The organism is Paraburkholderia humisilvae (assembly GCF_902859855.1).
GTDB classification, from domain to species: Bacteria; Pseudomonadota; Gammaproteobacteria; order Burkholderiales; family Burkholderiaceae; genus Paraburkholderia; species Paraburkholderia humisilvae.
In genome coordinates, this window is sequence record NZ_CADIKH010000011.1 from 57,532 (window position 1) to 114,134 (window position 56,603).

Here is a 56,603-nt window from a genome sequence, read left to right on the forward strand (position 1 = left end):
CCTGCTCCCACGCGGCGTCCGCACGCGCTTCGCTACGCGCGATGGCCTGCTCCGCGGCCTCGTGGCGAATTTTGCCGTCGTGCGTTTCCTGCTGCGCGGCCGCGACGGACGCCTGCATTTCCCTGCGCTCCTCGTCGAGCGCCGCGCGTGCCTCAATGAGTGCTTCCTGGTACAGCGTGCCGAGCAGTTCTCCGGCACGTTCTTCCAGCAACTTCGGAATGGCGCCGGCACCGACACGGACTCGCGACGCGTGGCGGATGCGTTCCCAAAAACCATCGATGTCTTTCGGGATGTCGCTTGCGCTGCCGGTCTGGGTCAAGTCCCGGACGGCAGCCATCGAAGGTCGAACGCCGAGATCGAAGAACAGCCTTTTGCAGGCGTGCAGCGAAAGCTCCTGGCGTCGAGCACCGTTCTGCCGCATTGCATCGAGTTCGCGCCGAATTGCCTCGCGTTCGTCATCGAGGTTCATGATTGCCTCATCGCAAGTATGATTTCGTGAATCATAACAAAATACGTAACGTTTGCTACGTTTTTGCTACTACGGCCTCATTATTCCTTCCAGCTGGCTTTGAACTGCCTGTCGGGTGCTCTTACCGACGACGTTGGAGGGGCATCCGTGAAACAAAGCGAAGAATAGACGATAACGCATTGTAATTAAAAGATTTTCCCGATTCGAACCATTTCGACCCTATGTTTCACGAGACGAAACGAGCTGAATCGGGGTGCCTTGCCGTTTTTCTTCTTCGCAGCTCACGCGAATTCCGTTGAGAGAGATAAAAGTAAACACCCTTGAACCTTGGTTAAAAACGTTAACGCCATCGCAAAGCCTTACCAGGCAAGGATTTCCCGCCGGTCAGGTGAAGTTTTACAGGAGCCTGGGTGAGCCGGCACGGGATTGTGCAGTGAAGGGATTCAGGGAGCTGGGTGAGCGGCTGCGGGAAAGTTCGTGAGCGGGTTCAGGAGCACCCTGCGAAAACACGTTGCGTCAAAGGTGAGTATTTTCGGGGGCCTGGCTCGATTACGCCCATATTCTGCATGAAACGCGGCTTTTCCATCAGTGGAGGCCAGGGTGAGAGGCTTCGGGACGATCTCCGGCCTCGGTTTTCGGCGCTATTTTGCCGCCGACAATGCGATCGGTGAGCGCGAGCAGGAGCGCAGCGTCTCCTCAGGTGAGGCTTTTCGGGAGTCGACGCGTCTGGCGCGCCGTTTTCGATCCCTGCTTGGCCCAAAGGTGAAGGTTTTCGGGAGTCTCAGGCAGGTTCTCGCGCCGAATTGTCGGTTCAGGACGGCCGAATCGCAAAAGGTGAGGGAATGCGGGAGCCGAAATTGCCGTCGCGGCACGGTCCGAATGAAGATCGGGTTGACTAAAGGTGAGCGTTTTCAGGACATGTTGCGACTGCGAAAAGCCGTTGAGGTGAGGAAATACGGGACCAGGTTTGCGATCACTTACGGCAAAAGCCCGGCAGATGGTGGTGAATCCGATCGGGCACTGACGGTGTGGCTATCGAACGGTGAGCGTTTTCGGGAGGTTTATCGAGACGACGTCAAACGCATCGCTCATCGACCGCGTGGACTTTAGGTGAGAAGTTTCAGGATCGTTTCGACGATCACGGTCTGCTTTATATGTACATCATAAGTACCAGAATCGATTGGGGATTTTCCGTAGAACCGCGACAGGTGAGGGTTTTCGGGAGGTCTCGCTGCGCCCCGTAATGCTTCACGGTAGCCATCCGAAGCCACCGTTGAGGTGAGCATTTTCGGGAGTCTTTGACGCAGGTTGGCCCGGACGCCATTCGCAAAGTCCCGTTTTCCGCGGTTTCCGGAGCGGCTAAGGTGAGCGTTTTCGGGAATATGGGTTGGCAGGCGCGCGACGCTTGATGCTGCGGTCCCGGATGATCAGGGTTGTTCAGGCGAGCGGGGAGACGGGGCTAGGAAAACGCGGACGGGTGTTGGCGCCTGGTTCGAATGCTCCGCGTGACGGTTTTTCGCGGTTCCTGCACGCATCAGGCTTCGCCCGTGGCGGTGTGTCGCGCGTCTCTCTGCAGCCGCTGACGACGGGGCTTGGGGCCCGCACCCGTTGGATGGCGCTGCGAGGCGCGTCCGCGCCGCTTGCGCGCGGCGCTCGACGCGCGCGTCTGGTTGTCGCTTCATTCAGCCGCCCACCCTCTGCGGTGGCGATAGCGCTGCCGAATGTGCGCGCCCGAGCGTGTTTATTGAGCCCACCCAGCAAAATTCGTCCGCGGTTACCCGACGTTCGCTTGTCGTCCGCTGGCCGTCAGTTTTGGCGTCGCAAAATTACGACGTTTATCAAGGTGAGCCAATACAGGAGCCGCCAATCGTCGCAATTGACGGGCGCGTTGCTGGCGATTTTTCCGGACGCCGCGACAAGCAACGAACGCGGGAATCGACCGGAATTTTGACAGGTGAGTCTTTCCGGGAATGTTCGAGGTGAGTCGCGACCCGTAAACCCACATCACCAGGAAATGGTGAGGGCCGCCCTATAGACGCACATCACCCCAGTCGGTATCCTTGCGCAAAACCCTCCTCGACCCGACGCATGGCCACGAAGCGCGCGAAGAAAACCGATGTGGTGAGCCCGAGTTCGGCAGAGTTGCGCAAGGCCGTCGAAGCCATCGCGATTCAGCCGAAGAGCGGCAAGATCACGCTGCTCACCCGCAAGCTGTTCAACGTGCTGCTGGCGGTCGCGCAGCAGGCGGACGAGTCCGGCGACACGTACCGGGCGCTTCTGTCCGACATCGTAGCCAATTCGGCGTTCGATTCGAACGACACGGCGCTCGTCAAGGAACACTTGCGGCGGATGGTGTCGGTGCAGGTCGAATGGAGCACCGGTACGTCGAGCCAGAAGCCCGGCCGCAAATGGGGTATTTCGACGCTGATTGCCGATGCGGAAATTCTTGAAGATCCGGCCACCCGGCGCGTGTGGGTCGAGTTCTCGTTCGCGCCGAAAATCAAAAAGAAGCTGCTCGACCCGGTCCAGTATGCGCGACTGAGCCTGCAGTTCCAGAGCCAGCTGCGCAGCAGCGCAGGCTTGGCGCTGTACGAGATTTGCGTGCGCTATCTGACCAATCCCAGCCATCTGACGATGCGCGAATCGTGGGAATGGTGGCGGCCGATCCTGTCCGGTACACCCGATACAGAAGCTGGTGACGAAGCGAAGCGCGAATACAAGTACTTCAAGCGCGACTACCTGCGGCCCGCCATTGCCGAGGTCAACGCGGTCACCAACATCTTTGTCGAGCTGATCGAGCATCGCGAAGGTCGTCGTGTCGCCGAGATCCAGTTCCGCGTGACGGAGCGCAAGCAACCGATGCTGGCCCTCGACGAGCATCCGAACGTGTTCGACAGTACGCTGGTCGACCGGATGGTGAAGATCGGCATTCCGCTCAAGGAAGCGCAAACCCTTTACGCCGATAGCGAGGAAAACCGGATACGCGCCGCGCTGCAGATGACCGAGCAGCGGATGCGCAGCACGACGCTTCCGCCGGTGCGCAGCGCGCCGGCGCTCTTCAAGGATGCGTTGAAGAAGGGCTATGCGCCTCCGGTGGAAGCGCTGCCGTCGGCCAATGGCGGCAAGGTATCCGGCGCGGTGCCGGCGGACGACCTGAAGGCGCGTCTGTTGAGCGAATATGCGGTGTACCGGCGCAAGGAAGCGCAGGCGCTCTACGAGGAACAGGGTGAGTCCGAGCAGGAGCTCGCGCGACAGTCATTCGAAGAAGACGAACTTCCCGATCTGGGCGCGCACATGCGCGACGACTGGCGCCGCCGCGGTCTCGATTCCAAACTCGCCGAGACGGCATTCTTCGATTGGCTCGCCCGCAAAACATGGGGCGAGCCGACTGACGGCGACCTGCTCTCGTTTACGTTGAATCAATCCCGCGCGGCTTGATGCCGTTTTTCCGGCAGCATCCGTTGTCACGGAGTGTGCGTGCGGAACGCGGCCGGTGCTGTCCACCGTTGCGTTACTTTTTCAGCAACATCTTCTCGATCTGGTGAAGGATATCGTCGCGCCTTTCGCGCGACAGGCCTCGCAAACGGAGTTCGATGCGATCGTCGCCATACGACTTCAGATCGCCGACTGACACCCCGTCGAATTTGATCTCGAGCCGCTGCGCGTAACGTTGGCGCCCGGCGGGTTTCGCGCTTTCCTGCGCGCTCGCCCTGCCCTTCACGATATCGGCGACCTGCCGGGTGCTGAGGTCATCGGACAGAATCTTGTTGATGAGACGCAGCGTTGCGTCCGTGCCGCGCGCCGAATGATAGCGGCCTACCTGGTATCCCATGTTCGAACCGAATCGATCGGGCCTCGCGACCATTTCCTGCATGACGACTTCAGGAAGCTTGGCGATCGATAGCGCGACCGCAACCGTTGACTCATCCAGTCCCAAATGCTCGGCCAGTTCCTTTTGACTCTGGAAGTGCCTGTCATCGAGAAATCGCTTCCAGACGACAGCATTGTCGAAGACCGTTTGGGAGTCGCGTTGAACGTTGAGGTCGTAACCAAGCTTGTAGCTCTGAATACCGATTGGCAGATCGATCACGATTGCCTTCACGGATTCCTTGTTGGCTTCCTTCAACGCGCGTACGCGCCGTCCGCCGTCACTGACGAAGTAGGTACCAGGATTGTCGTAGTCGGGAATGACGTGGATTGCCTGCTGCTGACCTTGCTTGGCAAGATTGACTGCGAGCTCTGCAATCGAAGACTTCAGATAAAAATGACGCGGATTGAACGGGCTTGCCTTGATCGCCTTGAGCGCCAGTTCAATCACCTGTCCGGGGCGATATCCGTGCTCGGCGCGCCACGCCCGGTATTGCGGTGATTCGCTAACGGCTTCCGCCGACTCACCCTCGTTCGACGCCTGCTGAGCAATCGACTGATTCTGGCGGTTGGCAACCTCGTCCATTCTGCGCGTGTTGTTCTGCACGAGGCCGTCGATTGCATTGAGCCGATCGAGTGCCGTGCGCTTCTCGCTGCTGGTCGTGTCCGGGCGCGCTTGAAAGCCTTTGGCGAATTGGGAGGGTTTCATTCAGGGACCTTTATGCGCATAAATTCAGGGAAGCAGGGCGGCAATCTCGTCAGCACAGGCGCGGATTTCGACGCTGGCGAGTTTGGCTCCACGATCGTTCATTTGCAGCACCGTTTGCCCGAGGGCCATGGCCTGCTTGTACGCCTCACGGGTGGGGATTTGTGTCTTGAGTAGCGGAAAACCGAGCTCCTCCAACGCGCGCTTGAGTTCGCGGGTGAGCATGCGTTTCTCTTCGGTCTTGTTCAGCAGGAATACCGCGCGCAGATCTTCGTTCATCACCTGCGCTTGCTGGATCAGCTTGACGAGTCCAACGCTCGACCAGTAGTCGGCGGGCGAAGACGACGTGGGAATGACCGCAACCGTCGCAGCCAACAACACGACGCCCGACACTTTCTCGGTAATCGAGGGCGGGCAGTCGACCACGATCACGTCATAGTCACCGATGAACTTCTTGATCTCACGGTGAATCTGTCCGCCGGCTTCTGACAGGTTGACCACGGGAAACGGAATGCCGGTTTCTCCATCAGAAGAAGCGCTGGCCCAGTGAATCAGTGTGTTCTGTCCGTCAGCATCGACGACGAGAACACGCTTCCCCTTTTCATGAAACGCGGCGCCGAGATGCATCGCAATCGTGCTCTTTCCGACACCGCCCTTTTGTTGTGTGACTGCGATGATTTCAGCTGCCAAGCTTCACCTCCCCGTTTTGGACGCTGCTGAATTCTACCTTGATGTATTTTTGTTTCAATGCATTTTGTCGTGACACTGCGACAAATTAGCCATTTGGCCGAGGTTTATGCGCATAAAGGAGCGGTGTGTGCGCTTGGCCCGTTGAGGGTGGCAATGCGCGATCGGGAATTCAGTCAGAGGCGAGGTACTGATACAGGGTGGCGCTAAGGCATGAGTACGTGTCGCATCAGCGAATACGTCACCGCTCCGCTAGAGACATAAACTCTGGTTTCTCAGGCATAGCGCTCAAGCAAGGAATCGGAAGATGGGCCGCTCAGCCTTAACGCTAATCCGCAACCGGACTATACGTCCTGTGCTGCTGCTGTTAGGTTCAGGTCTCTTTATGCGCATAAAGTCGCGCGCCGAATCGTGGCGACCAACGCCGCTAGAATCGCAATATCGGCCCTTGTGCTATCCGCACAGGCCATCGAAAACCGGAGTCCACCGATGATCACGATCTACCATAATTCTCGTTGCTCGAAATCGAGAGGCGCATGCGAACTGATCGACACCCGCTTCAACGTCGCGAACGAGCCGGTCAAGATCGTAGAGTATCTGCGCGAGCCGTTGACGGTCGCACAGTTGAAAGAACTGAACCGTATGTTGGGCTGCTCGGTGCGGGACATGATGCGCGACACCGAACCTGAGTACAAAGAACTCGACCTTGGCGCCGAGGACGTCGATGACAATCAGCTATACGAGGCGATCGTCAAACATCCGATCCTGCTACAACGACCGATTGTCGTGCGCAATGGCAAAGCCGTGATCGGACGCCCACCCGAAAACATCAAAGCGCTATTCGACAGATAAATCAAATAGCGCTTCCTGCGACAAAAAAGAAATCAACGTTAGCCTTTCGCCACCTGCAGGACCGCATCCTTGGTAACGATCTGGCCAGGAATGATGCGAAGCTGCGCGAACGCGTCCGCGATGCGTTGCTGCTCGGCCAGTACTTGCGCGTCGACTGGCCGATACACGTGTGCATAGTGTCGAAGACCGGCCTCGATCACGCTTGCGTCGAGGCCCTGAATCGGCGCAAGTTGGCGAGCCGCCTCCGGATAGTGATCGCGCAGCCATTCGCCTTCTTTTCCGACTTCGTCGATCACCGCTGCAATGACATCGGCGTTGTCCTGCGCGAACGGCCGCGCGCTCAGAAAGAACTGGTGATGACTGACAATGCCTTCACCGTCAATAAGCAGCCGCGCGTTGGTCTGCCGCTTTGCCGCTTCGAGAAATGGATCCCAGATCGCCCATGCATCGACGGCGCTGCGCTCAAACGCCGCGCGCGCGTCGGCAGGAGGCAAGAACACCGGTTGAATGTCCGTGTATCGCACGCCAAACTTCTGCAGCGCGGCGACCACGAACCAATGCACGTCCGAACCTTTGTTGAACGCGATCTTTTTCCCCTTCAGGTCGGCCACCGACCTGATCGGCGCGTCACGATGCACGAGGATGCCTTCCGCGTGCGGTGTCGGCACCTCATAGGCGGTATAGACGAAGTTTGCGCCGGCGGCCTGCGCGATCACCGGTGGTGCTTCGCCGACGTAACCGAAGTCGATCGACCCGACATTGAGGCCCTCGAGCAATTGCGGTCCGGCTGGGAATTCAGTCCATTTGACGGCGACGCCAAGCGGCGCGAAGCGTTTCTCGAGGGTGCCATGCGCTTTGAGCAATACGAGCGTGCTCGCCGCCTTCTGATAGCCGATGCGAATCGTGTTCGCGCGCGCTGCGGCGAGCGAAGGCAGTGCCGCAGCGGCCAATAGAGCGCCGGTCCCGGCGAGAAACGCACGGCGCGTCAGGGAGGAATGACGAATCATGACTGGAAGTGGAAGTCGACTGGGCGAAGTACGGACGCAACGTGGACCGGTTGCGCTTAACGATAAGTCGCCTGTGAGCGATCGCGAACCGATAAATTCGCATAAGCAAATCACGCCGGAACGGCGCGGACCGCAGACCGCGATAGTTGTGCACTTATTCGCGCGTGACGCGATCGCCCGTATCGTCGATGCCGCTTACCGCACGCGACGCCGCGCGCAGCAGTCCGATGTGCTTGCGAAAGTTGCGACACCCGCCGCACGTCGGCAGATGCGCGCCGACGGCCAGCCATTCGAGCGCGCTGAGCCGACGTTCGAGCGCGTCGGAGAGCAGCCGCGTGATGTCTTTACATTTCCCCATGAACGTCCCCGCTGGAAAGCCCTTTTTCGGTCAGGCAGGCGCGCAGCCGCAAGCGGGCGCGATAGATCAGCACGCTGCAGTGGTTCGCGGTCATCTGAAGTTCGCTGCAAATTTCCGCGGTTTCCAGATCGAGAAACTCGCGCATCATGAATACACGTCCGATCTGCTCGGGCAGAAGCTCGAGGCACATCTCGAACAGTGTCCAGAACTGCTGCTGACGCAACGCGATCTCGGGCGTCGGCCATGAACGCGGTTGTGCTTCGCGCGACCAATGTCCGTTCTCCTTGAACAGTTCGCGATCGAGCAATGCCTCGCCATCGAGTTCGTCGTCGAGCGCGGACAGATTGATCGTGCGCTGCCGCGCCCGCAGCGTATCGACCAGCTTGTGCCGCAGAATGCCGAAGACCCATGTCTTATGCTCCGATTGGCCGGCGAAGCGGTCGGCCTGCGTCCATGCCGCGGCTAGCGCTTCCTGCACCGCATCTTCCGCGGCGGCGGCATCGCGCAGTTGAAGCCGCGCAAAACGCAGCAGATCGCGACGCAGCTGTGCAAGGTAAGCGGGATCGTCGAACGCTTGCTCATCGATCGCGCCTTTCATGCGCGTCTCCGCTGAGCGGTGCGACACGGCGGGCGCAAACGCAAGACTGCAACAAGAATGCTGTGCCGATACCGGCGGCTGTCGAGCTCGATCGTGTTCATTCGCAGGATGAAATAGGCGCCCAGGCGGGCTTGGCGCCTATTCTCCCGCACGTCATTGCCGAAGCGAATGAAATTCGCTGACCGATGCGCGAATCAGACAATCGACGCAGACTGAGTCGTGCGGCGACCACCGTTATGACGAAGTGGGCGCCGATATTCTGTTTTTCGTTGCGTGATCCGCGCCGGGCGTTGACGCGTGCAGCGCGCGTTCAGGCGTTCAGGAACACTTGCCGCCGCCGTCGAGTCCACTACCGGTACGCCACACCTTCTTGCCCTGTTCCGACAATTCGCCGCAGCTGTGTTGCGCATCAGACTGGGTGTCCTCGACGGCCATTTCGCCGCCCGCTTGTTCCTGTGCCTTCTGCCGCTGCCCTTTGCGAGCCGCCACGGCTTCGTCGTGGGATTTACCTGATGAAATACGTGTCATCTGTTAGTCCTCCGTAAAAAATAGTGCGTTGCCGCGCGGGTCGCGAAGCTTGCGCTGCGCGATATGCGCGAGCCCCTGGCAGATTCGAAGAAGCGTCGCGCACCATGTTCACGACAGGTTGTAACGAGAACGCACGGTTTCCGGTAGATATTGCCTCTCATCTGCTAGCCGATCGCAAGCTTGACTCACAAGGACAAGAGTCAATTTATCCACAAGGTTCTCCACGAAAACTGTGGATAACGTGTGCAGCTGTGGACTTATCCACCGATCAATAACAAAAAACCGAATACCGCTATGATTATTGGGGCGTGTCTTTTTGCGCCGCACCAAACCGAAACACGTCAAAGGAATGACATATGGCTTACCAGATTGCAGTCCTCGTCGGCAGCTTGCGCCGGGAGTCTTATAACCGCCAGCTTGCGCACGCACTGATCTCGCTGGCTCCTGCGGATTTCAAGTTCGAGTTCATCGATATTGGCAGCCTCCCGCTTTACAGCCAGGAGTACGACGCGGATTTTCCCGAACCCGCGCGCCATTTCAAGCGGCAGATCGAGTCCGCCGACGCATTGTTGTTCGTCACTGCGGAGTACAACCGGTCGATTCCGGGCGTGCTGAAAAACGCAATCGACTGGGGGTCGCGGCCGATGGGCCACAGCTCGTGGCGCGACAAACCGGCCGCTGTCGCTGGAACGTCGCCGGGTGCGATGGGTACCGCGATGTCGCAACAGCACTTGCGCAACGTACTCGCTTACCTTGACGTGCATGTGATGGGCCAGCCTGAGATGTTCATCAAGCACGACGCCTCGCGCATCGACACGACCGGCAAGATCGTCAGCGACGACACACGCAAATTCCTGCAGAACTTCGTCGATACCTACGTCGCATGGGTGAAGAGGCACAAGGGCCACAAGGCTTGACCGCAGCCACGCGACGCGCGTGTCCGATCGCGCGTTGATGGGCTGGCCCAACCGGTTTCGATGCAGACGGCGCCATACCGACAATGGCGCCTTGTCCGCCCGTTCACCGAAGTGCCTGCCGTGCGCGCGGCCCGCGATCGTCAATGAGGGTGGTGGTGGTGTCCCGTCACGCGCTCCCAGCCATGTCGTACCGCGGCCTTGAAACGGTCCCAGCTGCCTTCGGGCGCGGTGCGTTCCCAGTCTTGCCGTGCGTCGAGTTCGACATCTTCGTCCCACGGGCGATCCTGATAACGCGCGTCGCCGCCCATCTTTGCGCCGTAGCGATAAGCCGGCACGTACTCGTCGTATCGCGCACCTTCACGCGCACCGTACTGTTCGTCGTAGTGCGTGCGGAAGTCCTCCTCGTATTCAAGGAATTCGTCGGGAATCGGTGCACCGAGTCCACCGCCGTCGCGCGGACTTTGCCGCGCCTCATATTCGTTCGTCATGCCGGGAGCACCCGCCGCAGCCGGGCGAAGCGTACCGGCGTCGCCTCCGACACCTTCGACGCGCGTGCCGGTGCTTCTCACGGCGTTTGGGCTTATGCGTTGGCCGGTCGCCTGGGCCGTGTCTGGCGGGACGTCCGCGTCGGACGTCATTTGCGGTGGCTGGTGCTCATCGCGCACACCGATGTTCGTTGTACTGCGCGATTCCTGCGTCGGATACTCGCCGGCTCCCTGCGGTCCGCCGCGCTGTATCGCTTCGCGCTGCCACAGACCTTGGCCGGGCAGACTTGTCGCGCGGCTGATGTCCGACGGATCGGACTGGTAGTGCGCGGTGCCGTAAGCCGTTTTCGCCGGGTATCCGGAATCTTCGGCGCGCGCTGACAACATGCTTTGCGTTTGTTGACTGCCGCCTGCGGATGGTGGCATGGTGCCGGCGATGCCGCCCGAGCCCTTACCGAACCCACCGCCGGACGCCTTTGAGAATTCGTCCCGTGGCGGCGCAGGCTGCGCATCCGGCGACTGCGCCGCTTCACGCATCGCCGCGTCGTCCAGTTCGCGCCGGCCCGTCTTCGCCAGGTCCGGCCGCAGTACCGCCCCGGACCCGGGCGCACCGCCTGCGGCGATCGCAGTCCGCGCGGCCACATCGTCAGTCGGCGTATCGTGCGGAGGGGCATCGACGCGTTCGAAGCGGCGTTCCGTGTCGATCGCGCTCAGTGGCTCGCGAGGTGGCGGCGCGGCGGTCGGCCGCGCCGCCGGGCCGCCGATGCCCAGTTCATCGAGCATCGAATGTTCGCGCCGCGCCTGCTCGACCTGCCGCGTGTCATCGCGCTGCGGCGGCGACAGATAGGGCTGCTCGCTAACGTCGCGTGCGCCGAGCCGCATCAACGTATTGCGCGCGAGTTCCGTGTGCACGTCGGTCGCCGCGTCGACTGACACGAGCACCGCGCCGCGCCGCACGGCGTCCGTGTAGTGTTCGACGATCGACTCATTGGCGGCAGGGCCGGACGTCGAGAACAGACTCGCAAAAAAGCGCTCGATGTTCGCGAGGACGCCAGGTGACTCGTCGGCAATCGCATCCGACGCCGTTTCCGGGTTCGCGCGCAGTTCGACTTCATGAAAAGCGAAGCCGGACTCCACGAGCGCATTGCGCGCACCATCCGCTTCCGCGTAGGTATTGAACAGGCCAAAGACCGTTTGTCGCATCGCTGCCTCCCGACGGTTGGCTCGAGCCGGCGGCGCAAAAGCACCGCCTTCGCTCGGTCACGCTAACCGGAGTCGCCGCAACGATCGTGCCGGAAGTGCGCGATACGACACGGCTGCGCATTGCAGCACGCGCGCCCACCCAACGCGGTCGCAGAGCGGGCGTCAGTGGGCCGCGACGTCCGCGCAAGCGGCATCCATCGACCCGTCGCCGCCTTTTTTACAAAGGCCGGTAATGTGCGCAGCCCTACTCACTGGGTCGGTTGCGCAGGCGAATGCGCGAGATCCTGCTGCAGTGTCTGCAGGAATGTATCGAGCAGCGCGATATCGAATGGTTTCGGCAGAACGTGCGCATCGACGTGCCGCGCCCGGTCGAGTTCTTCGGCGTAGCCGGTCACGAGCACAACCGGCAGCTTGGTTTCGAAGTGCTGGATGGCTTCCGCGAGATCGATGCCGTTCAGTTTGCCCGGCATGTGAATGTCGGAGATCACGAGGTCAAACGGCAACGGCTCACCGCTGCGCGCCTGCTTGCCGCGCGCGTCGTCGAGCAGGCGCAGTGCAGTGTCCGCGTTGAATACACAGGTTACCTCATGACCCATCATCTGCAGCAGCGCTTCGGTGCCGGCGGCCACTTCGTCGTTGTCCTCGACGAGCAGAATGCGCAGCCCGTGCCGCACGTCGTTCCCGGCGACGACCGGCTCCGCGGGCGCTTCGGCCTGCGTCGGCTCGCCGGTCGCGCGCGGCAGGTAAAGCCGCACGGACGTACCGGCGCCGGTCGCGCTGTCGATGGCCGCGAGCCCGCCTGAGCGCTCGCAGAATGCGAACACCTGCGGCAAGCCGAGGCCGGTGCCCATCCCCTTCGGCTTGGTCGTGAAGAGCGGTTCGAACGCGCGGGACAGCACATCAGGCGGCATGCCGACACCGGTGTCTTCAAGCGATAGCTGCACGAAGTCGCCCGTCAGTGGGAAGCCGTCCTCGTGGCGAAACGTGATGTTGCGGGCGCGCACCGTGAAGCGTCCGCCGCTTGGCATCGCATCGCGCGCATTGACCGCGACGTTGATCAGCGCGAGCTCGAGCTCCGCGACATCGACGCGAATTGGCCACACTTCGACGCCCATGTCCATCACGAGCGACACCTTCGCGCCGAGCGACGCGCGCAGCAATTCGCGGCAGCCAGGCAGCCAGCGCTCGATCGCGAGCGTCTCGTTGCGCAGTGGCTGCTTGCGCGCGACACCGAGCAACTGGCGCGTGAGCGACTGGCCGCTTTTTAGCGCACGCTCGATTGCCGATAGCTCGCGATCGAATGCGGCTGCCTTGCGTCGCCGCAAAATCTGGATGTTCGCCGAGACAATCATCAGCAGATTGTTGAAGTCGTGCGCGACGCTGCCGACCAGATTGCCGAGCGCTTCCATCTTGCGCGACTGCCGGTACGCGGACTCGATCGAACGGCGCATCGATGCTTCGGCCTGCCATCGTTCCCACGCTTCCTCTTCAGCGGCAAGGCGTTTCAGCGACACCCAGATCACGCACCACAGCACGACCGACGGCACGAACATCGCGAGGATCAGTACGCTCAGATGCCGATACCACGCGGCCCAGATCGCCGAGGTGCGATAGCCGCAGGCGACGTACACCGGATACGAACCGACCCGCCGGAACGCGACGATTTGGGTGTCGCCGTAAATCGTTGAATGCACCCTGACGACGCCCGCGCGACGGCCTTCGGCAAGCGCCTCGGTAAATCGCGAGCGCTGCGGTTCGGCGGCGGCCCTGCCGCTTGGCGGATAGTGCGCGAGCACGGCGCCGTCGGTTCGGGTCAGGCCCATCGTCATCGGCGCGCCGCTGCCGCCCAGCAGATCGCGATAGAAATCGCTGAAATAGGCCGAGCGCAGCGCGACCGAGACGATACCGGCGAACGCGTTCGTGTCGTCACGGCGCGCGACACCGGTGTTGAACACGATTTCACCGTCGGCCGCGCCGCCCGACATCACCTTCGATACGTGTTCGATCACGCTGCCATTGCGAATGCCGATGAAATCGTCGCGCGCGGCAATCGACATTGGCGGCGCCGGATAGGACCGGCTGCTGGCAAGCAGCGTACCGTCGCTGCTGAAGATCGACATCGACGCGACTTGCGGGTAGCCGCCGCCGATCGATTCCAGCTTGTCGTGAATCTGCGCTTCGCGCGCGCGAATGCCCGCATCGTCGAGGCCTTGCACCAGATCGACGACGCGCGCGTCGAGCGCTTCGTTCATATCGAACACTTTGAGCGCGTGCTCTTCGGCGACACGCACGGTGCGCAGCGTCACATCGGTCGCTTCCGCTTCGCGCGTGCGGAAGTCGTTGAACGCCATCACGGCAACGAAGATGCACGGCAGAATGATTGCCGCGACGAGCAGCGCGATCAGCGTGATGCGCCGCACCGCGAAGTGGTGCTCGGGCACGGCGGGGAATACAGTCTCTTCCGGCCGGCTGCCGGTGCCACGGGATTCTTGAGCCGGTTCGCGCCGATCAGAAGTCATGAGGGACACCGCGGCAAGAGTCGGGAAGGGTGTACACGACGTTTACCATCATACGGCGGCCGGCGTCTGTTACCGCGGACCGCATAGCGTTCGGCAACGGCGAACGCTCGTGAATCAGTGACAAATCCGGAAGCGCAAACGTACACAAAAGGATAATCGGCGACATTTCGTCCATTAATAGTTAAAACGCCCCGAGAAAGCGAGTCATCTGAGTGACTTTTGTTCGTGGAACCCCAATTTGGCGAGTTGCCTTTTCGCCAGTTTGATTCGAAAATTGCGCCCCAGATAATCAATGCGCTCGCCATGTCCGGGCGCGGTTGCGCGAGGGCGCCCCGACATCCCAACCAAACGAGACGAAAGGGTCGTTCGCAATTGCCAGCGTGGCGGCACGGCGTGCATCACGCCCGTTTTGCCGCGCAGATTCTGCTACGGGGTGGGTTCGAAAAATGCCGGCCATTATCGTCTTTCGACGCGCACTCGGGTTTTCTCGCGTGCGCCGATCCTGTACCGTGCAGCGCCGCACTCATTTGCCCCTTTTTTGCACCGCGCGCCGCGCTCAGTTTGGCGCGCGGCAACATTTCCAAAGCACGACGTTAGCCGGCGGGGCCGGTTACTAAAGAAGCGCTAAGCGCCGCCGATAATACGTACGAGACAATTCCGTTTACCGATTGATTTGCCGCCATGCCTTTGCCCATTGTGATCGCCGACGATTCGCTGCTCGCCCGGAAGGTGCTCACGAAAGCACTGCCGGCGGATTGGGACGTCGAGATCACCTACGCGTCGAACGGCCGTGAAGCACTCGCACTGTACCGCGCCGGCAAGGCATCGGTGATGTTTCTCGACCTGACGATGCCGGACATGACGGGCTATCAGGTGCTGGAAGCGCTGCAGCACGAAGATCTGAATACCTTCGTGATCGTCGTGTCCGCGGACATCCAGCCGATGGCGCAGGAACGCGTGCGCACGCTGGGCGCGGTCGCGTTCATTCCGAAGCCCGTGACCCCCGAGGCGGTCCTTCCCATCCTCAAGGAGTACGGGTTGTATGCCTGAGCCAGTTCTCACCGAAGACCAGCGCGACGCGCTGCAGGAGGTCGCGAATCTCGCCATGGGGCAGGCCGCGCAGCGTCTCGCGCTGTTGCTCGACGCGTTTATCGAACTGTCGGTGCCACGCGTGCGGGTGGTCGCGGTGCGCGAAGCCGCGGAGGCGCTGCGTGAGATGACCGGCATCAGCGAGACGGTGGCGGCGGTGCGCCAGGGATTCCGCTCGGACATCAAGGGCGAGGCGCTTGTGATCTGCAAGAGCGGCAACGTCCAGCAGCTGTGCGCGCTGGTGAGCGACCCGTATGCAAAGTCCGCGTACGAGGCGACCACCGAGGAAGAGCTGATTTTCGATATCGCGAACCTGCTGACGGGTGCCTGCGTATCGTCCATTTTCGAGCAGCTCGGCCGCGCGCCGGTGTTCACGGCGCCCGGCATGCTCGGCCTCACGATGTCCCTTGATGACGTGTTTCAGCCGAAAGTGCTCGCATGGAGCGTCGCGCTGCTTGTCGAAGTGAACTTCTCGCTGGAAGACCAGAGTTTTCGCGCGCATCTCGTGATGCTGATGGCCGAAGATTCGATCCGGCATATCCATCACGCACTTGATGCGTTGTTGTCCAGCCTATGAATGTCTTGACTGCCTCTCTGAGCGACCTTGTGGTGGAACGCGTCGGTTTCGGCATTTTCGTGCTCGACCGGCAAATGAACGTGCTGATGTGGAACCGCTTTATGCAGGATCACAGCGGCCTGGCAGCGGACCAGGTGGTCGGCAAGTCGATCTTCGCGAGCTTCCCGGAATTGCCGCGCGTCTGGCTCACGCGCAAGCTCGAAAGCGTGTTCCAGCTCGGCAGTTTCGCATTCAGCTCGTGGGAACAGCGGCCGTACCTGTTCAAGTTCGACCACGATCGGCCGATTACCGGCGGTGTCGACTTCATGCAGCAGGACTGCACGTTCATGCCGTTGATGCGCGATCGCGAAGTGGAAGCCGTCTGCGTGACCGTATCGGACGTGACGCACGTAAGCATCGTGCAGCGGGAACGGGAAGAAGCGGTGGCGAAGCTGCAGGAGTATGCGGACCGCGACGGCCTGACGGGCATCGCGAACCGCCGCTATTTCGAGGCGCGACTGCGCGACGAGTACACGCGCTGGCAGCGCTACGGCGGCGACCTGTCGATCCTGTTATTCGATCTCGATCATTTCAAGAAAATCAACGACCAGTTCGGACATGTCGCCGGCGATTTCGTGCTTCGCGAAATGGCGCAGCGCGTGGCCGGCGTGGTGCGCGCGCAGGACACCTTCGGGCGCTTTGGCGGCGAGGAATTCGCGCTGTTGCTGCCGTGCACGCCGCTCGAAGACGCGATGCTCGTGGCTGAAAAGATCCGCAATACGATCGGCGACACGCCGGTCGACGTGCAGGGCGTCAGCGTGCCGGTTACCGCAAGCGTCGGGGGCGCGTCGGCGCGTACTGGCGTGCCGGCTTACGAAGCGCTGATCAACGAGGCCGATGCGGCCCTCTATACTGCGAAACGGCAAGGACGCAACCGCTCGATCGCATTCATCTGATGCTTCAGGCAAGGCCCTTCGCCGTGCCCGGCAACGCTCAACGCGCCGGGCCGTCCGTCCGGCTGCCCGTGGTTTAGCGGCAGCTTACGAGGGCTGGTATACTTTGGCCCGTTCCCGGCTTCCCAGCCGGCATATTCATATTCGCGCGTGTCCGCGCGCGCGGGCGGCTTGCCCTGCGGGTAGGCATGACTTCTTGATCGCCTCGTGTTGGGCGCCTCAGCGGAGATTGTCTTGGCCGTTTCCAATCCAGTTGTGGACGATACACAAACCGACGCTGCTGCCGTTACCTCGGGCAGTTCGTTCTACCTCGCCATGCGCATTCTGCCGGCCGCGCAGCGTGACGCGATGTACCAGATTTACGCGTTCTGCCGCGCCGTCGACGATATCGCCGACGGCGGGCAGCCGCCCGCCGAACGGAAAGCCGCGCTCGAGCGTTGGCGCACCGACATCGACGCTTGCTATGCGGGTTCGCCGCGCGAATCGCTGCGCGATTTGACGCGGCACATCCATACGTACCATCTGCAGCGCGAAGACTTTCACGCGATGATCGACGGCATGGCGATGGATGCGGAAGCCGACATCTGCGCGCCGGACGAAGCGACGCTCGATCTTTACTGCGATCGCGTCGCGAGCGCGGCGGGCCGCCTGTCGGTGAGAATATTCGGGATGCAGGAGCAACCGGGCCGCGATCTGGCCCACCATCTCGGGCGGGCGCTGCAGCTGACGAACATCCTGCGCGACATCGACGAAGATGCGGAACTCAACCGCTGCTATCTACCGCGCGAACTGCTGGCGCGCGAGGGCATCGCGGTGACCAGCCCGGCGACGATCGCCGATGATCCCTCCCTGCCGCGCGTGTGCGCGACGATCGCGGAACGCGCGAAGAAGCACTTCAGCGCTTCGGACGCAATCATGAATCAATGCCCGCGCGCGCACGTGCGCGCACCGCGCATCATGTCGGCGGTTTATCACTGCCTGCTCGATCGCACCATCGAGCGCGGTTTCGACATCCCGCGTACCAAAGTCCGCAAGCCGCGCGCGCGGCTGCTGTGGATCCTCGCGCGGTACGCATTCTTCTGATGCGCAAGCTGGTCCACGTGATCGGCGCGGGCCTCGCGGGCCTCGCCGCTGCGGTTCAATTGCAGCGGCGAGGCGCGCAAGTGGTGCTGTACGAAGCGGCGAAGCAGGCGGGCGGCCGTTGCCGTTCGTACTATGACCGCACGCTCGGTGCGACCGTCGACAGTGGCAATCACGTGGTGGTGTCGGGCAACCATGCCACCTTGAACTATCTGCGCGCGATCGGCGCGGGCGATGAGCTGGTTGGGCCGACCCAGCCGGAACTGAATTTCATCGACGTCGCGACGCGCTCGCGCTGGACGGTGCGGCCGTCGCCGGGGCGCGTGCCGTTCTGGATGCTCGACCCGGGCGCGCGCGCGCCGCACACGCATACGGCGGACTATCTGTCGCTTGTGCCGCTGCTGTTCGCGAAGCCGGGGCGCACGCTCGCGCAGACGATGCGCTGCAATGGCGTGCTGTGGGATCGGATGCTCCGGCCGCTGTTCATGGTGATGATGAACGTCGAGCCGCGCGACGGCACCGCCGGGCTGGCCGCCGCGGCGTTGCGCGAGATGCTCGTGACCGGCGGTGACGCTTGCCGGCCGCTCGTCGCGCGCAACGGCCTGAGCAGCGCGTTTGTCGACCCGGCGTTGCGTCTCTTGCAGCATGGCGGCGCGACGATCCGGCTCGATGCGCGGCTCGACGGGATCGACTTCGTCGACGGCCGGGCGACCATGTTACATATCGGCGGCGAGCGAGTCGCGCTGGAAGCGGGCGAAGCGGCGGTGCTTGCGGTACCGCCGCATGTCGCGCAGGCGCTGGTGCCGGGCCTGCAGGCGCCGCAGCGCTTCTCGCCGATGGTGACCGCGCACTTCGCCGTGGAGCCGCCCGCCGGCCATCCGCCGACCGCGGCGCTCATCAATGGCAACGCGCACTGGCTGGTCGCTGCCGATGGGCGTCTTTCGGCCACGGCTCATGGCGCCGATCGCCTCGCGGGCATGCCGCGCGACGCGCTTGCACAAACGTTATGGACCGACGTCGCGCAGGCTGCCGGCTTGCCGGCGCAACCGCTGCCGGTGTGGCAAATTGGAGTCGACCCACTGGCGACATTCGCTGCGGTGCCCGACGAGGAGATGCGCCGCCCGGCGGCGCGCACCCGCTGGAATAACCTGATGCTTGCGGGCGACTGGACGGCTACCGGTCTGCCCGCGACGATAGAAGGAGCGATCCGCTCGGGCCAGAAGGCCGCGGACCTGCTTCTGAACGAACCGATGGAACGCCGATGAACGATTTATCCGTGACCCAGCAGTTGGGCGAAGCAAACCCCGCGGCCGGCGGCGAGCAAGCCGCGCAGGCGGCGGCGCCCAGTGCTGCGCTGGACGCGGCCGTTGCGCGTGCAACCGACGCGATTCTCGCCGTGCAGCATGACGATGGCCACTGGGTCTACGAGCTGGAAGCCGACGCGACGATACCGGCTGAATACGTGCTGCTCGTTCACTACCTCGGCGAAACCGCGGATCTCGAACTTGAACAGAAGATTGGCCGCTATCTGCGCCGTATCCAGTTGCCGGACGGCGGCTGGCCGCTGTTTACCGACGGCGCGCTCGACGTCAGCGCGACGGTGAAGGCCTACTTCGCATTGAAGATGATCGGCGACCCGGAAGATGCCGACCATATGCGCCGCGCGCGCGAAGCCGTGCTGAAGCACGGCGGCGCGGAGGCGGCGAACGTGTTTACGCGCGTGCTGCTCGCGCTGTTCGGCGTGATCTCGTGGCGCGCGGTGCCGGTGATGCCGGTCGAGATGATGCTGCTGCCGCAGGGGTTTCCGTTCCATCTGTCGAAGGTATCGTACTGGGCGCGCACGGTGATTGTGCCGCTGCTGGTGCTCGCGGCGAAGCGTCCGGTTGCGCGCAACCCGCGCGGCGTGCGGATCGACGAGCTGTTCGTGGGTGCGCCGGTCAACACCGGCATGCTGCCGCGTGCGCCGCATCAGAGCAAAGGATGGTTCCGCTTCTTCCGATCAATCGACGCCGTGCTGCGCGCGACCGATGGTCTCTTTCCGAAGGCGACGCGCGAACGCGCGATTCAGGCGGCGGTTGCGTTCGTCGACGAACGCCTGAATGGCGAAGACGGCCTTGGCGCGATTTTCCCGGCGATGGCGAATTCGGTGATGATGTACGACGTGCTCGGCTATCCCGCCGATCACCCGAATCGCGCGATCGCGCGCCGCTCGATCGACAAGCTGCTCGCGATCCACGAAGACGAAGCGTATTGCCAGCCTTGTCTGTCGCCGGTGTGGGACACATCGCTCGTGGCACACGCGCTGCTCGAAACCGGCGACGCGCGGGCGACGGCGGCGGCCGCGCGCGGGCTCGACTGGCTGGTGCCGCTGCAGGTGCTCGACGTGCGCGGCGACTGGATTTCGCGCCGGCCGGACGTGCGCCCCGGCGGCTGGGCGTTCCAGTACGCGAATGCGCATTATCCGGATGTCGACGATACCGCCGTGGTGGTGATGGCGATGCACCGCGTCGCGGTGGACGCGCAAACGCAAGCCTATGAGATCGCGATTGCGCGGGCGCGCGAGTGGGTCGTTGGGATGCAGAGCAGCGACGGCGGCTGGGGCGCATTCGAGCCGGAAAACACCCACTATCACCTGAACAGCATCCCGTTTTCCGATCACGGCGCGCTGCTCGATCCGCCTACCGCGGACGTGTCGGGCCGCTGCCTGTCGATGCTCGCGCAAATGGGCGAACTGCCGGCGACGAGCGACGCGGCGCGCCGCGCATACGACTATCTGCTGAACGAACAGGAAGCCGACGGCAGCTGGTATGGCCGCTGGGGCATGAATTACATCTACGGCACGTGGAGCTCGCTGTGCGCGCTGAACGCGGTTGGCATGCCGTTCGACCATCCGGCGATGAAGCGCGCGGCGCAATGGCTTCTATCGATCCAGAATGCGGACGGCGGTTGGGGCGAGGACGGCACCAGCTACAAGCTCGAATACCGCGGCTACGAGCGGGCGACGAGCACGGCGTCGCAGACCGCGTGGGCGGTGCTCGGCCTGATCGCGGCCGGTGAAGTCGATCATCCCGCGGTTGCGCACGGCGTCGAGTACCTGGTGCGGGAGCAGCGTGAGCACGGGCTGTGGGATGAAACGCGCTTTACGGCCACTGGGTTCCCGCGCGTTTTCTATCTGCGATACCACGGTTATCGCAAGTTCTTCCCGCTGTGGGCGCTCGCGCGCTACCGGCAGATGAAGCGGGCCGGCGAAACGCGCGTCAAGGTCGGGGTGTGAGCGCGAATTCGCCGTCGGCGACGGGCGTTGTCGCCGCGCTGCCCGTTATTGCCGTCACCGGAATGGCATTTGAAGCGCGCATTGCGCGGGGCGATGGCGTCGACACGGTTTTCGCGGCGCGCGCCGACCTGCTCGAGCGTGCGCTGATCGCCGCGGTTGCGCGCGGCTGCGCGGGCATCATCAGCTTTGGCACCGCCGGCGGACTGGCGCCCGATCTCGAGCCCGGTGCGCTGATTGTTGCGGATGCGGTCGATGGTCCGCTCGGGCATATATCCACGGATAGCCGCTGGTCCGAGCGGATTGTCGCCGCGCTCGCGTCGACGCCGCTCGCGGCAAGGCTGCGCCGTGGCCGGCTGGTGGGCGTCGCGGCGCCGCTGACGGGCGCTGCCGACAAGGCGGAGTGCCATCGGTTAACCGGCGCGCTCGCGGTCGATATGGAGTCGCATCTGGCTGGCGCGATTGCGAATGCGCATGGCCTGCCGTTTGCGGTATGTCGCGCGGTGGTCGACCCGGCGTGGCGCACGCTGCCGCCTGCCGCGACCGCTGGCTTGCGGGACGACGGCAGCACCGCAATCGTGCCGATCCTGCGTGAACTGATCAGGCAGCCGTCGCAAATTCGTCCTCTGATCCAGCTTGCCGCAGACGCGCGGGTGGCTCGTGCCGCGTTGGTCGATGCGCGCCGCGCGTTGGAGCAGGCTGGCGCGCTCCGGTTTCAGTCTCGATAAGCCGCGCTGGCGACTTCTTTCTGATTGCACCCTTGTTTATAAAAGAGAAAGCCGGCCGGCCCGCGGCGCATGGACCTGCGGGCATGCCACGCTTGCTGCGCTACTTCGGCGCCGCGGTTGCCGGCGCTGCCTCGCCCGGATCGCTGTAATTCGGCAACGCCGAACCGGCGTCGTTGCCGCCGCCCGCCGGCGCGCCGCCGGCACCCGGCTGCGTGTAGAGCGGCACGCCTGCCGGCGCGGCGGCCGAAGCGGGCGTGGCTGGCGCGGCGCTGGACTCGTCGGAATCGCCGTAGTCAGGCAGCGCCTGCGCCGGCGCACCCGCGCCGCGCAGCAGCGCGCGCCGCTGCTGCGTGTACGCGTCGCGCACGAACGAGTACTTGTCGAGTGCCGCCTGTTCCAGCAGGTTCGTCGCGCCCAGCAGATCGGAACGCACGCTGACAAATTGCACGCCATATAGGGCCGTGCGCGGCTCCCAATCCAGGTAGTGGATCGGATTGAAACGGAAATCGACCGCGAAGCCGATACTGTCGCGGAACGAACTCGGCCCGAACAGGGGTAGTACCAGATACGGGCCCGACGGCACACCCCAGCGTCCGAGCGTCAGGCCGAAATCCTGCCGGTGCTTCGGCAGGCCGGCGGGTGTCGCAAAGTCAAGCAGGCCGCCGATGCCGAACACCGTATTCATCGTGAAGCGCATCAGCGTCTCGGTTGCCTCGGTGATATGCAACTGCAAAAGACTATTAGCCAGATTGCCCAGATCGCCGATATTCGAAAAGAAATTGCTGATCGCCTGACGAATCGGCTGTGGTGTGACCTTCTGGTAGCCCTTCGCAATCGGCACGGCCACGGCCTGGTCGACCTTGTCGTTGACGTTGAAGATCACACGATTCATCGGCTCAAGCGGGTCCCCGGGCTTGCGGTCTGGGCCCGTTGCACATCCGCTCATGAGACCGGTGGCAAGCATCGCCAATGCGGCGGTTCGCATTTTCATGCATCAATCCTTTGTTTTTTCTTCGTCGTTACGCGGCGCACCCGCGGTTTGCCCATCAGTACCGGTTGAAATACCACAGCGCCGATCAACGTGCAGAAGAGCGACAGCGCGAGCAGCTTGCCCATGCTCGACGTGCCGGGGTGGTGCGACAGCCACAGGCTGCCGAACGCGGTCGCGGTGGTCGCCGCACTGAAGATTACCGCGTGGGTGAGGCTTGATTGCAGCAAGCCGGTCTCGCCCCGGCGCCATGCCATCACGAAGTAGATCTTGAATGCGACGCCGACGCCGAGCATCAGCGGTAGCGCGATGATATTCGCAAAATTAAGAGGCATGCGGAACACCACGCAAAGCTCAAGCGTGACAACGGCCGAGACCAGCAGCGGAATCAGCGTGCGCAGCACATCGCTGAACCGCCGCAACGCGATCCATAGCAGCGTGGTGATCGCGACGAGCGCCCAGCAAGCCGCCTGCACGAACGACAGAATGATGACGTTCGCCGAATGCAGGATCGAAATCGGGCCACCGATCGTCGCCGGTTCGGCGTTTTTCACCGCCTGCGCGAAGCGACGCAGCATCACGTCGTCGCCGGGATCGGTGCCGGGCGGTACCTTCGGCGAAATCTCGACGAGTGCCTGGCCGTTCGGCGCGATCCAATCGCGCACGATGTCATGGGGCAGCGTCGCTTCGGTGATCAGTGACGGTTGCAGCAAGTTCGTGAGCTGCCTGAGCGCAATCCGCAATGGCTCGGAGATCGCTGTTTCCGCACGATCGCGGGTGGCGGCGTCGGCGGCGGCCAGTTTGGTCAGCGTGGCCGATAGATGCTGTGCCTCTGCCGCGCCGGGACCCGGATGATCGCCCGCGGCGAGCGCAAGCTGGTTCGCGGTGCGCTTTAACGCGTCGACGCGCACGGCGTCGGTTGCCGGCGGCGCGGGTGTCTGCGTGAGCGCCGGCAGCAGTTGCTGGGCGGCGGCCGAGATCAGCGTGAGTTTTTGCGGTTGATCGGGCGGAATAAAGGTGGAAAGCGTAGTCGTGCGGCCCACTTCCGGCAGCTTCGACAGGCGCGCGGCAATCGCGTCCGCCGCGGCGAGGTTCGGTGCGAGTGCGCGGACGTCGTTCACGCCGGCTTCGGGCGAGTCGTTTAGCGACAGTAGCGTCGCCATCGATTCAGTATGGGGATCCTTCAGATGCAGCGGGTTGAAGTCGAAACGCAGATGCGTCAGCAGCGGCAATGCGCCGATGATCACGGCCAGCGTGATGATCAGCACGGGCTTGCGGTTGCGGTCGAGAAAGTCGTCGACGGGCGCGAGGAAGCGAAAGCCGGGAGACCCCGCTTCACCGGGCGGGTTGAACACTTTCAGCAGTGCCGGTAGCAAGGTCATGTTCGTGAAATACGCGACGAACATACCGACGCCTGCAATTTTTCCCAGTTCCGATACGCCGCGATACGCAGTCGGCAAAAACGAAAAGAAGCTCTCCGCGACGGCCACGGCCGCGAGCGTCAGCGGCACGCCGATGCTGTATGCGGTATTCACGAGCGCAGCCGAGAGCCGGTTGTCGCGATAGCGTTCTTCGCGATACTTCACGCCGTACTGAACGCCGAAGTCGACGCCCAGCCCCACAAACAGCACCATGAACGCGACCGAAATCATGTTCAGCGCGCCGACCATCATCAGGCCGAGCGCGGCCGTAATGGCAAGACCGACAAATAGCGTGATCAGGACCGCCGCGATCATGCGGCCCGAGCGCAACGCGAGCCACAAAATGAACAGGACGACCGCCAGCGTCAGAATGCCGTTGACGGCCGCACCGTCTCTCACCGATGCGAACTCCTCGTCGGCGAGCGGCTGCTGGCCGGTCAGGCGCACGCGCGCGCCGTATTTACCCTCGAGGTTCAGCGAGGCGGCGGTCTTGCGGATCTGGTTCGATGCGTGCGCGCCGGCCTGCAACGCGCCGTAGTTGACCACCGGCACGACCGTGACGAAGGCGCGCGCCGGCTGTTTCGCTTCGCTCCTGTCGACCAGTGCGCGCCATGACATGACGGCTGGCTGGTGCGCCAGTACGCGGTCGAGTGTGCTGGCGCTTTCCGACAGCAGATGGCTCATGTCGCCCAACTTCACCTGGCCGATCTGCAGCGGCAGCAGAAGGCTGGTATTGAGCGTGCCGGCAAGTCCGGTGAGGCTCGGATCGTGCGCAAGCGAATTGATTAGCGGCCGTGCCTTCACAAGCTGCGACGTGGTCGATTCGACGTCGCTCAACGAAGGAAACAGCAAGCCGTTGCGTTCAAAGAACGGCCCACCGGCCGGCTCGGTGACCCGGACGAACTCATTCTTTTCTTTTTGCAGTGCGGCACTGAGCTCGTCCGCGGCGGCGCCGGCAAATTCCGGCGCACCGGCCTCGACGACGACGAGAATCGTGCCGCCGCGATCAGGAAACGCCTGATCGATCGCGTTGTCGAGCGCCGCCCACTTCTCGTCGTTCTCGACGAGCTTGCTCACATCCGTGTTGATCTTGAAGTGATGGGCGACGTAAAAGCCGCTCGCGACGGCAAGCGCAAGCGATACGCCGATCACCTGCAACGGACGGCGCACGGAGAAGATAGCTAGGCGAACGATGGATGACTTCAGCATGTAGGCGCAGAGCCCCTGTCATTGAATGGCGTTTTCTGCAAGAGCGCACAAGTATACCGACGCAACCCGGCTGTAGGCGGATCGAAGGACGGGCGTCCGTGTCAAAGCCATTTGACAAAGCCGTTATACTGGCCCTTCGCCCGCCGCCTTCATCGCAGGCGTTTATTGTCCAACGTACCGATCCGCATATGAAACGTTACCTGACTGTTTTTATCGCAGCTGCCTTCGTGTCCACCGCGGCTATTGCACAAACCGCGCCTGAGGCCGTCGTCAAGAGTGCGGTGCAGGGCACGGTCGAGGCGATGAAGGCCGACCCTCAGGCACGCGGCGGTGACATGAACAGGATCACCGAAGTGGTCCAGTCGCACTTCGTGCCCGCCACGAACTTCCAGCGTACGACGCGCATCGCGGTGGGCAAGGCATGGGGCACGGCCACGCCGGACCAGCAGAAACAGTTATATGAGCAGTTCCAGTTGCTACTGGTGCGCACGTATGCATCATCTTTGTCGCAATTGCGCGGCCAGGACGTGAAGTTCCAGTTTCTGCCTGCGACCGTCGGATCCGGCGGCAACGATGCAGTCGTGAGTTCCCATGTGCTGAGCAACGGCGGCGACGATCAGATCGACTACCGGCTGGAAAAGACCCCCAACGGCTGGAAGATCTACGACATCAACATGCTGGGTGCGTGGCTGATCCAGGTCTACCAGACGCAGTTTCAGGAGCAACTGTCGAAGGGCGGCATCGACGGTCTGATCAAGTTCCTGACCGAGCACAACGCACGTAACGCGGCGTGACGCGCTTCGCTTCACTGCCACGCTACTTCTTCTTTCTTCCAGGCCGGGCCGGGCGCTGCATCACGTGAAACCGCGTGGTCCGCGCCCGGCGCGCTTTGCGACACAGCGCGCCGCTATTTTTTGCTGCGGTGCTCGACGGCGAACTTGATCAGCTCCGCCTGACCGTCGATATCCAGCTTGCGCTTCAGGTTGAGCCGGTGCGTTTCGACCGTCCGCACGGAAAGTCCATTGCGCTGCGCAATCTGCTTGCTCGACAGACCTTCGGCCAACGCATCCAGAATGTTCCGCTCGCGCGGCGTAAGACGGGCAAGCGGCGATGGCGCGGCCGATGCGTGGATCATCCGCACGCCAAGCGCTGCGCTAAAAAATGTCTGCCCGCCTAGCACAGCGCTGATCGCGCGGATGATCTCGGTAGCGGGCGAGTCTTTCAACACATAGCCGCTCGCGCCCGCCTGAATAGCTTGCGTGACGTACTCGATGTTGTCGTGCATCGACAGCATTAATACCCGGATGTCCGGAAAACGCTCGTGGAATACACCCGCGAGCGTGATGCCGTTCATGCCATTCATACCGACATCCATCAGCACTAGATCGGGCCGATGTCCGCACGCCAGCGCGATGGCCTCGTCGGCGTTGCCCGCTTCGCCGACCACCGTGAAGCCCGGCACGGCTTCGAGCCGGGCGCGCAGGCCGTCGCGCACGAGGGGATGGTCGTCGACAAGGATCAGCCGGGCCGGATTCGGCGATATGTCGGTCATGATCGGTCCTCCTGCGCGATCCGTGCGGCTGATATGGGTGCGCGGTTGGCCGCGGAGACCGGCACAGTCGCTTTCATCACCGTGCGGCCCGGCTGAGAGACGCATGACAGCATGCCGTCCAGCGCTTCCAGGCGTTCGCGCATATTGCGCAAACCGACGCCAGCATACGGGTCGGCCTGGACGCGTTCGACATCGAAGCCGCAGCCGTCGTCCTCGACCGTCAGCGTGACCGTTTGCGTCGACATGGCGAGCGCGAGCACGGCCTTCGATGCGTGCGCGTGCCGCACGATATTCGTCAACGCCTCCTGCGCGATGCGGAAGAGGACCGTATTGACCGCGTCGGGCAGCGGCATGCAATGCGCTTCCCCGCGTTGCGCGAATTCGATCGTCACCCCGGACTCGGCGCCCAGTTCGCGGGTGAGTTGTTCGAGTGCGGCAGCGAGGCCAAGGTCGTCCAGCATGGACGGCCGCAGCGCGTGTGAGATGCGCCGCACTTCGCGCAGCGTGTCCGCGAGCCGGGCAAGGCTCGTAGACAACGCGGCCTCCGCCGCGGGCACCCGCACGTCGCTGCGTTCGAAGCGCGTGAGCGCCGATTCGAGCAGCAGCTTGATCGACACCATCATCTGACTGATGCCGTCGTGCAATTCGCGTGACAACCGGGCGCGTTCGCTTTCCTGCGAGGCGACGACCTGTTGTGCGAGGCGCCTGAGCTTTGCGTCGGCACTACGATACTCGCTGACGTTCAGAACCAGCGCGCATAGCGTAATCACGCAGAGGCCCGCGAGCGCGATGCCGCCGATCCACATCATCGTGTGCTCGATGTTCGACGACGCGCGCTGGTCGATGCGTGCGAGTGTGGTGTCGACGTCGTCCAGATAGATGCCCGTGCCGAGCATCCAGCCCCAGCGTTCCAACGGCACGACGTAGCCGAGCTTGGGCGCGAGCTTGCCCGTCGACGGACGATGCCAGACGTATCGCACATAGCCGCCGCCGTGAGCCGCGGCGGCGATCAGTTGCTGGATGGTGAGCGACCCGGCGGGATCGCGCAGCGTCCACAGATCGCGCCCGACCAGTTCGGGCTCACGCGGATGCATCAGCGAGCGGCCGTGCATGTCGTAGACAAAAAAGTAGCCATCCTGACCAAAATCCAGCTTCTCCAATGTGGCGAGCGCGCGGCGGCGCAATGTCGCATCGTCGCTTGCGTTCGCACCGGTTGCTTCGTAGAACGGCGCGATCGCGCTCATCGCGAGATCGACATAGTGACGCAATTCGATTTCCTTACTCGCGAGATACGCGGCCTGCATCGTTGCGTGCTCGGTTTGTGCGAGCGCCGTGGCCTGGTGGCGCACGCCGATGCCAATGCCACCGATCGCCAGCACGAACGGCACGATCGCGAGCAGGAATATCTTCGCTTTGAGATTCATCGCTGAAAAGTCTGCCAGATGGCATACGTAGTAATACGTAGCGCGCATACGTAGTTGTGCGCTTGTGACGCTGAAGACGAAAGCGAATACTACACGCCCAGAGGATGGCGGACATACGATGGTCCGTCGGCTCTTCGCCTTCGCTAATTGAATTCGTATAACTAAATAGGAGACTCCATGAATCGGGCTTCCGGGTTCCTGGTGTGGACCGCGGTCGCGCTACTCGGCGCGTTCGCGTTCGGCACCATTGCACTGGCGCACGGCGAGCGCGTCAGCGCCCTGTGGGTCGTGATCGCCGCAGTCTGCGTGTATCTGATCGCCTATCGCTTCTACAGCCGCTTCATTGCAAACCGGGTGTTGCAGCTCGACGTCAATCGCGTCACGCCCGCCGTCCGGCACAACGACGGCCTCGACTACGTGCCCACCAACAGGTACGTGCTGTTCGGCCATCATTTCGCCGCGATCGCGGGCGCCGGGCCGCTCGTCGGTCCCGTGCTCGCCGCGCAGATGGGTTATGCACCCGGTATGCTGTGGATTCTCGCCGGCGTCGTGTTCGCGGGTGCGGTGCAGGATTTCATCGTGCTGTTTATCTCCGCGCGCCGCGACGGCCGCTCGCTCGGCGATCTGGTGCGGATGGAACTGGGCGCCGTGCCGGGTGTGATCGCGCTGTTCGGTGCATTCCTGATCATGGTGATCATCCTCGCCGTGCTCGCGCTGATCGTCGTGAAGGCGTTGACGAATTCCCCGTGGGGCACGTTCACGGTTGCGGCAACCATTCCAATCGCGCTGTTCATGGGCGTTTATACGCGCTTCATCCGGCCCGGCCGGATTGGCGAGGTATCGATCATCGGTTTTGTGCTGCTGATGGCCTCCATCGTGTGCGGCCAGCAGGTTCACGACTCACCGGCGCTTGCCGCGTGGTTCACGTTCAGCGGCACACAGCTGACATGGATTCTGATCGGCTACGGCTTCATCGCATCGGTTTTGCCGGTCTGGCTGCTGCTTGCCCCGCGCGATTATCTGTCAACGTTTCTGAAGATCGGCACGATCGTCGGGCTGGCCATCGGCATCCTGATTGTCGCGCCCGAACTGAAGATGCCCGCGCTGACGAAGTTCGTCGATGGCACGGGACCGGTCTGGTCGGGCGGTCTGTTCCCGTTCCTGTTCATTACGATCGCGTGCGGCGCGGTATCGGGTTTCCATTCGCTGATTGCATCGGGGACGACGCCGAAGCTGCTCGACAACGAGCGCAACGCGCGCTTCATCGGCTACGGCGCGATGCTGATGGAATCGTTCGTCGCGATCATGGCGCTGGTGGCCGCGTCGGTCATCGAGCCGGGCATCTACTTCGCGATGAACGCGCCGGCTGCGGTGCTGGGCACGACGCCCGAGGCGGTCGCGCAGACGGTGTCGCAATGGGGCTTCATGCTCACGCCCGACATGCTGGGCGCAACCGCGAAGGCGGTCGGCGAAACGACCATCGTCGCGCGCGCTGGCGGCGCGCCGACGCTCGCGGTCGGCATGGCGCACATCCTGCACCAGGTGATCGGCGGGCAGGCGATGATGGCGTTCTGGTATCACTTCGCCATTCTGTTCGAGGCGCTGTTCATTCTGACCGCGGTCGATGCCGGCACGCGTGCGGGCCGCTTCATGCTGCAGGATCTGCTGGGCACGTTCCACCCGGCGCTGAAACGCACCGAATCGCTGCCCGCCAGCCTGATTGCCACCGCGCTGTGCGTGGCGGCCTGGGGATACTTCCTGTATCAGGGCGTGGTCGATCCGCTCGGCGGTATCAATACGCTGTGGCCGCTGTTCGGCATCTCGAACCAGATGCTGGCCGGCATCGCGCTGGTACTCGGCACGGTCGTGCTGTTCAGGATGAAACGCGAGCGTTATGCCTGGGTCACGCTGGTGCCGACGGTCTGGCTGCTGGTGTGCACCTTGACCGCGGGCTGGCAGAAGATCTTCGACGCGGATCCGAAGATCGGCTTTCTCGCGCATGCGGCGAAGTTGCGCGCCGCGGTGGACGAGGGCAGGATCGTCGCGCCGGCGAAATCGCTCGCGCAGATGCAGCGCGTGATGTTTAACGACTACGTCGATGCGACGCTCGCGGGGCTTTTCATGCTGGTGGTGGTCAGCATTGCGACGTACGGTGTGTCCGCGGTGCTGCGCGCGCGGCGCGCGGATCGGCCGACGGTCCGGGAAGCACCGTTCGAAACGATGCCGGCGACGCCCCGCGCGGGCGGTGCGAACTGAGCGGGGCGGGCGCGATGTTCTCGAATCTGCGCGACGGCACGAAGACCGCAGGCCGTTATCTGGGCGAGACGCTGCGCCTGATGGTGGGCTTGCCGGACTACGACACGTATGTCGCGCATATGCGCGCAACGCATCCCGACCGTCCGGTGATGACCTACGACCAGTTTTTCCGCGAACGTCAGAATGCGCGGTACGGAGCGGGGGCGGGGAAGTGCTGCTGAGCTGAATCGAAGCGACGTCTTGACAGCGCAAGCGGCAAGCCAACGAAGTCGGGCCGCAAAATACAAAGAGCGCAACGGCTTACACCGTTGCGCTCTTTTCATTTGCTACATGGATCGAAAACAGCGGCAGTGCGACGGCAATCAAATCAATCCGCCGCAAACCGCCACGCGATCAATTGACCGCGTCAGCTGTCTCGACCTTCTTGCCTTTGCCCGTGCGCTTGATTTCTTCCAGCTTGATCTCGACGTGGCGTGAGAACACGTACTCGGCCGGACGCTGCTTGTCGAGCGGGATATCCTTCGCGAACGCGCCCGTGGTGCTCGGGCCGTTCATGCTGACCTTTAGCGCCTTCAACGGATGCGTGACGGTATCCATCACGGCGGTTGCCTCGAAGCCGCTATGAACCATGCAGTCCGCGCACTTCTCGTAGTTGCCGGTGCCGTACTGATCCCAGTCGGTGGTTTCCATCAGTTCCTTGAAGGTCTTCGCGTACCCTTCACCGACCAGGTAGCACGGGCGCTGCCAGCCAAACACCGTGCGGGCCGGGTTGCCCCACGGCGTGCATTTATACGTCTGATTGCCGGCGAGGAAGTCGAGGAACATGGCCGACTGGCTGAACGACCAGTTCTTGCCGTTGTTGCCGCGTTTGAAGATTTCGCGGAACAGGTGCTTGGTCTTTTCGCGGTTGAGGAAGTGCTGTTGATCCGGTGCGCGCTCATACGCGTAACCCGGCGAAACGGTAATACCATCGACACCCATCGGCTTCAACGTGTCAAAGAACGCGGCGACACGCTCCGGCACGGCGTCGTTGAACAGCGTGCAATTGATGTTGACGCGAAACCCGCGGCGCTTCGCTTCGCGGATTGCGGCGACGGCCTTCTCGTACACGCCTTCCTGCGAAACCGAGTGGTCGTGCATATCCTTGTCGCCGTCCAGGTGCACCGACCAGACGAAATACGGATTCGGCTCGTAATCGTCCATTTTCTTTTCCATCAGCAGCGCGTTCGTGCAGAGATACACGAACTTCTTGCGCGCCATGATGCCCTTGACGATTTGCGGCATTTCCTTGTGCAGCAGCGGTTCGCCGCCCGCGATCGACACGACGGGAGCACCGCACTCGTCGACTGCTTCGAGGCATTCGGCCAGCGACAGCCGCTGATTCAGGATCGGATCCGGGTAGTCGATCTTGCCGCAGCCATTGCAGGCGAGGTTGCACCGAAAGAGCGGTTCGAGCATCAGGGCAAGCGGATAGCGCTTATTCCCCGACAGGTGTTGGCGCATGATGTAAGCGCCAACCCGAACTTTCTGTAGCAGCGGAATAGACAAGACGTTCTCCTTAAACTTCGCGTGCAGCGAGTGGTTGCGTCAGCTTCGACGGCAACTTGAATTCAACTTTCTCTTCACGGCCCGCCATTGTTGTCACATCGACGGGGCCCAACGCGCGTAGCGCATCAATCACGTTTTCGACCATTTCTTCCGGCGCCGACGCGCCGGCGGTGATGCCGACCGTTTGCGTATGCGCGAACCAATCGGACTTCACTTCCGAACCGTCGGCGACGAGGTAGCTCGGCACGCCGCTTTCGCTGCCGATTTCGCGCAACCGGTTCGAGTTCGAACTGTTTGTCGCACCGACGACCAGTAACACGTCGACCTGGGTGCTCAACTCACGGACCGCCGCCTGGCGGTTTTGTGTCGCGTAGCAGATATCGCGTGTGTCCGGGCCGACGATGTCGCTGAAGCGGTTCAGCAGCGCATCGATAATGCCACGGGTGTCGTCGACCGACAGCGTAGTCTGCGTCACGTAGGCCAGAGGCGTGCCGGTGGGCAGATCGAGTTTCGCGACTTCCGCCTCACTTTGAACGAGTAACACCTTGCCCGGAATCTGACCGATCGTGCCCTCTACTTCCGGATGTCCGGCATGGCCGATCAGAATCAGCGTGCGGCCGGCGGCGACGTACTGGCGGCCCTGCACGTGCACTTTTGTGACGAGCGGGCAGGTTGCGTCGAGCACGTCGAGGCCGCGCTGTTCCGCGGCCCGTTCGACGCTTTGCGCGACGCCATGCGCGCTGAAAATGGCGACCGCGCCCTCGGGCACCTCGTCGAGTTCTTCGACGAAGCGAGCGCCCTTTCTGCGCAGATTATCGACCACATGCCTGTTGTGGACGATTTCATGGCGCACGTACACGGGTGCGCCGTGTTGCTGCAGCGCGCGGTCGACAATTTCGATCGCGCGTACAACGCCCGCACAAAAGCCGCGGGGTTGAGCAAGGATGACTCGCATAAGCTGGCGAACTCCGACCGACGCGGGGTCTTTTACGACGAAATCGGTAAAAACGACTCGATCGCCGCGTCCATTATTAGTTGACGTCTTAAAACCGACAAAAAGCCATGGTTGAAGACCAAAACGCGCATTCTAACGCTAACGCGGCCCGTTTGCCTCCCGGTCCTTTCCGGCGGCGACGTGACACGGCAAAAATGACTCGATGCGCAGGCGGCACGCAACCTTTAAACTAGGGGCCCGCGCGGCAAGTGCCACTGATGACTGCCGCTTGCTGAATGTGGAATCTAGAGGCTCGCTGGATGGAAGTCCACCATTACGATTATTGTGCTGTTGCAAACGCGCCGCACTGGGCGGCCGCGTATCAAGCGGCCGTCGGGCTGCGGGTTTCGGCCAAGGTTTCAGCCCTGCGATCGGCCACACTGTCGGCCATGGAGTCGGCCAGATTGTCACACAGCGAAGAGGTCGCGTTATGAGCGCGGCAGTGCTGTTCATCCTCAGCTGTCTGTCACTTCTGATCTGGTGCGTGCTGCTGTTTGCGCGCGGCGGGTTCTGGCGCGCGCGTCCTGCCGCGCCGCTCGCGACGAACGAACGCGACACATGGCCGGCGGTCGTGGCGGTCGTGCCGGCGCGCAATGAAGCCGACGTGATCGGCGCAGCGCTTGCATCGCTGCTCAAGCAGGACTATGCGGGCGCGTTTCACGTCGTAGTGGTCGACGACCACAGCACCGATGGCACCGCAGACGCCGCACGGGCTGCCGCGCTCCAGCTTCAATGCCCGGACCGATTGACCGTGGCGCTGGCCAAACCGCTACCGGCGGGCTGGTCAGGCAAGGTGTGGGCGCAATCGCAGGGCATCGAGGCGGTGCGATCGCTGGGCTTGCCATCCGACTACCTGTTGCTGACCGACGCGGATATCGGCCACCCGGCCGATGCGCTCGCTCAGCTCGTCGCGCGCGCCGATGCGGAAAAGCGGGACCTGGTGTCGCTGATGGTCCGTTTGCGCTGCGATTCATTCTGGGAAAAGGCGCTGATCCCGGCATTCGTGTTCTTTTTCGCCAAGCTCTACCCGTTTTCGTGGGTCAATAATCCGCGCAATCGCACTGCGGCCGCGGCGGGCGGTTGCATGCTCGTACGCCGTAGCGCGCTCGAGGAGGCGGGTGGCATCGAGTCGATCCGCGACGCGCTGATCGACGACTGCAGCCTCGCCGCGCGCATCAAGCATCGCGGCGAAGGCCGTCATCCGATCCGGCTGGACGTCGCGGCGCGCAGTCTGTCGTTGCGGCCCTATAACGACTGGCAAGAAATCTGGAACATGATCGCGCGAACCGCTTTCACGCAGCTGCATTATTCGGCGTGGCTGCTGCTCGGTACGGTGGCCGGCATGGTGATCATCTATATGGTGCCGCCGGTCGTCGCGCTGACGCTCGGTCCGCTTGGCTGGCCGGCGTGGATCGCGTGGGGCGCCATGTGCTGTGCGTATGCGCCGATGCTGCGCTACTACGGCCGTTCGCCGCTATGGGCGCCGTTCTTGCCGCTTGTCGCACTGTTTTACGTGAGCGCGACGATCGGCTCGGCTGTGCGGTACTGGCGTGGCAAGGGCGGGCAGTGGAAGGCCCGCGTCCAGGCGCCGGTGCAGGAACGATAGGACACGCCCAATGATCACATCGACCACACTGCGCCGCTTGCTCTGTCTGGTCGCGTTGTGGCTTGGTTCGATGCAAATTGGATGGGCGCAGCAAAGCGGCGACATGCCGACGCAGAGCGACGGCGCATCGGCGGGCAGCGCCGCTTCGAGCAGCCTCCCGTCGGGCAGCGCTCACGCGAGCAGCGACCATGTCTCGGACTATCTCGCGCAGAAGTTCGGCGTGGCGAAAGAGAAGGCCGTGCAGATATCGAACGCGGTCCGCGTGGCGTCGGAAAAATACGCGCTGCCGCCCGCGCTGCTGCTCGCGATCATTTCGATCGAATCACGCTTCGAGGAAAAGGCCAAAGGCCGTAACGGCGCGACCGGTCTGATGCAGGTCGTGCCGAGTGCGCATCGGCCGCTGCTAAAAGACGTTAAAGATCTGACGGAACCCGACACGAACATCGAAGTGGGGTCGGCGATCCTGTACGGCTATCTGAAGTCAGCGGGGGGCGATCTGAACGCCGCGCTGAAGAGCTATGGCGGATCGAAGGCTTACGCGGATAGGGTCGGTCTTCGGGCCAAGGCCTTCGCGCCGGTTGTGGAACCGCAGGAACGTTCCGCGGGGCCATGGCAAGGCGTACAGGCGGACGCGTGCGACGCGCGATGGACTGCCTTCTGCGTTCGTCCAATCGCGTGGCGTGGGCCGGCGTCCGACCCGACCGAAAACACCGCCGAACCGATGTCGTCGCAAGCGATGCCTCTGCCGGGCGTGCTGTTGCCGCTGCTGCGCTGATGTCGCGGCCGACGCCGCGTGGTTGGTTACGCCTGGGTCAGCATCATGTACATTTGAATGACCATATCCGGCGAAAACGTGAACGGCACCCAGCCATGGCCGGTGTGACGCATCACCAGCAGCCGGTCGCCATTCGACTGTTTCTGCACGGCCATCGCCGGATTCTTCGTCGATACGAAACGCCAGCCCGCGGGCAGATTCGCCGGCGCTTCGGGCTGCATCGACGCGCGCGCATTCGACAATTCCTCGATCAGCTGGCCGACCTGCAGCGGATGCAACAGCACCCTCTGACCGCCGATCGTCATCGCGATTTCGTTCTGGTTCGGCCGTTCGATGTGCAGCGTCGGTTTGTCAGCCGGTTGCGCGTCATGCTGTGCCGTGGTGCGCGGGGCGTCGTCGCCGCCGTTTGTGACCGGTTCAGCGTGTGCGGCCACGGGTGCGGATGACGCGCCGACTGATGCCGCGGCGGCGTGAATGAGATCATCGACGCTCGCCTCAATCGCGCCGATCTGTTCCTGAAGGTTCATGCGACGGTTCTCTGAGAAGACCCGCGATTTTACCTTTCGGATAGCCTTTTTGATCGCGGCCGCGGCTGCCGACGTTGTAACAAAATGCAGCGCGCACACGGCTCGTCGTGCTGCCGTACGGACCGCATCGCGCGCAGCGCATTGAAATGCCCGGCTCTCGCAGGCGCGTCACTTCCTCAGATACCCCGCGTCGCGGAACCAGTCGAGCGCATCCTTCAGTCCTTCACGATACGGTCGCGCATGGTAGCCAAGTTCGCGCTGCGCTTTCGCCGACGTAAAGTACATTTTGTTCTTCGACATCTTCAGCGCGTCGACGGTAACGAAGGGTTCCCGTTTCGTGAACTTTGCAACGGCTTCCGCGCCGACCGCGAGCGGGTAGAGAGGCCAGCGCGGCAGACGGATCGTCGGCGGCTTGCGGTTCGACAGCGCCGCGATGTCCGCGAGCATCGTCTGTAGCGGCAGATTCTCGCCGCCGAGAATGTAGCGCTCACCGATCTTGCCGCGCTCGAGTGCGAGAAAATGCCCGGCGGCGACGTCGTCGACGTGCACGAGGTTCAGGCCCGTATCGACGAACGCCGGTATCTTGCCGGTCGCCGCTTCGACGATGATGCGCCCGGTCGGCGTCGGCTTCACGTCGCGCGGGCCGATCGGCGTCGACGGATTGACGATCACCGCCGGCAAGCCGTCGTTCGCGATCATCCGCTCGACCGCGCGCTCGGCGAGCACCTTGCTGCGCTTGTAAACGCCGACCGCCTGCTGGGGCGTCATCGGCGCGGTTTCGTCGACCGCCTGCCCGGAGCCGGTTACCTTCAGCGTCGCGACGCTGCTCGTATAAACGATGCGCTCGACGCCTTCCTTTAGCGCGGCGCGCATGGTCGCTTCGGTGCCTTCGAGGTTGGCGCGCTCAATCTCGGACGGATCGGGCGCCCACAGGCGGTAGTCCGCCGCGACATGCATCAGGTAGCGCGCGCCGCGCAACGCAGCGCGCATCGACGCTTCGTCGCGCATATCGCCGACGGCGACTTCCGCGTCGAGTGCCTCGATATTGCGGCGCGGACTGGTCGCGCGCACCAGCACGCGCACGGCGAAACCTTTCTGTTGCGCGATGCGCGCCACCGCCGAGCCGACGAAACCCGACGCGCCCGTGACGAGTATGAGATCGCGATTCTGATCAGCCATTCCTGTGTGCTTCCCCGCTTGACAGTTGTCGGATTGTACGTGGGCAGAGATGACACGTGGCGTTTGCCGAAATCCCGTCGCGATGAATCGGTGTTCGCGTGCGGGCATTCGGCCTGCGACGCGACTAGAATGCCCGCTTAAAGGACTGCTTGACGGATGGCTTAAGGACACATGGGAGATGAGAGCATGACCGGCACGGATCTCGATTCGCGAATCGAAACGTACTACGTGCGCGTCAGAGGCGTGGTGCAGGGAGTGGGCTTTCGCCTGGCGACGGTGCGCGAGGCGCACGCGCTCGGTATCAAGGGCTGGGTGGCGAACGTTGACGACGGCTCGGTTGAAGCCGTGCTGCAAGGACCGGCGAACCAGGTCGACCGGATGCTCATGTGGCTTCGGCATGGCCCGCCGGCGGCGCGCGTCACCGAAGTGACCGGCGAGGAACGCGTCACCGACAAGCGCTACGAGCGTTTCGAGCAGCACTGATCCCGCTGCGAATGCGGGTGTCGTCGCGTGGTGCGCCTGGACCGGCCGGCAACGACACTTTGGCCCTAGCGCGCGACCAGCAGGCTTTCCGCAAACCCCCAATCCTGCTCGACCCACTGCTGACGGCATGCGAAACCCGCGTCGTCGGCGATCGCATCGATCTCGTTGACGCGGTACTTGTGGCTGCTCTCGGTCCAGATCGTTTCGCCGGCTTCGAGTGTCACATTCAATTGCGCCGCGCGAACCTGCGCCGTGACGCGGCGCTTCGCACGCAGATGCATCTCGACGCTGCGTGCATCCGGATTGAAACGCGCGACATGCTCGAACGCCTCGAGATCGAACGTGCCGCCCAGTTCGCGATTGACACGCGCGAGCAGATTCAGATTGAAGGCCGCGGTGACGCCAATGGGGTCGTCATAGGCAGAGATCAGCACGGGCACGGGCTTGTCGAGGTCGGTGCCGAGCAGCAGCGCATCGCCGGGCAGCAGCATGCCGCGGATGTCACGCAGAAAGCGCGTGGCCGCAAGCCGGCCGAAGTTGCCGATCGTGCTGCCGAGAAACAGCACGAGCAGCGGTTCGTCGCGCGAACGACGCTTGCTGACTTCCGCAAGCCCGGCGAGATAGTCGCGCTCGTAGCCCACGATCGAAAGGCGCTCGAGATCGCCGAGTTCACGACGACATAATTGCAAAGCGGTGCGCGAAATTTCAATCGGCGAATAGGTGGTCGACGTCGTCGGGCGTTTCTTGCATAAAGCTTCCAGAATGCGCCGGGTCTTGCGGCCGCTGCCGCTGCCGAGCTCCGCGACGATCGCATTGTGTGGCACGTGCGCGACGATATCGGCCGCATGCTGCGTCAGCAGACGCTCTTCGGCGCGCGTGACGCCGTATTCAGGCAGTGCGGTAATCACTTCAAAGAGTGCGGAACCTACTTCGTCGTACAGATACATCGACGGCAGCTCTTTTTGTGGCGCATGCGTCAGACCGGCTCGCACGGCAGAGGCGAATTCGGGGGAGACGTCGTGCGATAGGGCTGGCTGGGTCATGTTCGCTCCATGTTGTGCATGCCGGCGGCGGTCTGCGATGCTGCCGGTCATTCGGGGTTGCGCGCGCGAACTGTTCTGTGAACGTCGCACACGAAAGGCGGGTACAACTGCGGGCTTGCACGTGCAATTAAAGGGACGTTGCGTTCGGCATCGGCGGCGCCGAAGACACCGCCAAGCAAGAATCGCGCTTGCCGGTTATGGCATCCGTCCCGACGTGAGTGAACCATGAAGGCGTGAAGGTTACTTTCTACTCCAATGCGCGAAATCGTGCACGCACCCCTTCGTATGTTAATCGCCACCCATCGGATACACAGGAAAGTCTAGAATGCCGGCTTTGGTCCGACGATGCGCACCGTCGCCTGACACCTCTGTCGATGATTATCCGCTCAGTCGAAACAATCGCTTGCATGAACAACTATATGGCTGCGGTACAACGCGTTGCACGTCGCCGACGCGCGTGCAGCCGCATCGCATGTCCCGTTCCTGAACGGACTTCCATTCGATGAGTGCATATCAGCCCGGGCGTGGCATCGCATTTTCGGTTGGCGCATCCGCGCTCTTCGCGTTGCTGTCTGTCTACGCGAAATTGCTGGCGCCTTTGAGTGGGCTCGATATTTTTGCGTGGCGTGTGTTGTGGACCGCGCCCGGGGCGCTGACGCTGATCGCGTTGCGCTCGCGTCTGCCCGAATTGGGCACGCTCGCGACGCGTGCGGTGACCGAGCGTTGGACGGCGCTTGCTCTGATCGTTAGCGCGGCATTGCTTGGCATGCAGCTTTGGGTGTTCTTGTGGGCTCCGCTGCACGGGCGCATGCTCGAAGTGTCGCTCGGCTATTTTCTATTGCCGCTCACGATGGTGCTGACCGGACGCTTCTACTATCGCGAGCGGCTCGATCCACTGCAATGGGCGGCGGTCGGTTGCGCGGCGATCGGCGTGGCACACGAGTTGTGGGTGACCGGCGCATTTTCATGGCCGACCCTGCTTGTCGCCCTCGGCTATCCACCGTACTTTGTCTTGCGTCGCAAGATCAATGCTGATTCGCTGACCGCTTTCGCAGTTGAGATGACGCTGCTATTCCCGGTCGCGGCAGTGATGGCGGCGACCGGCGGTTCGTTGACATTGCTGGCCGGCCGTATCGACATGTGGATACTATGGCTGCCGGGTCTCGGCTTGCTCAGCACCGTTGCGCTTGGATCGTATCTGAAGGCAAGCCGCCTGTTGCCGATGGCGCTATTCGGCATTCTTGGGTACGTCGAGCCGGTGCTGCTTGTGCTGGTGTCGGTGACTTTGCTGGGTGAGCACCTGAGCGCGACCCAGTTCGCGACGTACGTGCCAATCTGGCTAGCGGTTGCGCTGACCGCTTTGCACGGCGCGCGGCTGATCCGGCTGCAGATGCGTTAGAAGGTCTCAAATGCGTTCATGTTTGCGGCGTGGGCCGTACGATCGGATCGTAGCCGCCCAGGTTGGCAAGCGGGCGAGCCGATTGCGATCGCAATTGCGCCGCGACCTTTTCCACGGGGGTTGTTGAGTGACTCCGCAGCCGTATTCATCATCATGCTCGCTAGCAACAGATACGGCGTAACCACGGGGATATATGGCGTAATCATCGCGGCTGTACCGGTTGTGTCTGTCTCCCGTTCTGTCATTACAAGGACCGCCCGGGATGATTAGACTAAGGGTAGGCGTGTCCTGGGTGTTGCCAGGTTATGCCGGGCCGCCCTTGCGACCGCAGTACGGGGGGGCTCGCGACTTACCACTTGGGCGGTTCGATCGATGAGTATTTTTGACTGAACAGCGAATGGCTCGTTTGTGATTTCATTTGGCTATACACATTTTCCACTGGCGTATGCTTGTTTTCGCCGACCAAATCGAGCGTCATGTTGGTAACGCTCAGGAATGGCGTTAGCACGGGGCCTATTACTGGAACATAGGGCATCAGCGTACCAATTAATTTTAGCGATGACTGCGCCATTTTGAATCTATCGTCGCTCGTCAAGGAGCCTTGGCGACATTTTTCTCGGTAGTCGGAGACCTCCTTGGCAAAGTTCTTGACCGACAGTCCAAGGCCCACGACGTTTGCCGCAGTGAGTGATTGCGCCTCGCCGGGAATATTCCAGGCTTTATTGCCTGGCAATTTGAATGTTGTTTCGTTTTCCACCAGATTTTGCAATTGACCATTCAGACTCCTTGCGGTTTCGGCTAATTCTTTGCAATACGCAAGCTCTCTTTCGCGATGATTGTTGATCCTCGGCATCTCATTGGTTTGCGCCGCGTGTTCCGCCGCAGAGACATTCGAGGAAGATCGTTCGATTTGCTGCGCATTCTCGTCGATATCCGCCTGCGCTGCCGAGGTTGAAGCGCCGCGCCTCTCGGAAACAAACTCGCGTTCCTTCTGCTTGTCGGTGCCGACGCGCATGTTATTGACCGTTTTGTCCGAGAGCGCCGAGAACTGATTAGCTTGATCATCGATGTCGGCAATGGCGCTTTCAAGGTTCGTTTGGCGCTCCTTCATCAGTGCGCCAGTCTTGTCTGGGCTGTCACCGCTTTTACCGACGGCTACTGCATTTGAGTCCAGATTGGACTGGAACGCTTTGACCTGGCTGTCGATGCTGTCCTTTCTCGACTGCGCATTCTGCGCGAGGAGCATGTAGGCCTCAGAATCCTTGAAAAGCTGTCGATCTATATCTTCCGCACCGGTAATTCCATTGTTTTTTCCGCGCCACGCTCTGATATCTTCTACCTGTTCTTGCCACACCTTTGCTACGTCCGTGTCTATTTTGTCCTTGGCGGCCTGTGCGGCTTCAGCAAGTGCCTTTTGCGTCTCGCTGGGGGACTTATTCCAGGCGGTCTGGCTATCCGTCTTTGTACCCGAAGGGCCTGCTGAATGAGCTTCCAATGCAGCAGCACGAATGTTGAGTCGATGTGCCGTTGGTGGGCGGTAGGCTTTTACGAGGGCAGTACCCACGCCGGTCGGCTTGTGGTCACCACCTGATTGCCCGGATGGTCGCTTTGTGCGTCCTTGTGCCGCTGGGTTCCCCGATGGGTGGTCGCGATCATCATCTTCAACGTCATTAAATTGTGCGGAATTTCCATTTGTGGTGTTCAGATTGGTTTGCATATCTAATTAATTGATCATTGTCAGAAAATCGAATAGAACCGTTGCGAGATCTATTCATGCGGTCGCCTCCTGGTTGGAAGCAGTCCAAATTAAACGCGCAAATACCTTGCCCCGGTCATGAATGTGCATGCTCGTTGCATAACATGATGACGGGTACTCGTTGGCAGCGCAGCAGACCGGGTCGCAGTTGCTACGCCGCAAGACCCGCGTGCGGGCAGTACAGGGTTAGGTGTGGTCGATGCGGCTCTGTGTCTGGGGACGCGCCGTTTCAAGCTGCCGCTCGATCGACTGACGTAGCTCCGGTCGCCAGCCCGCGCTGAGCAGCGTTTCGGTTAACAGAAATAATGGCCCGATCATCAGGCCGACCAGGTCGTCGACGAAGGCCGGCTTCCGATGTTCGAAAGCCGCATGCCCGAAGAACTGGACGATCCAGCCGATGACGAACAGGCCTACGCCCGTTGCGAGCCAGACGAGTGTGGATTGCGCGGCAAACCATTGACCCAGCGCAATGCATAACACGGACACCAGCGCCATCATGATGCCCAGTGCGGTGTCGAGCACGATGTAGTAAATCGTGCTGCCGATGAACAACACCCACGCCGGCGACACGTGGAACGGCAGCGTGCCGAGCGTCGACGCGGGGCGACCGAGGAGCACGCTCAACGCGAGCACGATCATCGGGATACCCACGAAATGCGTCGTGACGTTGCGCCGGTCACGATGGTAGGCCGCATAGCCCGCAAGCTGTTCGGTCAGCGTTTTCATGTTGTGTCTCCCCGTTAATGCGCATTGCGGCTCAGGAGGCGCTCCGTTAGAACGGATTGTCGACAACTCCCGGCCTGGCGTCAGGTTCATCCCGGATCCGCTCGGGCAGATCCGCTTGCGCCTGCAATGCGGCCACGACATTGTCTACCGCCTGCTTGAGTGCCAACGCCGCATTCAGGCCACGTTTGTCCTTCGGCAGTTCAAGCGTGCCGTTGATGACCACGCGCGTCGCACCGTTTGTCACGGTTAGCGCATCGCCCTGAATGTTGAGCACGTCCGAGTCGTTCGAATATGCGTTAAACACCTTTCAGCCCTCCCGGCCGCTCGTCTTTTACGCTTTCCGGAATGCCCGGAAAACGGATGCCGCTGGCCGATTCGAGTTCATGCACTGTTTCGATGTTGTAGCGGTTCGTCGCGACATTGTCCACGACGACAGCGAATGCGAGCCGCTTTGACGGGACATAAACCACCTTGAACAACCGGGTTGGAACGAACACGTGGGTCGGCCCTATGGTCTGCAACTGCTGGCCGACGAACATCGGACCGGTGATGACATAGGTGTCGTCGTATTTCAGCGCGAGCTTGCGCACCGCGCTTTCGATACGGGCCCACAAGCGCTCGTTGTTCTCGCGATTCTGCGGAATGATGTTTGCGAGCGAGAACGACTCCGCCATTGCCCCTTCATTCCAGCGGTTGCCGGCGGGGCTCATATGGCCGCGGTCAAAGCCGCTGCGCTTGTAGTCCGCAAGCGTGGCGCCTTCGCCCGCCGGCAGCCGCGACTCTTCGAAGAACCGGTTCGTGCGCGTCATGTCTTTGGCGGCTTCGATATGCTCGCGCGTCAGATGCTCGGCGGACCACAGCGGGCCGTGCGTTGTGCCGGAATGCAGGACCGCGAAATCCGCATAACACAGCATCCGCGTCTTCGGCGCCATTTTCGTGTTGGTCAACACGGGCCATTGGCCACCGGGGGTGAATTCGGTGCAGGACGACGCAGCCGCCACGTGTGTTGCCACAGCGGTCAGTAGGCAGAGAAACCACTTCTTCATAAATCGGTTGCGGACGGGGCGGGAAGTAAAGAGGATTGGCAGGAACGGCAGGGTGCGCAAGTATAGCGTCGCATGAGGCGTTGGGAGAGCATGATTGCGCCGCAGCAATTCGTTGCGGGCACGCGGCAACGCTGCTTGATGATTCAGCGAGCCTAGGGGCATGAACACCCGAGCGCCCGCTTACGCAAACGAGGGAGAAGAAAATGGCACTACAAAATTATGCGGGCGGCTGCCATTGCGGCGCGTTGCGCTTCACCGTGGATCTCGATCTGGACCAGACCATCTCGTGCAACTGCTCGATCTGCAGGAAGCGCGGCCTGATCCTCGCATTCGCGCAGGTCGATCGTTTTCACCTGAAGGCGGAGGAAGGCGCGACGCAGGCGTATCTGTTCAACAAGCACGTGATCAGGCATCAGTTCTGCCGCGTGTGCGGCGTGGAGGCCTTTTCATATGGTGCGATGCCAGATGGCACGCCGATGGTGGCGGTCAATGCGCGATGTCTGGACAACGTGGATCCCACAGCGTTGACACCGACCCTGTACGACGGCGCAAGCCACTAGTGCGCGAAGCGCACCAGGCCTGGCAACCGTCGGGAGCGTGGCGCTGGCAGGACGATCGGCCCGGAGCGCTCGTCAACGTCCAAAGATACCGTGTTCCGCTTTTACCGGCTGGCGATCGACCGCTTGCAGGCGCCAGAATCCGTTCATCGGCGAGTGCGTGCTTTCCGACTCCCAGGCTGCACAACCTTGCGACGAACTGACACGTTGCCTGCGATCAATGTGCAATCCCTGCAATGTACAAAGGGGCGCGGCGGCACTCGGCGCACACAACGTCGTGACCCCGTCCTGATCGTGCAATTCTCCCCAAGGGGGCAGAAAAACGCCTTCGTGTGCTTCTCTGGACCAGCAACCTTGCTCAGTGTCGAGCCACAACACCGCATAGTCGTGATTGACGGTCGGATCCGAACCGTTGATAAGAATGGTCAGCCGCATTTCCGTTCCATTGCAAAGAGCCCGTGCGCCTAAGACAGTCTATGTCGGGCGAGGCGTTATGCAAGCCAAACGACTATCAGCGGGATTAAAAAACACAATTGGGAACGCATCAGCTAACTTCTAGATTAAAGGCACGGCTCAGGCGCGCGCGTCCGGCCGGAGTCGTTCGCGACTGTGCTCGTCCCCAACGCGCGTTCCCCACAATACAAGACATGCATGGAGGCTCAGATGACGCAACTGAAGGGATCCCGAACAGAAGAAAATCTGAAGGCCGCATTCGCCGGCGAATCGCAAGCCAATCGGCGTTACCTGTATTTCGCAGCCAAAGCCGACGTCGAAGGCCAGAATGACGTGGCCGCCCTGTTCCGCTCGACTGCCGAGGGAGAGACGGGGCATGCGCATGGTCACCTCGAGTATCTGGAGGCGTCGGGCGACCCTGCCACGGGTCTGCCCTTTGGTCCGTCGCGCCTGAATCTGGAAGCCGCGATCGCAGGCGAAACGCACGAATATACGGACATGTATCCGGGCATGGCGAAAACGGCGCGTGACGAGGGCTTTGACGAAATCGCCAACTGGTTCGAAACACTAGCCAAGGCTGAGCGCAGCCACGCGAACCGCTATTCGAAGGCGCTTGAATCGCTGGTGGATTGACGACGCGAAGGCCGGCGCTGCCACTCGATGCCGTCTCGCGACGGCGTGCCGCGAACATCGCGCGAGAACCTGCGGTGGAGTTCCGCAGGTTCCCGCGCGGCTTTGCGTGCAATTTTGCCCGTAGACCGGCGCGCCGCATACACAAGAACGATGCAAAGGAGACTGACGTCATGCCCCACAAGGAAGGCAGTCTCGAAGCGCCCACCCGGCACGCGCTCGACTGGCGGTCCGATAGCTTCTACGACGAGAGCGCGATCGAAAAAGAACTGGCGCGCGTCTTCGATATTTGCGCGGGCTGCCGCCGATGCGTGTCGCTGTGCGGTGCATTCCCGACCCTGTTTGATCTCGTCGACGAAACCGACACCGGCGAGGCGCACGACGTGGATAAAGCGCATTTCGGCAAGGTAGTCGACCAATGCTATCTGTGCGACCTCTGCTACATGACGAAATGCCCCTATGTGCCGCCACATCCGTGGAATGTCGACTTTCCGCATCTGATGCTGCGCGCCAAGGCCGCGAGCTACAAGCGCGGTGAGGCGAAGCTGCGCGACCGGTTTCTGTCGAACACGGATGGGCTGGGCCATCTCGCCGGTATTCCGGTCGTCACGCAAACCGTCAACGCGGTGAATCATACGGTCGCCGCACGCGGCCTGATGGAAAAGACGCTTGGCGTCGACAAGGACGCGTGGTTGCCGTCGTTCGCGCCGCGAAAATTTCGCAGCGCAGCGAAACCGTCGCCGCAGACTCCGATACGCGACGGCGAACGCACACCCGGCAAAGTCGCGATTTATTCGACCTGCTATGTTAACTTCAACGAACCAGGCATTGGTCACGATCTGCTCGCCGTGCTCGCGCACAACGGCATCCCGTACGAACTGGTGACTAGCGAAGCTTGCTGCGGCATGCCATTGCTCGAACAAGGCAACCTTGAAGGAGTCGCGCAGAAGAAGGAGAAAAATCTGCCGGTGCTCGCGAAATACGCGCGTAACGGTTACGCGATCATGGGCGCGATTCCGAGTTGCGTGATGATGTACAAACATGAACTGCCGCTGATGTTCCCCGACGATCCCGACGTGCGCGCGGTCAGTGAAGCGTTCTGGGACCCGTTTGAGTACTTCGTGTCGCGGCACCGCGACGGCCTGTTGAAGACCGACTTCAATACGCCGCTTGGCAAGGTCTCGTATCACGTGCCGTGTCATGCAAGGGTGCAGAACATCGGCCGCAAGACTTCCGAAACGCTTGCGCTGGTGCCGGATACGCAAGTAACCGTAGTCGAGCGCTGCTCGGGCCATGCAGGCACATTCGGCGTGAAAAAGGAGTTCCATCAGACCGCGATGAAAATCGGCACGCCGGTCTTCAAGGCAATGGCGCAGCCGCAACCCGACTACATCTCGTCGGACTGCCAGCTCGCCGGTCACCATATCGAACAGGGGTTCGACGCAAACGGCTTGCCGAAGGCACAACTTGCGCATCCGCTGACGCTGCTGCGCAAAGCCTACGGTGTCTGACATTCATACTTCGCGAGGACATCCGATGACGATCGCAAGGAATTCCCTGTTATCGCTCGAAAACTATTCAAAGTCGCGCACGACGATGCGCAATCGCGTGATCGAGCACAAGAAGCATCGCACGGTGAAGCTTGGCAACCACCTCACCTTTCTGTTCGAAGATGAGTTGACGATCCGTTACCAGATCCAGGAAATGCTGCACATCGAGAAGATTTTCGACGAAGAGGGCATTCAGGGCGAGCTCGAAGCGTATCTGCCGCTCGTACCCGATGGCAGCAATCTGAAGGCGACCATGCAGCTCGAATACGAAAACGAGGTCGAACGCCGTGCCGCGCTCGCGCGGCTGATTGGCATCGAAGACCGGGTGTTCGTCCAGGTCGAAGGCGAAGCGCCGGTGTACGCAGTCGCCGACGAAGACCTCGACCGTGAGAACAACGAAAAGACTTCCGCCGTGCACTTCGTGCGTTTCGAGCTCACACCGGAAATGAAGGCGCGCTTGCGCGACGGCGCGGCACTACGAATCGGCTGCGATCACCCGAACTACCCGAACCCCGTGCAGACGATCGACGGGAACGTACGCGCGTCGCTGCTCAACGACTTGCGTTGAGCTGTCCGTAGCGTCAGAGCGCCTTGCGATAGACGATGAAACCCGAACGTTCGGCCACACCATCGTAAAGGCGCATCGCGGTCGTGTTGGTCTCGTGCGTGGTCCAGTAGACGCGTTCCGCACGGGCAGCGCGCGCCTCCTCGTACACGCGTTCGATCAGCGCACGGCCGACCCCTTTGCCGCGCTCCGACTCGGCCGTGAAGAGGTCCTGCAGATAGCACGTCGGCCCGGCCATCGTCGTGTGGCGGTGATACAGGTAGTGCACGAGGCCCACCAGCGTGCCGTCGCGCTCCGCGACGAGCGCATGCATCGGCTCGAGGCCATCGAAGAAGCGCGCCCACGTCAATTGCGTGACTTCATGCGGCACGGCGGTCGGGCCGGTACGCTCGTAAAAGCGGTTGTAGCCTTTCCACAGCGTTAGCCACGCGTCGAAATCCGTGGGTTTCACGGGCCGAATCTGGATCGCGCCAGTCATGACTTGTCTCCTTATGCGTGAAGGTTCGATGGCCGACCAGCATAAGGCATTTCAACGCGTAAAAGTACGCCCGTGCTTCCAGCATGCGTGCGGCGGGAGATGCGTTGTCGCGGCGCTTTGAGCGTGTGCTCGATCAACCCGGCGACGAAAGGCGCAGCGTTTCGCGCACTCTTTTGGCGGCGAGAAGCGGCATGTAATCGAGGATGCGACCGTCGGCCTTGTATTCCGCCAGCGTATCGGAGTACAGCTTCGAGACGGTTTCGGGAGGGGTGTTGGTTTCAGCGGCAATAGCCTTTACAACTTCATCGGCGTTGGGCTGAGGCTGGGCCATGAATGTCTCCGTTGTGGCGGTCATTAGAAGGAAGGAACACGAGAAATCCCATTACAGGTCGGCCCGAGCCTGCTTGCCAATTGAATCCAGCTATCACCCTTTCTGCCGATCGCGTGGTGAAGGCGGGACGCGGGTTACCGCAAAATCGTATCGAGCCGGCATCAAATCGGCTGCTGTGGATAGGGCCGCAATGCGGCGCCGCGGCATGGCAAATGAAAGTGAAAAGACAGTGAATCGATAAACACTGCGACGCGTGTTCGTGTACGATCCCACACCAAAATCTTCACAACAAACGGAGACCGAAGTGTTTCGATCGTTCGCGACGCGAGCTGTCGTGCTCGCTGCCCTCTCGCTTGCTGGCCATGCCTACGCCGCGACTTCGCCCGGTGCCGCGATCCCCGAACGGGCGGCCGATTTTATTGAACACGACTTCCACTTCTCGGACGGCACGCTCCTGCCGGAAGTCCGCATTCACTACGTGACGCTCGGCACGCCGCAGCGTGACGCGCACGGCGACGTGACCAACGCAGTGCTGCTGATGCATGGCACAACCGGCACCGGCAAAGCGTATCTGACGCCGCTGATGCGCAGGGAGTTGTTTGCGCCCGGCGAGCCGCTCGATGCGAGCCGCTATTTGATCGTGATTCCGGACGGTCTCGGCCGTGGCGGATCGAGCAAACCCAGCGACGGGATGCGGACGAACTTCCCGCATTACGGGTACGGCGATGTGGTAGAGGCGAACCATCGGCTGCTCGTCGAGGGTCTGAAGGTCCGGCATTTGCGGCTCGTGCTCGGCACGTCGATGGGCGGCATGCAGACGTGGATGTGGGGCGAGCGCTATCCGGGCATGGCCGACGCGCTGATGCCGATCGCGAGCCAGCCGATCGGGATGGCAGGCCGCAACTGGCTGTGGCGGGAGATGATTGTCGGCGCGATCCGCAACGATCCGGGCTGGCAGGGCGGCGCGTACACGACCGAGCCCACCGAATGGACGCGCGTGATGCCGATCTTTACGCTGATGACGAACAACCCCGCGCGTCTCCAGTCCGCGGCGCCGGACCGCGCGTCGGCCACGCACAGCTATGACACGCTGGTGGCCGACGCCGGGAAAACCGACGCGAACGATGCACTGTACTGGTTCGAATCGTCATGGGACTACAATCCCGCGCCGGAGTTGTCGAAAATCCGCGGGCGGCTCTTCGCGGTCAATTTCGCCGACGACCTGATCAATGCGACCGACCTCGGCGTGATGCAGAAGCTGGTCGGCGAAGTGCCGGATGGCCGCTTCGTCGAGATGCAGGAGACCGCACAGTCGTATGGGCATCAGACGCTCGCCCATCCCGAAGTGTGGAAGCCGTACCTCGAGCAGCTGATGAACGGCAGCTGACGGCTACTGTTACGTCGGGCTTTCGTGGCAGGTGCGAAATGCGATAATTGCCGTTTCGCACGCCGCGAAGCCCGCCCGAGCCCGGAGAATGATTTTGAGCCGCATCGACAACCCCACACGAGACCAGGAAGCCGGTTCCGCCGATTCCACGCAAGACATCACGCGCATCGACGATACGCGCATCGGCGCGGTGCGCCCGCTGATTTCGCCGGCGCTGCTGCTCGACGAGCTGCCGGTTCCGCCGGCGGTGCAAACGCTGGTTGAGCATAGCCGCGTCGAAGTAGCGAACGTACTGCACAGCCGCGACGACCGGCTCGTGATTGTCGTCGGACCCTGCTCGATCCACGACCACGATCAGGCAATCGAATACGCGCACCTGCTGAAGGCGAAGGCCGATGCGTTGCGCGACGATCTGCTGATCGTGATGCGGGTGTATTTCGAAAAGCCGCGCACGACGGTTGGCTGGAAGGGCTACATCAACGATCCGCGCCTTGACGGCAGCTTCCGCATCAACGAGGGCCTGCGCCGCGCGCGCGAGCTGCTGCTCGAGATCAGCGGCCTTGGCTTGCCGACCGCGACCGAATTCCTCGACCTGTTGAGCCCGCAATACATCGCGGACCTGATCGCGTGGGGCGCGATCGGCGCGCGTACGACCGAAAGCCAGTCGCATCGGCAGCTCGCGTCGGGCATGAGCTGCCCGATCGGCTTCAAGAACGGCACCGACGGCGGCGTGCAGATTGCCGCGGACGCGATCGTCGCGGCGCGTGCGAGCCACGCGTTCATGGGCATGACGAAAATGGGCATGGCCGCGATCTTCGAAACACGCGGCAACGACGACGCACACGTTATTTTGCGCGGCGGCAAGAAAGGGCCGAACTACGACGCCGCGGGCGTCGAGGAAGCCTGCGCGGCGCTGCGCAAGGTCGGCTTGCGCGAGCAGGTGATGATCGACTGCTCGCATGCGAATTCGGGCAAGTCGCATGAGCGGCAAGTCGAGGTCGCGCAGGATATCGAGCGACAGTTGTCGGGCGGTGAGCGCCGCATTATCGGCGTGATGGTCGAGAGTCATCTGCAAGCGGGCCGTCAGGATCTGAAGCCGGGTGTGCCGCTCCAGCGTGGTGTGTCGATCACCGATGCATGCCTCGGCTGGGCGCAGACCGAGCCGGTGCTCGACGGGCTCGCGCAGGCCGTGCGTGCGCGGCGCCAGAAGGGCTGAGCACCGCGCTTGGCATTGGGCCGCTGGCGCATCGGCTCGCCGGTCAGCGCGCCGCGCCGATTCCGGGCAACATGAAGGCGAGGCGCACGCGTGCGCCGCCTTTCCACAGCGTTGCACGAGGGAATATGAGCACCGTTACCGAATACGCGAAGACCGCGCCGACGCGCGCGGAAGTTGACGCGCTCGCGGGCGCGACCGTCGTCGAGTTCGGCACCGACTGGTGCGGCTACTGCAAGGGCGCGCAGCCGCTCATCGAGAACGCGTTTGCCGCGCATCCGGGCACTCGGCATCTGAAGATCGAAGACGGCCCGGGGCGCCCGCTTGGACGATCGTTCCGCGTCAAGCTGTGGCCGACCCTGATTTTCATGCGTGACGGCGTGGAGCTTGCGCGGGTGGTCAGGCCCACCGGTGTCGCCCAGATCGAAGAAGCGTTTGCCGCGTTGAAAGCCGCTTGAGACGGAACGTGTGCGGTCCGCCGTCACTACCGCGGCGCGGCGCCCGCAGGCGATGCTGCAATCTGGACTCGCGCGAAGCGATCTTCGCGGTGCAGCGAGTCCAAACTACGCCTGTTTGTCGACTGATCGAGGACGCAGCGGACGCTTGCAACGGCCGAGATACTCAGGTATTGCATCGGGCATTGTCGCAAATGGTGCAATGAAGACTCCCGCACGAGCAATGGCGCTGCTCAAGGAGTCCGTATCATGTCCACTTATCCCGTCGCTGGCGGTTTTGCACAGGCGCCGGCCCGTCCGGCAACCGATGTCCCGACGCAGGCCGAAGCAGGGGGCGATGCTGACGCGAGTGGTGCACGCGCGGGTGCTCCATCGAGCTTCATTGCAATCGCTTCGCTAAGCCACGCACGGAGTGTCCGGCAGGCACAAGCCGCGCCGATCCAGGCGCCGTCGCGCGCGCCCCGTGGCGCGGCAAAGACCAAATGTGCATCGGGTTCGCCATTCCGCGAATGCCGGGGCGGCGAGGCGTTGGTCGAAAACGCATGGACGTGTTACCCATTCGATCAGTATCGCTATGCGAGTGCGAGTCACATCGGCGCTTGTGCGGGATGGGTACGCGAGGCGATGCGCAGAGTCGATCGAAGTGACTCAGCTGCGCCGCAAGATCTGACCGAGGTCGCGCATCAGATGAGTCTCGACGCCACGAGGCGACGCCGTGGCGTTGCACAGGCACAGTTCAGCCGCGTCAACGCATTTCAGTTCAACGCGGCTTCATTGGGTTTGCTCCGATATCGATTGAGAGGAACCGAACACTTCAATCGCGGCCTAACGCGGACCGACAATATCAATGCGATGATCGACAGCCTCGGCAATGCATTGCGCGAAAACGAAATGGCATTCGTGCGACTTGCGCTGAGTCCGCGCAGGTCACGCGAGCTCGAGTACGGTCACGCATTGCTGGTTCAACGGCTTCCGCACGACGAATACACCATTTTCGACCCGAATACCGGTGCGTTCCTGTATCAAAACCGTAAACTGATGCAAGACTCACTTCGGGCCTACATGGACGAAGCCTTCGACGAGCCCGAGCTTGGCCTCGAGGTGATGCCGTACAGTGTTCAGTTTTTCGAGAGATCTGCGACGGCGCTGGCCGAACAGCCGCTGCCGCAATCGACGCCGTTGCTGGGGCCGCCGGTGCACGTTTTACCGGGCACCGTCTCGTCGACGCATGAGCTTTACGATGCATCCGCCGACGAGGCGAACGAACTTTCGAGCGAAGTGCTGTCCGCTGCAGCGGGCGAAAGGCGCCGGCGCCCTAGCGCCTCCCAGGCGCTCGCGTACTATGCATTGAGGAACGTTGCGCGGGGGCGCGTGCCGGATCTTACCGAGGCGATCGAGGACATCAGGGAGCGGCTTATCGATCGCGCGCGGCGGCCCGATGCCATTCAGGAAATTAGCCGCATGGAGACGGAGAATCGGTACGCCGTATTGGGCGATTTGCCGAATCGGACGAGGCGCCCGGGGCGCGCCAGAACGAATACCGTCGAAGGTCTGCTGGCCGATCTGCGGCTACACTTCGGCGGTTCGCACGATCCGGAAAATGCAAGCCTGCCCTATCGCAACGATTTTGCAGAACTTCGACTGACGTTCAGAAGTGCAGGAGACAGCGAACGAGGTTCGGCCAGCGCGGCCGTCGAAGGATACTCGATTGTCGTGCAGCGGCGTGGACAGGCCGGCGGCTTCGAGCAGGACGGCTACGACCTGTACGAACCCGAATTGGGGGTATTCAGGTACACAAGTTTCGCGGAACTCTCGCAGGCATTGCAGGGCGTGATGGAACGCGGTTATCCGGAATACCGCGGCATCGACCACGTGGACACCGTGTACTTCGGCCATAGCGATGACGTCGCCTCGTCGCCGCACAGCGTACCGGCCGCACCGGAGCCGCACGAATCGCGGGCGACAAACCTGCTACTTGGCAGCGTCGAGCCGTTGCTTGGGGTCACCGGCAATCCGTCGCGCACGCCTGCGCTTACCAATCTGACTGCTCAGCCCGATTTCGGCTTCGACGAGCCGCCCGCAACGCTCCCGGGTGCCGACGCCGCTTCCGAACATGACGAACTGAAGCGCTCACCAAATTTCGCGCAAGACCGCAAGCCGTTTGCGTTGTTCCGCCCATCTACGATAACGCCGGCCGAACTCGCCGAGCAGGGTGGTTTCGAATGCGACCACACGAGGCTACGCAACATCAATCTCGACATGCACAATTTCGATGTCGCGTCGAACCCGTTTCTCGTCGATAGCGCGGGCTATCTGGGCACATTCCGGCAGGAGCGTAAGGCGGCGGCGCGCTTGCCTTCGACGGCGACCTCGGGTTTTATCTATTTCGTCGCGCCGACGCCGAATATGGTCGACGTCAATTCGAGTTTGGGGTCGCAGGCGCGTGCCCCGGAGAATTCGGAGGTCGCGGCGATGGGGCGGATTGACTATACGCAAATTCGCGGCTGGCGCGTCGTCACGAATGGCGTTGCGGGCAGGTTCGTTCCGAACCCGGTTTATCGCTGGGATGTCTATAACCAGACCAGGACGGCCGGCGGGCAACCATTGCTATCACGCTTTCCAGTCACCAATGGTGTATGGCGTGATTCGTCGTATAGCCCATTCGTATTGAGGAACACGAATGGAGACGCTCGACAATTCAATCAGGATATCGACCGGTTTCACGCTGCGTTCTACGACAATGCATGGGAGAAGGTACGTGAACTACAGGCCCGACAAGCGATGGGGCTCGACTATCGCGGCCCCCTGACGGTCGAAGCGTATGGCGCAAGCGGCACGCAAGGAACGCACCTCCATATCGATCAGTACGGCTCGCCCGTGGTGGCCAGCAGGTACAAGATGTCGTCACTGAACCCGGCGAGCAGGCATCGCTTTACGCTGGGTGATGACGGGCGGTTGCATCTTGCCGACGACTATCAAAAGGTGCTGCGCGTGGGCTCGGACGGGTATGTTTATCTGGGCGGAATTCCGTCCAATCTGAACAGCACGAACGGCGTGTTCGAGTACTCCGGCTCGAATCTGATTCATAGAGAGGACGGCAAGTTTCTGACGGTGGGGAAAACAGTCTATACGCCGTACGTAACGCGGACCGCCGAAGGAGTGAGATCGGTCTGGGCGTTGCACCGACCTGACCAGCGACCGGCCAAGCCACCCAGGAACAATGAATACACGTTCGCGGGACAGACCATGGGACGGCGACTGCTCTATCTCTTCGAGGCAGACCCGGATGAGGCGCTCCCGGAAACGGCGACGCACTTCGTCACCACGGTGCCCGGCAATTCGTACCGCGGCAATTTTCTGGACTACGCCGACATAATACGTACCGACGATGCGCGCGCTGCATCGAAGTGGTTGCGCGAGCACGATGCCGCATGGTTGTTCAGGGACGGCCTTTACGTCACAGCGCGCGGGTCGAGTGACCTGGAAGCTCGTACGCTGGATGGCTCACTGCGCTGGTGGACGGAATTCGATTCCAGACCCGGCGCATTCCCGTTCCACCAATCGGATCTTTCCTCGAGTTACCGGATTGGCGATGACGTGTGGGAAAGGGTTCGCAGCAGGGAAAATCGGCATGAGAAGCTCCTTGGTCTGCTTGGCTAGTGTGCCCCGTTGCCCGCCGCAGACGATCGAACTGTCGGCCCTGCCGATGTCGCAGACGCGCGTGACCGCTTTCACCCTTATTCGGGGGACGGCTCGCCGAACAGGCTGTTCAGATGTTTCGCTTCCGTCGACAGATTGAATTCCTTGCGTACCATCGCGACCACTTCGGCGACCGCTCGCTCATGGCCCGCCATGTTGCCGAAATGCTTCGTGTCCCAATTGCATCCCGACGCATCGGGCTCCTGCAATTGCGGACGCGGCACGCGAATCTTGACACCTTCGTCGACAATGTCTTGCAGACGATGGAGGCGCCGGCTGACTTCGTCCTGCAACTGGGAGGCGGTGCGTGTCTTGCGGCTCATGCGGATCTCCTCGAAGCTAACGTCGCGAACACAGTCTAGCGTAGCGCGGCGACGCCGGGCCAGCGCCGCACAGGCAGCGTTTGCGTGCTGCCCGACGACCGTCATCGAGCTGCTGTGCTCGATGCGGGCACAACACGCGCCAGCCGTTCGCGGTCATGCGGCGCTGCAAAGTCGAGGAGCGGCCCGTGGGGCACGATGCCGGTCGGGTTGATGGTCCGATGGCTTTCGTAGTAGTGCCGTTTGATGTGCTCGAAGTTCACCGTCGCGGCGATACCCGGGTGCTGGTACACGTCACGCGTAAAAGCGGACAGATTCGGATAGTCGGCAATGCGCCGCACATTGCATTTGAAATGCCCGACATACACCGCGTCGAAGCGTATCAGCGTCGTGAAGAGTCGGATGTCCGCTTCCGTGAGCCGATCTCCGGTCAGAAAGCGGCGCGTCGTCAGGCGTGCTTCGAGCCAGTCGAGGGTGTCGAACAGCGGCACGACCGCTTCTTCATACGCGTGCTGTGTTGTCGCGAAGCCGGCTTTGTAGACGCCGTTGTTGACCGTGTCATACACGCGCGCATTGATGACGTCGATTTCCTCTCGCAATGCGGCCGGATAGTAATCACCTGCTTGCGCGCCGAGCGCGTCGAATGCGCTATTCAGCATCCGGATGATCTCCGACGATTCGTTGCTGACGATCGTGCGCTGCTGTTTATCCCACAGAATGGGCACGGTGACGCGGCCTGTGTAAACAGGATCGGCGGCCGTGTAGATATCACGCAGCAAGCGCGCGCCGTTGACGTCGTCGGGCACGACGCCAGGCCCGTCGGCAAAGGTCCAGCCGTCCTCGAGCATCAGCCAGTGGACCGTCGATACGCTGATCGCGGCTTCGAGCCCCTTCAATGCGCGCATGATCAGCGTGCGATGCGCCCAGGGACATGCGAGGCTCACATACAAGTGGTAGCGGCCGGCTTGCGCGTCGAAGCCGGCGCGCCCGCTCGGGCCGGCGGCGCCGTCGGGCGTCACCCAGTTGCGAAACGCGGCGTCCTTGCGGACGAACCGGCCGCCGGTCGCAGCGGTGTCATACCAGCGGTCGTGCCATTTGCCGTCGATTAACAGTCCCATTCGTGTGACTCCTTTCGTTCGTGCCCACAAGCAGAGACGCGG

The 56,603-nt window shown here is 62.2% G+C and carries 52 protein-coding genes and 2 pseudogenes (1 of these 54 running past the window's edge); 26 read left to right on the plus strand and 28 right to left on the minus strand.

Annotated features, from left to right (window positions below):
- Positions 1-469, minus strand: partial view of a DNA-binding protein gene (locus HV796_RS13505; protein WP_175227005.1) — the start only. 737 nt of this gene lie to the left of the window's left edge; the window shows 469 of its 1,206 coding nt (coding positions 1-469); its start codon is at positions 467-469; its stop codon lies beyond the left edge, outside the window.
- A gap of 600 nt (positions 470-1,069) precedes the next feature.
- Between HV796_RS13505 and HV796_RS13510 the strand changes: the two genes are divergently transcribed.
- Both HV796_RS13510 and HV796_RS13515 read left to right on the plus strand, forming a co-directional pair.
- Entirely contained in the window at positions 1,070-1,579 is a 510-nt protein-coding gene (locus tag HV796_RS13510; RefSeq protein WP_175227006.1) for a hypothetical protein, read from the plus strand.
- Positions 1,580-2,557: 978 nt separating this feature from the next.
- Positions 2,558-3,907, plus strand: coding sequence for a replication initiation protein (locus HV796_RS13515; RefSeq protein ID WP_175227007.1), 1,350 nt, complete (start codon positions 2,558-2,560; stop codon positions 3,905-3,907).
- A 73-nt stretch (positions 3,908-3,980) separates the two neighbouring features.
- Here the strand turns inward: HV796_RS13515 and HV796_RS13520 are convergent.
- From HV796_RS13520 to parA, 3 genes and pseudogenes are all read right to left on the minus strand, one after another.
- Positions 3,981-4,841: pseudogene (locus HV796_RS13520) on the minus strand (ParB/RepB/Spo0J family partition protein); the annotation flags it as partial.
- A gap of 89 nt (positions 4,842-4,930) precedes the next feature.
- Positions 4,931-5,045: pseudogene (locus HV796_RS45820) on the minus strand (ParB/RepB/Spo0J family partition protein); the annotation flags it as partial.
- A gap of 24 nt (positions 5,046-5,069) precedes the next feature.
- Positions 5,070-5,732 (minus strand): ParA family partition ATPase, encoded by a 663-nt coding sequence (gene parA, locus HV796_RS13525; protein WP_175227009.1) that lies wholly within the window; start codon positions 5,730-5,732, stop codon positions 5,070-5,072.
- Positions 5,733-6,218: 486 nt separating this feature from the next.
- Between parA and arsC the strand changes: the two genes are divergently transcribed.
- On the plus strand, positions 6,219-6,581 hold the full coding sequence (gene arsC, locus HV796_RS13530; protein ID WP_175227010.1) for an arsenate reductase (glutaredoxin): 363 nt from the start codon (positions 6,219-6,221) through the stop codon (positions 6,579-6,581).
- Positions 6,582-6,619: 38 nt separating this feature from the next.
- Here arsC and HV796_RS13535 read toward each other — a convergent pair whose 3' ends face one another.
- The 4 genes from HV796_RS13535 to HV796_RS13550 form a co-directional block, all read right to left on the minus strand.
- Positions 6,620-7,588 (minus strand): sulfonate ABC transporter substrate-binding protein, encoded by a 969-nt coding sequence (locus tag HV796_RS13535; RefSeq protein WP_175227011.1) that lies wholly within the window; start codon positions 7,586-7,588, stop codon positions 6,620-6,622.
- Positions 7,589-7,742: 154 nt separating this feature from the next.
- Complete coding sequence (locus tag HV796_RS13540; protein WP_175227012.1) at positions 7,743-7,946, minus strand: zf-HC2 domain-containing protein; 204 nt, start codon at positions 7,944-7,946, stop codon at positions 7,743-7,745.
- Positions 7,933-8,544, minus strand: coding sequence for an RNA polymerase factor sigma-70 (locus HV796_RS13545; RefSeq protein ID WP_175227013.1), 612 nt, complete (start codon positions 8,542-8,544; stop codon positions 7,933-7,935). The genes HV796_RS13540 and HV796_RS13545 overlap by 14 nt, the downstream gene beginning before the upstream one ends.
- A 318-nt stretch (positions 8,545-8,862) precedes the next feature.
- Positions 8,863-9,072 carry a hypothetical protein gene (locus HV796_RS13550; RefSeq protein ID WP_175227014.1) on the minus strand — a complete coding sequence of 70 codons (210 nt, stop codon included), beginning with the start codon at positions 9,070-9,072 and terminating at the stop codon, positions 8,863-8,865.
- A gap of 356 nt (positions 9,073-9,428) precedes the next feature.
- On the opposite strand from HV796_RS13550, the gene HV796_RS13560 reads away from it, so the two are divergent.
- On the plus strand, positions 9,429-9,989 hold the full coding sequence (locus tag HV796_RS13560; RefSeq protein ID WP_175227016.1) for an NADPH-dependent FMN reductase: 561 nt from the start codon (positions 9,429-9,431) through the stop codon (positions 9,987-9,989).
- 140 nt (positions 9,990-10,129) lie between these two features.
- Here HV796_RS13560 and HV796_RS45825 read toward each other — a convergent pair whose 3' ends face one another.
- Entirely contained in the window at positions 10,130-11,677 is a 1,548-nt protein-coding gene (locus HV796_RS45825) for a hypothetical protein (protein ID WP_377695196.1), read from the minus strand.
- Positions 11,678-11,925: 248 nt separating this feature from the next.
- Positions 11,926-14,196 (minus strand): hybrid sensor histidine kinase/response regulator, encoded by a 2,271-nt coding sequence (locus HV796_RS13570; RefSeq protein ID WP_175227017.1) that lies wholly within the window; start codon positions 14,194-14,196, stop codon positions 11,926-11,928.
- Between the two features lie 681 nt (positions 14,197-14,877).
- On the opposite strand from HV796_RS13570, the gene HV796_RS13575 reads away from it, so the two are divergent.
- The 7 genes from HV796_RS13575 (at position 14,878) to HV796_RS13605 (ending at position 21,873) form a co-directional block, all read left to right on the plus strand.
- Positions 14,878-15,246, plus strand: a complete 369-nt coding sequence (locus tag HV796_RS13575; protein ID WP_175227018.1) for a response regulator — start codon at positions 14,878-14,880, stop codon at positions 15,244-15,246.
- Positions 15,239-15,862, plus strand: coding sequence for a chemotaxis protein CheC (locus HV796_RS13580; protein ID WP_175227019.1), 624 nt, complete (start codon positions 15,239-15,241; stop codon positions 15,860-15,862). The genes HV796_RS13575 and HV796_RS13580 overlap by 8 nt, the downstream gene beginning before the upstream one ends.
- Entirely contained in the window at positions 15,859-16,797 is a 939-nt protein-coding gene (locus HV796_RS13585; protein WP_175227020.1) for a sensor domain-containing diguanylate cyclase, read from the plus strand. Before HV796_RS13580 ends, HV796_RS13585 begins: the two co-directional genes overlap by 4 nt.
- Before the next feature lie 231 nt (positions 16,798-17,028).
- Positions 17,029-17,877, plus strand: a complete 849-nt coding sequence (gene hpnD / locus HV796_RS13590) for a presqualene diphosphate synthase HpnD (protein WP_175227021.1) — start codon at positions 17,029-17,031, stop codon at positions 17,875-17,877.
- Positions 17,877-19,139 carry a hydroxysqualene dehydroxylase HpnE gene (gene hpnE / locus HV796_RS13595; protein WP_175227022.1) on the plus strand — a complete coding sequence of 421 codons (1,263 nt, stop codon included), beginning with the start codon at positions 17,877-17,879 and terminating at the stop codon, positions 19,137-19,139. Before hpnD ends, hpnE begins: the two co-directional genes overlap by 1 nt.
- The gene (gene shc, locus HV796_RS13600; protein WP_175227023.1) at positions 19,136-21,148 is read left to right on the plus strand and encodes a squalene--hopene cyclase; all 2,013 of its coding nucleotides are present in this window, start codon (positions 19,136-19,138) and stop codon (positions 21,146-21,148) included. Before hpnE ends, shc begins: the two co-directional genes overlap by 4 nt.
- Before the next feature lie 62 nt (positions 21,149-21,210).
- Positions 21,211-21,873: a phosphorylase gene (locus tag HV796_RS13605; protein ID WP_175227150.1), complete on the plus strand. Its 663-nt coding sequence runs from the start codon at positions 21,211-21,213 to the stop codon at positions 21,871-21,873.
- A 100-nt stretch (positions 21,874-21,973) separates the two neighbouring features.
- Here the strand turns inward: HV796_RS13605 and HV796_RS13610 are convergent, their stop codons facing one another.
- Positions 21,974-22,864 (minus strand): MlaA family lipoprotein, encoded by an 891-nt coding sequence (locus HV796_RS13610; RefSeq protein WP_175227024.1) that lies wholly within the window; start codon positions 22,862-22,864, stop codon positions 21,974-21,976.
- A complete protein-coding gene (gene hpnN, locus HV796_RS13615) occupies positions 22,861-25,491 on the minus strand; it encodes a hopanoid transporter HpnN (RefSeq protein WP_175227025.1) in 2,631 nt (876 codons plus the stop codon). The genes HV796_RS13610 and hpnN overlap by 4 nt, the downstream gene beginning before the upstream one ends.
- Before the next feature lie 188 nt (positions 25,492-25,679).
- Here hpnN and HV796_RS13620 point away from each other — a divergent pair, with 188 nt between their 5' ends.
- Positions 25,680-26,285 carry an MlaC/ttg2D family ABC transporter substrate-binding protein gene (locus HV796_RS13620; RefSeq protein WP_175227026.1) on the plus strand — a complete coding sequence of 202 codons (606 nt, stop codon included), beginning with the start codon at positions 25,680-25,682 and terminating at the stop codon, positions 26,283-26,285.
- A gap of 113 nt (positions 26,286-26,398) precedes the next feature.
- Here HV796_RS13620 and HV796_RS13625 read toward each other — a convergent pair whose 3' ends face one another.
- Positions 26,399-27,043: a response regulator gene (locus HV796_RS13625; protein WP_175227027.1), complete on the minus strand. Its 645-nt coding sequence runs from the start codon at positions 27,041-27,043 to the stop codon at positions 26,399-26,401.
- Positions 27,040-28,467: a cache domain-containing protein gene (locus tag HV796_RS13630; RefSeq protein ID WP_175227028.1), complete on the minus strand. Its 1,428-nt coding sequence runs from the start codon at positions 28,465-28,467 to the stop codon at positions 27,040-27,042. The genes HV796_RS13625 and HV796_RS13630 overlap by 4 nt, the downstream gene beginning before the upstream one ends.
- 177 nt (positions 28,468-28,644) lie before the next feature.
- Here HV796_RS13630 and HV796_RS13635 point away from each other — a divergent pair, with 177 nt between their 5' ends.
- Both HV796_RS13635 and HV796_RS13640 read left to right on the plus strand, forming a co-directional pair.
- Entirely contained in the window at positions 28,645-30,723 is a 2,079-nt protein-coding gene (locus tag HV796_RS13635) for a carbon starvation CstA family protein (RefSeq protein ID WP_175227029.1), read from the plus strand.
- A gap of 14 nt (positions 30,724-30,737) precedes the next feature.
- Positions 30,738-30,944, plus strand: coding sequence for a YbdD/YjiX family protein (locus HV796_RS13640; protein ID WP_175227030.1), 207 nt, complete (start codon positions 30,738-30,740; stop codon positions 30,942-30,944).
- Between the two features lie 172 nt (positions 30,945-31,116).
- Here the strand turns inward: HV796_RS13640 and hpnH are convergent, their stop codons facing one another.
- Both hpnH and ispH read right to left on the minus strand, forming a co-directional pair.
- Positions 31,117-32,271, minus strand: a complete 1,155-nt coding sequence (gene hpnH, locus HV796_RS13645; RefSeq protein ID WP_175227031.1) for an adenosyl-hopene transferase HpnH — start codon at positions 32,269-32,271, stop codon at positions 31,117-31,119.
- Between the two features lie 10 nt (positions 32,272-32,281).
- Positions 32,282-33,226, minus strand: coding sequence for a 4-hydroxy-3-methylbut-2-enyl diphosphate reductase (gene ispH, locus HV796_RS13650; protein ID WP_175227032.1), 945 nt, complete (start codon positions 33,224-33,226; stop codon positions 32,282-32,284).
- Positions 33,227-33,695: 469 nt separating this feature from the next.
- Between ispH and HV796_RS13655 the strand changes: the two genes are divergently transcribed.
- Both HV796_RS13655 and HV796_RS13660 read left to right on the plus strand, forming a co-directional pair.
- Complete coding sequence (locus HV796_RS13655; protein WP_175227033.1) at positions 33,696-34,871, plus strand: glycosyltransferase; 1,176 nt, start codon at positions 33,696-33,698, stop codon at positions 34,869-34,871.
- Positions 34,872-34,881: 10 nt separating this feature from the next.
- Complete coding sequence (locus tag HV796_RS13660) at positions 34,882-35,646, plus strand: transglycosylase SLT domain-containing protein (RefSeq protein ID WP_377695186.1); 765 nt, start codon at positions 34,882-34,884, stop codon at positions 35,644-35,646.
- A gap of 26 nt (positions 35,647-35,672) precedes the next feature.
- Here the strand turns inward: HV796_RS13660 and HV796_RS13665 are convergent, their stop codons facing one another.
- On the minus strand, positions 35,673-36,173 hold the full coding sequence (locus tag HV796_RS13665; protein ID WP_175227034.1) for a hypothetical protein: 501 nt from the start codon (positions 36,171-36,173) through the stop codon (positions 35,673-35,675).
- A 168-nt stretch (positions 36,174-36,341) separates the two neighbouring features.
- Positions 36,342-37,352 carry a hopanoid-associated sugar epimerase gene (hpnA, locus tag HV796_RS13670; RefSeq protein ID WP_175227035.1) on the minus strand — a complete coding sequence of 337 codons (1,011 nt, stop codon included), beginning with the start codon at positions 37,350-37,352 and terminating at the stop codon, positions 36,342-36,344.
- 186 nt (positions 37,353-37,538) lie between these two features.
- Here hpnA and HV796_RS13675 point away from each other — a divergent pair, with 186 nt between their 5' ends.
- Complete coding sequence (locus HV796_RS13675; protein ID WP_175227036.1) at positions 37,539-37,835, plus strand: acylphosphatase; 297 nt, start codon at positions 37,539-37,541, stop codon at positions 37,833-37,835.
- A 65-nt stretch (positions 37,836-37,900) separates the two neighbouring features.
- Here the strand turns inward: HV796_RS13675 and egtD are convergent, their stop codons facing one another.
- Complete coding sequence (egtD, locus tag HV796_RS13680) at positions 37,901-38,878, minus strand: L-histidine N(alpha)-methyltransferase (protein ID WP_175227037.1); 978 nt, start codon at positions 38,876-38,878, stop codon at positions 37,901-37,903.
- 502 nt (positions 38,879-39,380) lie between these two features.
- Between egtD and rarD the strand changes: the two genes are divergently transcribed.
- A complete protein-coding gene (rarD, locus tag HV796_RS13685) occupies positions 39,381-40,277 on the plus strand; it encodes an EamA family transporter RarD (RefSeq protein ID WP_175227038.1) in 897 nt (298 codons plus the stop codon).
- 349 nt (positions 40,278-40,626) lie between these two features.
- On the opposite strand, the gene HV796_RS13690 is transcribed toward rarD, so the two are convergent.
- From HV796_RS13690 to HV796_RS13705, 4 genes are all read right to left on the minus strand, one after another.
- Positions 40,627-41,994 carry a hypothetical protein gene (locus HV796_RS13690; RefSeq protein WP_175227039.1) on the minus strand — a complete coding sequence of 456 codons (1,368 nt, stop codon included), beginning with the start codon at positions 41,992-41,994 and terminating at the stop codon, positions 40,627-40,629.
- A gap of 225 nt (positions 41,995-42,219) precedes the next feature.
- Positions 42,220-42,759 carry an Mpo1 family 2-hydroxy fatty acid dioxygenase gene (locus tag HV796_RS13695; protein ID WP_175227040.1) on the minus strand — a complete coding sequence of 180 codons (540 nt, stop codon included), beginning with the start codon at positions 42,757-42,759 and terminating at the stop codon, positions 42,220-42,222.
- A 46-nt stretch (positions 42,760-42,805) separates the two neighbouring features.
- Positions 42,806-43,063 carry a hypothetical protein gene (locus HV796_RS13700; RefSeq protein WP_175227041.1) on the minus strand — a complete coding sequence of 86 codons (258 nt, stop codon included), beginning with the start codon at positions 43,061-43,063 and terminating at the stop codon, positions 42,806-42,808.
- Positions 43,056-43,805 carry a DNA/RNA non-specific endonuclease gene (locus HV796_RS13705; protein ID WP_175227042.1) on the minus strand — a complete coding sequence of 250 codons (750 nt, stop codon included), beginning with the start codon at positions 43,803-43,805 and terminating at the stop codon, positions 43,056-43,058. Before HV796_RS13705 ends, HV796_RS13700 begins: the two co-directional genes overlap by 8 nt.
- A gap of 203 nt (positions 43,806-44,008) precedes the next feature.
- Here HV796_RS13705 and HV796_RS13710 point away from each other — a divergent pair, with 203 nt between their 5' ends.
- Positions 44,009-44,365 (plus strand): GFA family protein, encoded by a 357-nt coding sequence (locus tag HV796_RS13710; protein WP_175227043.1) that lies wholly within the window; start codon positions 44,009-44,011, stop codon positions 44,363-44,365.
- Positions 44,366-44,437: 72 nt separating this feature from the next.
- Here the strand turns inward: HV796_RS13710 and HV796_RS13715 are convergent, their stop codons facing one another.
- Entirely contained in the window at positions 44,438-44,797 is a 360-nt protein-coding gene (locus HV796_RS13715) for a DUF3564 domain-containing protein (RefSeq protein WP_175227044.1), read from the minus strand.
- Positions 44,798-45,025: 228 nt separating this feature from the next.
- Between HV796_RS13715 and HV796_RS13720 the strand changes: the two genes are divergently transcribed.
- The 3 genes from HV796_RS13720 to HV796_RS13730 all read left to right on the plus strand — a co-directional run bounded on the left by HV796_RS13720 (position 45,026) and on the right by HV796_RS13730 (position 47,563).
- A complete protein-coding gene (locus HV796_RS13720) occupies positions 45,026-45,448 on the plus strand; it encodes a rubrerythrin family protein (protein WP_175227045.1) in 423 nt (140 codons plus the stop codon).
- A gap of 170 nt (positions 45,449-45,618) precedes the next feature.
- On the plus strand, positions 45,619-46,956 hold the full coding sequence (locus HV796_RS13725; RefSeq protein WP_175227046.1) for a heterodisulfide reductase-related iron-sulfur binding cluster: 1,338 nt from the start codon (positions 45,619-45,621) through the stop codon (positions 46,954-46,956).
- Between the two features lie 25 nt (positions 46,957-46,981).
- Complete coding sequence (locus HV796_RS13730; RefSeq protein WP_175227047.1) at positions 46,982-47,563, plus strand: DUF3501 family protein; 582 nt, start codon at positions 46,982-46,984, stop codon at positions 47,561-47,563.
- A gap of 13 nt (positions 47,564-47,576) precedes the next feature.
- On the opposite strand, the gene HV796_RS13735 is transcribed toward HV796_RS13730, so the two are convergent.
- Positions 47,577-48,038 (minus strand): GNAT family N-acetyltransferase, encoded by a 462-nt coding sequence (locus HV796_RS13735; protein WP_175227048.1) that lies wholly within the window; start codon positions 48,036-48,038, stop codon positions 47,577-47,579.
- Positions 48,039-48,171: 133 nt separating this feature from the next.
- Positions 48,172-48,369, minus strand: a complete 198-nt coding sequence (locus HV796_RS13740) for a DUF3562 domain-containing protein (protein WP_175227049.1) — start codon at positions 48,367-48,369, stop codon at positions 48,172-48,174.
- A gap of 304 nt (positions 48,370-48,673) precedes the next feature.
- On the opposite strand from HV796_RS13740, the gene HV796_RS13745 reads away from it, so the two are divergent.
- From HV796_RS13745 to HV796_RS13760, 4 genes are all read left to right on the plus strand, one after another.
- Positions 48,674-49,756 (plus strand): alpha/beta fold hydrolase, encoded by a 1,083-nt coding sequence (locus HV796_RS13745; RefSeq protein WP_175227050.1) that lies wholly within the window; start codon positions 48,674-48,676, stop codon positions 49,754-49,756.
- Positions 49,757-49,850: 94 nt separating this feature from the next.
- Complete coding sequence (locus HV796_RS13750; RefSeq protein WP_246355859.1) at positions 49,851-50,972, plus strand: 3-deoxy-7-phosphoheptulonate synthase; 1,122 nt, start codon at positions 49,851-49,853, stop codon at positions 50,970-50,972.
- A gap of 125 nt (positions 50,973-51,097) precedes the next feature.
- A complete protein-coding gene (locus tag HV796_RS13755) occupies positions 51,098-51,427 on the plus strand; it encodes a thioredoxin family protein (protein ID WP_175227051.1) in 330 nt (109 codons plus the stop codon).
- Between the two features lie 246 nt (positions 51,428-51,673).
- Entirely contained in the window at positions 51,674-55,084 is a 3,411-nt protein-coding gene (locus tag HV796_RS13760) for an enterotoxin A family protein (RefSeq protein ID WP_175227052.1), read from the plus strand.
- A gap of 77 nt (positions 55,085-55,161) precedes the next feature.
- Here the strand turns inward: HV796_RS13760 and HV796_RS13765 are convergent, their stop codons facing one another.
- Both HV796_RS13765 and HV796_RS13770 read right to left on the minus strand, forming a co-directional pair.
- Positions 55,162-55,446 carry a hypothetical protein gene (locus HV796_RS13765; protein ID WP_175227053.1) on the minus strand — a complete coding sequence of 95 codons (285 nt, stop codon included), beginning with the start codon at positions 55,444-55,446 and terminating at the stop codon, positions 55,162-55,164.
- A 101-nt stretch (positions 55,447-55,547) separates the two neighbouring features.
- Positions 55,548-56,561, minus strand: a complete 1,014-nt coding sequence (locus HV796_RS13770; RefSeq protein ID WP_175227054.1) for a glutathione S-transferase family protein — start codon at positions 56,559-56,561, stop codon at positions 55,548-55,550.
- Between the last annotated feature and the right edge of the window lie 42 nt (positions 56,562-56,603).

Coding starts and splice junctions, on each gene's coding strand:
- egtD (WP_175227037.1), bottom strand. CDS start 38,878: ATGACCCAGCCAGCCCTATCGCACGACGTCTCCCCCGAATTCGCCTCT.
- HV796_RS13710 (WP_175227043.1), top strand. CDS start 44,009: ATGGCACTACAAAATTATGCGGGCGGCTGCCATTGCGGCGCGTTGCGC.
- HV796_RS13765 (WP_175227053.1), bottom strand. CDS start 55,446: ATGAGCCGCAAGACACGCACCGCCTCCCAGTTGCAGGACGAAGTCAGC.
- HV796_RS13730 (WP_175227047.1), top strand. CDS start 46,982: ATGACGATCGCAAGGAATTCCCTGTTATCGCTCGAAAACTATTCAAAG.
- HV796_RS13605 (WP_175227150.1), top strand. CDS start 21,211: ATGGCATTTGAAGCGCGCATTGCGCGGGGCGATGGCGTCGACACGGTT.
- hpnN (WP_175227025.1), bottom strand. CDS start 25,491: ATGCTGAAGTCATCCATCGTTCGCCTAGCTATCTTCTCCGTGCGCCGT.
- HV796_RS13715 (WP_175227044.1), bottom strand. CDS start 44,797: ATGCGGCTGACCATTCTTATCAACGGTTCGGATCCGACCGTCAATCAC.
- arsC (WP_175227010.1), top strand. CDS start 6,219: ATGATCACGATCTACCATAATTCTCGTTGCTCGAAATCGAGAGGCGCA.
- HV796_RS13720 (WP_175227045.1), top strand. CDS start 45,026: ATGACGCAACTGAAGGGATCCCGAACAGAAGAAAATCTGAAGGCCGCA.
- HV796_RS13620 (WP_175227026.1), top strand. CDS start 25,680: ATGAAACGTTACCTGACTGTTTTTATCGCAGCTGCCTTCGTGTCCACC.
- HV796_RS13640 (WP_175227030.1), top strand. CDS start 30,738: ATGTTCTCGAATCTGCGCGACGGCACGAAGACCGCAGGCCGTTATCTG.
- HV796_RS13740 (WP_175227049.1), bottom strand. CDS start 48,369: ATGGCCCAGCCTCAGCCCAACGCCGATGAAGTTGTAAAGGCTATTGCC.
- HV796_RS13540 (WP_175227012.1), bottom strand. CDS start 7,946: ATGGGGAAATGTAAAGACATCACGCGGCTGCTCTCCGACGCGCTCGAA.
- HV796_RS13665 (WP_175227034.1), bottom strand. CDS start 36,173: ATGAACCTTCAGGAACAGATCGGCGCGATTGAGGCGAGCGTCGATGAT.
- HV796_RS13630 (WP_175227028.1), bottom strand. CDS start 28,467: ATGAATCTCAAAGCGAAGATATTCCTGCTCGCGATCGTGCCGTTCGTG.
- HV796_RS13635 (WP_175227029.1), top strand. CDS start 28,645: ATGAATCGGGCTTCCGGGTTCCTGGTGTGGACCGCGGTCGCGCTACTC.
- HV796_RS13625 (WP_175227027.1), bottom strand. CDS start 27,043: ATGACCGACATATCGCCGAATCCGGCCCGGCTGATCCTTGTCGACGAC.
- HV796_RS13735 (WP_175227048.1), bottom strand. CDS start 48,038: ATGACTGGCGCGATCCAGATTCGGCCCGTGAAACCCACGGATTTCGAC.
- HV796_RS45825 (WP_377695196.1), bottom strand. CDS start 11,677: ATGCGACAAACGGTCTTTGGCCTGTTCAATACCTACGCGGAAGCGGAT.
- HV796_RS13560 (WP_175227016.1), top strand. CDS start 9,429: ATGGCTTACCAGATTGCAGTCCTCGTCGGCAGCTTGCGCCGGGAGTCT.
- hpnA (WP_175227035.1), bottom strand. CDS start 37,352: ATGGCTGATCAGAATCGCGATCTCATACTCGTCACGGGCGCGTCGGGT.
- HV796_RS13705 (WP_175227042.1), bottom strand. CDS start 43,805: ATGAAGAAGTGGTTTCTCTGCCTACTGACCGCTGTGGCAACACACGTG.
- HV796_RS13550 (WP_175227014.1), bottom strand. CDS start 9,072: ATGACACGTATTTCATCAGGTAAATCCCACGACGAAGCCGTGGCGGCT.
- HV796_RS13695 (WP_175227040.1), bottom strand. CDS start 42,759: ATGAAAACGCTGACCGAACAGCTTGCGGGCTATGCGGCCTACCATCGT.
- ispH (WP_175227032.1), bottom strand. CDS start 33,226: ATGCGAGTCATCCTTGCTCAACCCCGCGGCTTTTGTGCGGGCGTTGTA.
- HV796_RS13610 (WP_175227024.1), bottom strand. CDS start 22,864: ATGAAAATGCGAACCGCCGCATTGGCGATGCTTGCCACCGGTCTCATG.
- shc (WP_175227023.1), top strand. CDS start 19,136: ATGAACGATTTATCCGTGACCCAGCAGTTGGGCGAAGCAAACCCCGCG.
- HV796_RS13575 (WP_175227018.1), top strand. CDS start 14,878: ATGCCTTTGCCCATTGTGATCGCCGACGATTCGCTGCTCGCCCGGAAG.
- HV796_RS13570 (WP_175227017.1), bottom strand. CDS start 14,196: ATGACTTCTGATCGGCGCGAACCGGCTCAAGAATCCCGTGGCACCGGC.
- HV796_RS13515 (WP_175227007.1), top strand. CDS start 2,558: ATGGCCACGAAGCGCGCGAAGAAAACCGATGTGGTGAGCCCGAGTTCG.
- HV796_RS13660 (WP_377695186.1), top strand. CDS start 34,882: ATGATCACATCGACCACACTGCGCCGCTTGCTCTGTCTGGTCGCGTTG.
- HV796_RS13545 (WP_175227013.1), bottom strand. CDS start 8,544: ATGAAAGGCGCGATCGATGAGCAAGCGTTCGACGATCCCGCTTACCTT.
- HV796_RS13755 (WP_175227051.1), top strand. CDS start 51,098: ATGAGCACCGTTACCGAATACGCGAAGACCGCGCCGACGCGCGCGGAA.
- hpnE (WP_175227022.1), top strand. CDS start 17,877: ATGCGCAAGCTGGTCCACGTGATCGGCGCGGGCCTCGCGGGCCTCGCC.
- HV796_RS13690 (WP_175227039.1), bottom strand. CDS start 41,994: ATGCAAACCAATCTGAACACCACAAATGGAAATTCCGCACAATTTAAT.
- HV796_RS13770 (WP_175227054.1), bottom strand. CDS start 56,561: ATGGGACTGTTAATCGACGGCAAATGGCACGACCGCTGGTATGACACC.
- HV796_RS13585 (WP_175227020.1), top strand. CDS start 15,859: ATGAATGTCTTGACTGCCTCTCTGAGCGACCTTGTGGTGGAACGCGTC.
- HV796_RS13675 (WP_175227036.1), top strand. CDS start 37,539: ATGACCGGCACGGATCTCGATTCGCGAATCGAAACGTACTACGTGCGC.
- HV796_RS13655 (WP_175227033.1), top strand. CDS start 33,696: ATGAGCGCGGCAGTGCTGTTCATCCTCAGCTGTCTGTCACTTCTGATC.
- HV796_RS13535 (WP_175227011.1), bottom strand. CDS start 7,588: ATGATTCGTCATTCCTCCCTGACGCGCCGTGCGTTTCTCGCCGGGACC.
- HV796_RS13580 (WP_175227019.1), top strand. CDS start 15,239: ATGCCTGAGCCAGTTCTCACCGAAGACCAGCGCGACGCGCTGCAGGAG.
- HV796_RS13760 (WP_175227052.1), top strand. CDS start 51,674: ATGTCCACTTATCCCGTCGCTGGCGGTTTTGCACAGGCGCCGGCCCGT.
- HV796_RS13725 (WP_175227046.1), top strand. CDS start 45,619: ATGCCCCACAAGGAAGGCAGTCTCGAAGCGCCCACCCGGCACGCGCTC.
- rarD (WP_175227038.1), top strand. CDS start 39,381: ATGAGTGCATATCAGCCCGGGCGTGGCATCGCATTTTCGGTTGGCGCA.